Source organism: Agrobacterium tumefaciens (assembly GCF_009649785.1).
GTDB classification, from domain to species: Bacteria; Pseudomonadota; Alphaproteobacteria; order Rhizobiales; family Rhizobiaceae; genus Agrobacterium; species Agrobacterium tumefaciens.
In genome coordinates this window covers 57027-113000 of sequence record NZ_WJOK01000011.1, presented here as the reverse complement: position 1 = coordinate 113000, position 55974 = coordinate 57027, and the positions used below count along the sequence as shown (strand labels likewise).

52 protein-coding genes and 2 pseudogenes (2 of these 54 running past the window's edge) are annotated in these 55974 nt (G+C 57.4%); 16 read left to right on the top strand and 38 right to left on the bottom strand.

The annotated features are described in order from the left end of the window. Both GH784_RS13875 and GH784_RS13870 read right to left on the bottom strand, forming a co-directional pair. Positions 1 to 636, bottom strand: the 5' portion of a protein-coding gene (locus tag GH784_RS13875; RefSeq protein WP_003516941.1) for a carbohydrate ABC transporter permease. The gene continues 228 nt to the left of window position 1, outside the view; the window shows 636 of its 864 coding nt (coding positions 1-636); it begins with the start codon at positions 634 to 636; its stop codon lies off the left edge, out of view. Between the two features lie 67 nt (positions 637 to 703). Then, positions 704 to 1954, bottom strand: coding sequence for an ABC transporter substrate-binding protein (locus GH784_RS13870; RefSeq protein ID WP_013637578.1), 1251 nt, complete (start codon positions 1952 to 1954; stop codon positions 704 to 706). Positions 1955 to 2089: 135 nt separating this feature from the next. Between GH784_RS13870 and GH784_RS13865 the strand changes: the two genes are divergently transcribed. Both GH784_RS13865 and GH784_RS13860 read left to right on the top strand, forming a co-directional pair. Beyond that, positions 2090 to 3028, top strand: a complete 939-nt coding sequence (locus tag GH784_RS13865; protein ID WP_013637579.1) for an AraC family transcriptional regulator — start codon at positions 2090 to 2092, stop codon at positions 3026 to 3028. A 342-nt stretch (positions 3029 to 3370) separates the two neighbouring features. Continuing rightward, entirely contained in the window at positions 3371 to 4654 is a 1284-nt protein-coding gene (locus GH784_RS13860) for a RhtX/FptX family siderophore transporter (protein ID WP_019565888.1), read from the top strand. A gap of 54 nt (positions 4655 to 4708) precedes the next feature. Here GH784_RS13860 and rhrA read toward each other — a convergent pair whose 3' ends face one another. After that, the gene (rhrA, locus tag GH784_RS13855) at positions 4709 to 5668 is read right to left on the bottom strand and encodes a rhizobactin biosynthesis transcriptional regulator RhrA (protein WP_173998653.1); all 960 of its coding nucleotides are present in this window, start codon (positions 5666 to 5668) and stop codon (positions 4709 to 4711) included. 161 nt (positions 5669 to 5829) lie between these two features. Between rhrA and GH784_RS13850 the strand changes: the two genes are divergently transcribed. The 3 genes from GH784_RS13850 (at position 5830) to htpG (ending at position 10786) form a co-directional block, all read left to right on the top strand. Continuing rightward, a complete protein-coding gene (locus GH784_RS13850) occupies positions 5830 to 8082 on the top strand; it encodes a TonB-dependent receptor (protein ID WP_111796263.1) in 2253 nt (750 codons plus the stop codon). A gap of 321 nt (positions 8083 to 8403) precedes the next feature. Continuing rightward, positions 8404 to 8661 carry a DUF4172 domain-containing protein gene (locus GH784_RS27735; RefSeq protein ID WP_410170280.1) on the top strand — a complete coding sequence of 86 codons (258 nt, stop codon included), beginning with the start codon at positions 8404 to 8406 and terminating at the stop codon, positions 8659 to 8661. 232 nt (positions 8662 to 8893) lie between these two features. Then, positions 8894 to 10786: a molecular chaperone HtpG gene (gene htpG, locus GH784_RS13840; RefSeq protein WP_112153490.1), complete on the top strand. Its 1893-nt coding sequence runs from the start codon at positions 8894 to 8896 to the stop codon at positions 10784 to 10786. A gap of 297 nt (positions 10787 to 11083) precedes the next feature. Here the strand turns inward: htpG and GH784_RS13835 are convergent, their stop codons facing one another. The 3 genes from GH784_RS13835 to GH784_RS13825 form a co-directional block, all read right to left on the bottom strand. Continuing rightward, positions 11084 to 11803, bottom strand: a complete 720-nt coding sequence (locus GH784_RS13835) for a methyltransferase domain-containing protein (RefSeq protein WP_153793523.1) — start codon at positions 11801 to 11803, stop codon at positions 11084 to 11086. 29 nt (positions 11804 to 11832) lie between these two features. Beyond that, positions 11833 to 12543: a YbhB/YbcL family Raf kinase inhibitor-like protein gene (locus GH784_RS13830; RefSeq protein ID WP_112153441.1), complete on the bottom strand. Its 711-nt coding sequence runs from the start codon at positions 12541 to 12543 to the stop codon at positions 11833 to 11835. Between the two features lie 88 nt (positions 12544 to 12631). Next, the gene (locus GH784_RS13825; protein WP_112153440.1) at positions 12632 to 13525 is read right to left on the bottom strand and encodes a helix-turn-helix domain-containing protein; all 894 of its coding nucleotides are present in this window, start codon (positions 13523 to 13525) and stop codon (positions 12632 to 12634) included. A 572-nt stretch (positions 13526 to 14097) separates the two neighbouring features. Between GH784_RS13825 and GH784_RS13820 the strand changes: the two genes are divergently transcribed. Beyond that, complete coding sequence (locus tag GH784_RS13820) at positions 14098 to 15951, top strand: ABC transporter ATP-binding protein (protein WP_111783841.1); 1854 nt, start codon at positions 14098 to 14100, stop codon at positions 15949 to 15951. An 883-nt stretch (positions 15952 to 16834) separates the two neighbouring features. Here the strand turns inward: GH784_RS13820 and GH784_RS13815 are convergent. Next, positions 16835 to 17179: pseudogene (locus tag GH784_RS13815) on the bottom strand (arginase family protein); the annotation flags it as partial. 120 nt (positions 17180 to 17299) lie between these two features. Between GH784_RS13815 and xth the strand changes: the two are divergent. The 3 genes from xth (at position 17300) to GH784_RS13800 (ending at position 19529) form a co-directional block, all read left to right on the top strand. Further along, entirely contained in the window at positions 17300 to 18100 is an 801-nt protein-coding gene (gene xth, locus GH784_RS13810; RefSeq protein ID WP_112153439.1) for an exodeoxyribonuclease III, read from the top strand. Next, positions 18097 to 18306, top strand: coding sequence for a hypothetical protein (locus GH784_RS13805; RefSeq protein ID WP_035200757.1), 210 nt, complete (start codon positions 18097 to 18099; stop codon positions 18304 to 18306). Before xth ends, GH784_RS13805 begins: the two co-directional genes overlap by 4 nt. Before the next feature lie 212 nt (positions 18307 to 18518). Then, complete coding sequence (locus tag GH784_RS13800; protein WP_112153438.1) at positions 18519 to 19529, top strand: serine protease family protein; 1011 nt, start codon at positions 18519 to 18521, stop codon at positions 19527 to 19529. Positions 19530 to 19543: 14 nt separating this feature from the next. Here the strand turns inward: GH784_RS13800 and GH784_RS13795 are convergent, their stop codons facing one another. Further along, complete coding sequence (locus GH784_RS13795) at positions 19544 to 19807, bottom strand: hypothetical protein (RefSeq protein ID WP_111783992.1); 264 nt, start codon at positions 19805 to 19807, stop codon at positions 19544 to 19546. Between the two features lie 230 nt (positions 19808 to 20037). On the opposite strand from GH784_RS13795, the gene GH784_RS13790 reads away from it, so the two are divergent. Further along, positions 20038 to 20217, top strand: coding sequence for a hypothetical protein (locus GH784_RS13790; protein ID WP_111791135.1), 180 nt, complete (start codon positions 20038 to 20040; stop codon positions 20215 to 20217). A 495-nt stretch (positions 20218 to 20712) separates the two neighbouring features. Here the strand turns inward: GH784_RS13790 and GH784_RS13785 are convergent, their stop codons facing one another. Further along, positions 20713 to 22125, bottom strand: a complete 1413-nt coding sequence (locus GH784_RS13785) for an ISNCY family transposase (protein WP_112153437.1) — start codon at positions 22123 to 22125, stop codon at positions 20713 to 20715. Between the two features lie 260 nt (positions 22126 to 22385). Here GH784_RS13785 and GH784_RS27420 point away from each other — a divergent pair, with 260 nt between their 5' ends. After that, complete coding sequence (locus GH784_RS27420) at positions 22386 to 22736, top strand: hypothetical protein (RefSeq protein ID WP_246670460.1); 351 nt, start codon at positions 22386 to 22388, stop codon at positions 22734 to 22736. Positions 22737 to 22817: 81 nt separating this feature from the next. Here the strand turns inward: GH784_RS27420 and GH784_RS27730 are convergent. From GH784_RS27730 to GH784_RS13755, 6 genes and pseudogenes are all read right to left on the bottom strand, one after another. After that, positions 22818 to 23159: pseudogene (locus tag GH784_RS27730) on the bottom strand (LD-carboxypeptidase); the annotation flags it as partial. Continuing rightward, complete coding sequence (locus tag GH784_RS13775) at positions 23146 to 23871, bottom strand: alpha/beta fold hydrolase (protein ID WP_153793521.1); 726 nt, start codon at positions 23869 to 23871, stop codon at positions 23146 to 23148. The gene GH784_RS13775 and the pseudogene GH784_RS27730, both read right to left, overlap by 14 nt. After that, positions 23868 to 24350 (bottom strand): hypothetical protein, encoded by a 483-nt coding sequence (locus GH784_RS13770; RefSeq protein WP_003519291.1) that lies wholly within the window; start codon positions 24348 to 24350, stop codon positions 23868 to 23870. Before GH784_RS13770 ends, GH784_RS13775 begins: the two co-directional genes overlap by 4 nt. 362 nt (positions 24351 to 24712) lie before the next feature. Beyond that, on the bottom strand, positions 24713 to 25012 hold the full coding sequence (locus GH784_RS13765) for a hypothetical protein (RefSeq protein WP_003519293.1): 300 nt from the start codon (positions 25010 to 25012) through the stop codon (positions 24713 to 24715). Between the two features lie 401 nt (positions 25013 to 25413). Then, positions 25414 to 26505 (bottom strand): rhodanese-like domain-containing protein, encoded by a 1092-nt coding sequence (locus GH784_RS13760; protein WP_003519294.1) that lies wholly within the window; start codon positions 26503 to 26505, stop codon positions 25414 to 25416. A 41-nt stretch (positions 26506 to 26546) separates the two neighbouring features. Then, a complete protein-coding gene (locus GH784_RS13755; protein WP_112402037.1) occupies positions 26547 to 28154 on the bottom strand; it encodes an ABC transporter substrate-binding protein in 1608 nt (535 codons plus the stop codon). A gap of 399 nt (positions 28155 to 28553) precedes the next feature. On the opposite strand from GH784_RS13755, the gene GH784_RS13750 reads away from it, so the two are divergent. After that, the gene (locus GH784_RS13750; RefSeq protein ID WP_003519301.1) at positions 28554 to 29396 is read left to right on the top strand and encodes an NADPH-dependent oxidoreductase; all 843 of its coding nucleotides are present in this window, start codon (positions 28554 to 28556) and stop codon (positions 29394 to 29396) included. Positions 29397 to 29683: 287 nt separating this feature from the next. Here the strand turns inward: GH784_RS13750 and GH784_RS13745 are convergent, their stop codons facing one another. The 9 genes from GH784_RS13745 to GH784_RS13705 form a co-directional block, all read right to left on the bottom strand. Next, positions 29684 to 30907, bottom strand: a complete 1224-nt coding sequence (locus tag GH784_RS13745; RefSeq protein ID WP_003519303.1) for a metal-dependent hydrolase family protein — start codon at positions 30905 to 30907, stop codon at positions 29684 to 29686. Positions 30908 to 30928: 21 nt separating this feature from the next. Beyond that, positions 30929 to 31393 carry a GAF domain-containing protein gene (locus tag GH784_RS13740; RefSeq protein ID WP_153793520.1) on the bottom strand — a complete coding sequence of 155 codons (465 nt, stop codon included), beginning with the start codon at positions 31391 to 31393 and terminating at the stop codon, positions 30929 to 30931. Continuing rightward, positions 31390 to 32301, bottom strand: coding sequence for a branched-chain amino acid ABC transporter permease (locus GH784_RS13735; RefSeq protein ID WP_019567207.1), 912 nt, complete (start codon positions 32299 to 32301; stop codon positions 31390 to 31392). Before GH784_RS13735 ends, GH784_RS13740 begins: the two co-directional genes overlap by 4 nt. Then, entirely contained in the window at positions 32301 to 33164 is an 864-nt protein-coding gene (locus GH784_RS13730) for a branched-chain amino acid ABC transporter permease (protein ID WP_019567206.1), read from the bottom strand. The genes GH784_RS13735 and GH784_RS13730 overlap by 1 nt, the downstream gene beginning before the upstream one ends. 7 nt (positions 33165 to 33171) lie before the next feature. Further along, positions 33172 to 34377 (bottom strand): ABC transporter substrate-binding protein, encoded by a 1206-nt coding sequence (locus GH784_RS13725; protein WP_153793519.1) that lies wholly within the window; start codon positions 34375 to 34377, stop codon positions 33172 to 33174. Positions 34378 to 34422: 45 nt separating this feature from the next. Then, the gene (locus tag GH784_RS13720) at positions 34423 to 35124 is read right to left on the bottom strand and encodes an ABC transporter ATP-binding protein (RefSeq protein ID WP_003519309.1); all 702 of its coding nucleotides are present in this window, start codon (positions 35122 to 35124) and stop codon (positions 34423 to 34425) included. A gap of 2 nt (positions 35125 to 35126) precedes the next feature. Further along, on the bottom strand, positions 35127 to 35891 hold the full coding sequence (locus tag GH784_RS13715; RefSeq protein ID WP_153793518.1) for an ABC transporter ATP-binding protein: 765 nt from the start codon (positions 35889 to 35891) through the stop codon (positions 35127 to 35129). Beyond that, positions 35888 to 36547 (bottom strand): TetR/AcrR family transcriptional regulator, encoded by a 660-nt coding sequence (locus GH784_RS13710; RefSeq protein ID WP_060641948.1) that lies wholly within the window; start codon positions 36545 to 36547, stop codon positions 35888 to 35890. The genes GH784_RS13715 and GH784_RS13710 overlap by 4 nt, the downstream gene beginning before the upstream one ends. A 524-nt stretch (positions 36548 to 37071) precedes the next feature. Further along, positions 37072 to 37977 carry a LysR family transcriptional regulator gene (locus tag GH784_RS13705; RefSeq protein WP_153793517.1) on the bottom strand — a complete coding sequence of 302 codons (906 nt, stop codon included), beginning with the start codon at positions 37975 to 37977 and terminating at the stop codon, positions 37072 to 37074. A gap of 121 nt (positions 37978 to 38098) precedes the next feature. Here GH784_RS13705 and GH784_RS13700 point away from each other — a divergent pair, with 121 nt between their 5' ends. Further along, on the top strand, positions 38099 to 39154 hold the full coding sequence (locus GH784_RS13700; RefSeq protein WP_153793516.1) for an aldo/keto reductase: 1056 nt from the start codon (positions 38099 to 38101) through the stop codon (positions 39152 to 39154). Positions 39155 to 39257: 103 nt separating this feature from the next. Here the strand turns inward: GH784_RS13700 and GH784_RS13695 are convergent, their stop codons facing one another. The 10 genes from GH784_RS13695 to msuE form a co-directional block, all read right to left on the bottom strand. Then, on the bottom strand, positions 39258 to 39632 hold the full coding sequence (locus GH784_RS13695) for a VOC family protein (RefSeq protein ID WP_111801393.1): 375 nt from the start codon (positions 39630 to 39632) through the stop codon (positions 39258 to 39260). A 187-nt stretch (positions 39633 to 39819) separates the two neighbouring features. Further along, positions 39820 to 41268, bottom strand: coding sequence for an FAD/NAD(P)-binding protein (locus tag GH784_RS13690; protein ID WP_153793515.1), 1449 nt, complete (start codon positions 41266 to 41268; stop codon positions 39820 to 39822). A 270-nt stretch (positions 41269 to 41538) separates the two neighbouring features. Beyond that, a complete protein-coding gene (locus tag GH784_RS13685) occupies positions 41539 to 42786 on the bottom strand; it encodes an SfnB family sulfur acquisition oxidoreductase (protein ID WP_025591738.1) in 1248 nt (415 codons plus the stop codon). 26 nt (positions 42787 to 42812) lie between these two features. Beyond that, positions 42813 to 43589: an ABC transporter ATP-binding protein gene (locus GH784_RS13680; RefSeq protein WP_153793514.1), complete on the bottom strand. Its 777-nt coding sequence runs from the start codon at positions 43587 to 43589 to the stop codon at positions 42813 to 42815. A gap of 71 nt (positions 43590 to 43660) precedes the next feature. Beyond that, the gene (locus GH784_RS13675) at positions 43661 to 44995 is read right to left on the bottom strand and encodes an ABC transporter substrate-binding protein (RefSeq protein WP_194842967.1); all 1335 of its coding nucleotides are present in this window, start codon (positions 44993 to 44995) and stop codon (positions 43661 to 43663) included. 119 nt (positions 44996 to 45114) lie between these two features. Further along, positions 45115 to 46155: a branched-chain amino acid ABC transporter permease gene (locus GH784_RS13670; protein WP_080850304.1), complete on the bottom strand. Its 1041-nt coding sequence runs from the start codon at positions 46153 to 46155 to the stop codon at positions 45115 to 45117. A 1-nt stretch (position 46156) separates the two neighbouring features. Continuing rightward, positions 46157 to 47053 carry a branched-chain amino acid ABC transporter permease gene (locus tag GH784_RS13665; protein WP_153793512.1) on the bottom strand — a complete coding sequence of 299 codons (897 nt, stop codon included), beginning with the start codon at positions 47051 to 47053 and terminating at the stop codon, positions 46157 to 46159. After that, positions 47053 to 47970 (bottom strand): ABC transporter ATP-binding protein, encoded by a 918-nt coding sequence (locus GH784_RS13660; protein WP_153793511.1) that lies wholly within the window; start codon positions 47968 to 47970, stop codon positions 47053 to 47055. Before GH784_RS13660 ends, GH784_RS13665 begins: the two co-directional genes overlap by 1 nt. Before the next feature lie 104 nt (positions 47971 to 48074). After that, positions 48075 to 49178 (bottom strand): dimethylsulfone monooxygenase SfnG, encoded by a 1104-nt coding sequence (gene sfnG / locus GH784_RS13655; protein WP_019567191.1) that lies wholly within the window; start codon positions 49176 to 49178, stop codon positions 48075 to 48077. 22 nt (positions 49179 to 49200) lie between these two features. After that, positions 49201 to 49791 (bottom strand): FMN reductase, encoded by a 591-nt coding sequence (gene msuE, locus GH784_RS13650; protein WP_153793510.1) that lies wholly within the window; start codon positions 49789 to 49791, stop codon positions 49201 to 49203. Between the two features lie 672 nt (positions 49792 to 50463). On the opposite strand from msuE, the gene GH784_RS13645 reads away from it, so the two are divergent. The 3 genes from GH784_RS13645 (at position 50464) to GH784_RS13635 (ending at position 53239) form a co-directional block, all read left to right on the top strand. Next, on the top strand, positions 50464 to 51405 hold the full coding sequence (locus GH784_RS13645) for a LysR family transcriptional regulator (RefSeq protein WP_153793509.1): 942 nt from the start codon (positions 50464 to 50466) through the stop codon (positions 51403 to 51405). A 168-nt stretch (positions 51406 to 51573) separates the two neighbouring features. Beyond that, complete coding sequence (locus GH784_RS13640) at positions 51574 to 52311, top strand: SDR family NAD(P)-dependent oxidoreductase (RefSeq protein ID WP_153793508.1); 738 nt, start codon at positions 51574 to 51576, stop codon at positions 52309 to 52311. A 226-nt stretch (positions 52312 to 52537) separates the two neighbouring features. Continuing rightward, complete coding sequence (locus GH784_RS13635) at positions 52538 to 53239, top strand: alpha/beta hydrolase (RefSeq protein ID WP_153793507.1); 702 nt, start codon at positions 52538 to 52540, stop codon at positions 53237 to 53239. 515 nt (positions 53240 to 53754) lie between these two features. Here the strand turns inward: GH784_RS13635 and GH784_RS13630 are convergent. From GH784_RS13630 to GH784_RS13615, 4 genes are all read right to left on the bottom strand, one after another. Then, positions 53755 to 54030 (bottom strand): hypothetical protein, encoded by a 276-nt coding sequence (locus GH784_RS13630; protein WP_003519315.1) that lies wholly within the window; start codon positions 54028 to 54030, stop codon positions 53755 to 53757. Between the two features lie 70 nt (positions 54031 to 54100). Next, entirely contained in the window at positions 54101 to 54481 is a 381-nt protein-coding gene (locus GH784_RS13625) for a DUF6481 family protein (protein ID WP_003519316.1), read from the bottom strand. Between the two features lie 361 nt (positions 54482 to 54842). Beyond that, positions 54843 to 55052: a cold-shock protein gene (locus GH784_RS13620; RefSeq protein ID WP_003519318.1), complete on the bottom strand. Its 210-nt coding sequence runs from the start codon at positions 55050 to 55052 to the stop codon at positions 54843 to 54845. 442 nt (positions 55053 to 55494) lie between these two features. Next, positions 55495 to 55974: the 3' end of an NAD(P)/FAD-dependent oxidoreductase gene (locus GH784_RS13615; RefSeq protein WP_153793506.1), read on the bottom strand. It continues 651 nt past the right edge of the window; 480 of the gene's 1131 nt are visible here — the last part of the coding sequence; its start codon lies off the right edge, out of view — the gene reads right to left on this strand; its stop codon occupies positions 55495 to 55497.

Below are 55974 nucleotides of genomic sequence, written 5' to 3'. Positions count from 1 at the left end.
CAAGGGTGCTTTCAGCATCGGCAGGGTCACGAAACGATGGATTTCGAAGCGGGTCGCCCGATCTATGCGTGCGGCTTCCAGCGGCTGAGGCGGCAGGGATTCGAGAAGCTTCAAGATGATCACTGAAAAGAACAAGCCCCATTGCCAGACATCGACGAAAGCAACAGCAAGGAGGGCGCCGAGCGGCGTCGACAGAATGTCGGGCGTGATGCCGGTGAGCTCCCTGACCGGCCAGGTCAGCGCGCCGTAGAGCGGATGAAAGGCGAACTTCCACACAAAAGCGGCGCACACGCGTGGCAGGAGAACGGGAATGATGAAGAGCACGCAGAGGACGTTGCGCATACGGGGGCTCGCTGCCTCGAACATGGCAATCCCGAGCGCAACCCCCGTCACCATGGTCAACGAGACGCTGATGACCTCCCACTTGAAAGATACCCAGAGCGCGTTCAGGAAACGGGCATCCGAAAACAGCGCCAGATAATTGGCTAACCAGACATAGTCTGCATCGGGTGCCGAAAGGGTCCGGTTCTGCAGGGATATATTGATAGCGTAGATCGTCGGCACGAGCGCCAGAATGATCAGGATACCCAAACTGGGCCCAAGAAAGACGTAAGGCAGCGAGCGGCCTCGGCGCATGGCAGATCCTCGGATTGGCAAAAGGGGGCGCGTCATCAGACGCGCCCGTCAGACGGCTTGGGAGGCGTCAGAGTTTGGCTGCGAAGGCTTCGAGGTCGTTCAGCGTCGCCTTGATGTCAGTGCGGCTACCGGTGATCAGCTCTTCCAGCATGATGCCCCACTGGTTGCCCAATTCCTGCCAGCGCGGATCCTGCCAGAAGGTGACGGTGGTCTTTTGACCGGTCGCCGCCATGGCGTCGGCAAGGTTCTGGCCAAAGGTCTTGGCGTATTCCGGGCTCTGATAGGTGCTTGTGCGCGTCAACTCGCCCGGCTGGCCGGCGGCGAGGCGGCGGGCTTCCTGTTCCTTGGATGTTGCCCAGGCAACAAAGAGACCAGCGCAGGCCTTTTCCTCATCTGTCTTGTTGGCCTTGGACGCGATTGCAAAACCATGGGCGTAACCGGCCCCCGGCAGCGGCGACGGCGGAACGGAGAACGCAACCTTGTCTGCAACCTGGCTCTGTGCCTTGTCGACGGACATGCCGCCAAGGGGTGCGGATTCGATGATGATCGCCACCTTGCCGGAGCGGAAGGCGCCGGTGGACTCGTCCCAAGAGCCGGTCTGCGTGCCCGGCGCCGAATATTTGAAGAGTTCGAGATAGGTTTCGGTCGCCTTTACCGCGGCATCCGAATTGAAGGCCGGCTTGCCGTCCTTGAACCACTCGCCGCCGTTTGCTTTGAAGAACGGCATCCAGCGCCAGACGTTGGCGCCTGAACCGCGCTGTCCGCGAAGCGCAGTGCCGTAGACGCCGTTGGCCGGATCATGCAGCTTCTGCACGGCTGCAAAATATTCGTCCCAGGTCTTCGGCGGCGCGATGCCTGCCTTTTCCAGGAGGTCGGTACGGTAGACCATCAGGTCGCCACCGCCCTGCACAGGCGCAAACCACTCTTTGCCGTCATAGGTCGCAGCTGCGCGCATACCGGCGTCGAAGTCTTTGTAGTCGTATTCGGATGGATAAAAGCCATCAAGCGGGACGATCCAGCCAGACGAGGCAAAAAGCGCCAGATTGGCTTCGTCAACATAATACACGTTGAAGCTTCCGACCGTCGAGGCGTCGGCCTGCGACTTCGCGCGGCGATCGTTCTCGTTGAGATAACTGATCTCGAAGCCTGCGCCGGAGAGCTCTTCGAACTCATCGACATATTTTTCGAGAAGGGTCAGTCCATCGCGCGGCTGCGCCAGGACACGCACGTCGCTGGTGCATTGTGCGGCGGCAAAAGCGCTGGATGCTGCAAATATGGCGATAACCGCGCAACCGGCGCGGAGAGCGTTGAGTGTCATGATGTCCTCCCTGAATGGCAACTCCCTTGCCATCGACCAGCCCACATTTACGCAAGCGACGGGCGCGTACTAGTTTGCCTCCGTCACAGAACTAGTATTATATTGACATTTGTGCGCTGTAACATGAGCAATTGAATGCCTATTGCATCAGACTTTCCTCAAACAGTCTCTGAGACTTTCACCGCCACGCGCGAGCAGATCGTCTTACCCGGAGGCGCTTCCTATCTGATCCGGAGGGACGACTATCCCAATCCGATCTGCATCTGGAACTATCATCCCGAATGGGAGATTCACTTCATCCCTGACGCTTCAGGATTTGCTTATGTGGGGGACTATATCGGCCCGTTTCGGCCCGGGCATCTGGTGCTCACCGGGACAAATCTGCCGCACAACTGGATCACACCCGGTGCACCGGCTTTGCCAGGCCGAGACATGGTCCTGCAATTCGACGCGGATGCCCTGATCGGTATTCGCGCAGTATGCCCTGAGTTCGAAGTGCTCCACCGGCTGAAGCCTCTGGCCCAACGGGGGATCGAGGTTCTGGGCGCCGACGCGCTCTTGATTGGAGCGAAGATTCTCGAGCTTCACGCGGTGGGACACCGTGGTGGGCTCGGGCTGTTTTTAGAGATACTGGAGGCAATCGAAGCGGCCACCGAAAAGAGGTTGCTCGCCAGCGAACACTTCATAGCGGTCTATAACCAGGTGTCGGACCGCAGGCACCGCCGGATCGACCAGGCAATCCAGATCCTGCAATCGGATCCTGGTGCGCAGATGCATGAAGTGGCTGCGATGGTTGGTTTCGAGCCGTCCGCCTTCTCGCGTGCCTTTCGGCGTCTAACCGGCATGAACTTTTCTGACTACAGCCGATCCGTCCGCGTCTGGCGAGCAAGAACCCTTCTCGCGGAGACCGAAATATCGATCACCGATATCTGTTTCGAGGCGGGCTTCAACAACCTGTCGAACTTCAATCGCTATTTCCGGATGGAGATGGGGCTCACGCCCCGGGCCTACCGAAAGGCCGCGCGCATAAGAGCCAAGTCTGTCATTGGAGGAGTGCCGGTTAAGTCCATTTAATGGTGGTCGCGCCGAGATATCATCGATCCCTGGGGCTGCAATCGGTTTTTATCGTATCACCGCCGCTTCGATATGTCGGCCTCTTCGCTCACAACAAAACTGGCATCTCCATGTCCCTGAACCAGTCTTGCGAGGGGGGTGGCAGCCGGCCGCTGCATTTGTTGCTTCAGCTCTGTCGCATCGAGCGGCTGTTCGCAATTGTCCTATTCGGGTTCGCCCATATCCAAGCATTTGCTTGCCGGTGAGATAAAGACGATTAAAAAATACTCCTGTTTACGCTCCGGGACAGACCGGCGTTTGAAGCGCTGAAAACCTTACCTGGGTCTGTGGTGTTCCGGGCTCATGAATTCGGTTCTTGCAATGGCCCAAATCGACGACGCGATTCCTGGCGACACCGTTTCGACTTCGACTTCGACGTTCGAGCGGCGGTTGATGTATGTGCTGGGCGGTCTTTACCTCGCTCAGGGGATACCGACGTATCTGCTTTTGGTGGCCCTGCCGCCGATCATGCGTGAGAGTGGGGCATCGCGCACGTCTATCGGGCTATTCTCGCTGCTGATGCTGCCGCTCATCCTGAAATTTGCGGTCGCACCGTTGGTGGATCGATGGTCTCCGTTACCCAAGCTTGGCCATCGCCGCGGCTGGGTTGTGCCGACCCAGCTTCTCGTCAGCGCCGGTATCGCTTCCATGACGCTGGTGGATCCGAGCGATGCCACGGTCCTTTTTGCAATCTGCATATCGATCACGCTTGTCTCCTCAATCCAGGATATTGCAACCGACGGCTACGCCGTAAGATGCCTGACCGACAAGACGCGCTCGCTGGGGAATGCCGTGCAGGCGGGTGCCGTAGCGCTGGGCGTAATCGTTGGCGGGACGGCGGCACTGGTGGTGTTTCATGTCGCTGGATGGCGCACGATGATACTGCTGGTAGCCGCGCTGTCGTTGCTGCCCCTTCTTGCAGCCCTGGCGATGCAGCCGGAAGCGCCCACGGTTGGCAAAGAAAAAAAGCGCGCAAGCCTTGCTGGTTTCTTCCGCCGTCCGAGTGCCTGGCTGATCCTCGGATTTGCGCTGACATACCGGGCGAGCGAAGGTCTCGTGCGCGGGATGGAAGGCACCTATCTGGTTGACAGCAAGGTCCCGGCTGACTGGATCGGTTACCTCTCTGGCGGAGCGGCGGCAACTGCGGGCCTGATCGGCGTGGGTATCGCTGCCTCCATTATCCGCAAGGTTGGCCTGACGACAACGCTCATCCTGCTGGGTGGCCTCAGAAGCTTGTGCTTCCTCGCCTTCACGCTGAATGCGTCCGGCGTCTGGCCCGGCATGTGGGTGGCGATGTCGGCCTCGGCATTCCAGACGCTGATCCGCTACATGGAGCTGGTAGCCATCTATTCATTCTTCATGAAGAACTCTTCGGACGATCAGCCAGGAACGGATTTTACCATTCTCACCTGTGCCGAACTGGTCGTCTACATGGTTGGTGCATCCGCAGCCGGCCTGGTTGCCGACCGGATGGGTTATTCCGCGCTGTTTTCGACGGCAACAGTTCTTTCGCTTGTCGGAATGGGACTTTCCGTCTGGTTCCTTGGAAGGATCGGACGCGGTTCAGGCGCGTCGTTACGGCGATGATGACAAGCGGCCGGAGTGACGCTTTCCAGCGGTGTCACGAGACGCCTTAATTCCTCACAGGTTTTTTGCCTCGTCAGGCGCCGTCATGCGGCGCAGGTCTGTAGGGCGTATTCCGTAGCGACTGCGGAAGGTGCGATTGAAATATGACAGGTCGTTGAAACCGACGCTGTAAACGATCTGGCTGATCGGAGTTGCGGTGTTCTCGGCAAGAATCAGGCTCTTGGCGAGCACCAGCCGCCGCTCCAGCACGTAGCGCGAAAAGGTCGTGCCTGTCCGACTGAAAAGTTTCTGGATCGCGCGCGGTGTGATGCCTTCGGTGCGCGCCACATCAGCGATCGAAAACGCACCGTCGGCAAGATTTTCCTCAACCATCGCCTTGATCGCTTCAATGCGGTTTTGCGGAACTGCCGAAGGCGCAACCTCGTTCCCATATCGGGCGAGAACGGGAAGCAGGGAGTAGAAGTGCGCCACCATCATGGTGGCATGCTCTTTGTCCTGATGGTCCTGTTGAAGAAGATATCCTGCATAGTGGGTCAACAACTGCAATGGCAGGCATTCTGCTGAAAAGGGCCGCAACAAGATCCGGTCGATCGACTTTCGTGCAAGGGTGAGGGCGGCATGGGGAAGATGGGCGCAGTCGAGGCGCCCGCCTTCTGGCAAAATAATTTCCGATGCCATATCCGTGGGAAGGATGATGACATCACGGGGTTCCAGTTCGAAAGTGTGCTTGCGATGATGGACGATTAAGGTTCCGTCAGTTGCACGCAACATCGCGATATCAGGCCTGCCGATCCCATGAGCTGTCAGTCGCAAGGGTGTTTTGGGCAGGTAAACGGTTGCGAGAGAAAGGTTTTCGTGTTTCCAGACAAGGCCGGTAACACCCGCCAGATCACCGTCTTCAACGGTGATCGTTGCTTCTCCCAACATGTCCAGAAGGATTGTGCGGCAGACCAGTCTGCTTTCTGGATCAGGTAGCGAGAGGGTTCCAAGTTTCAGGGGGCGGACTACTTCCATGAAAAATCAAACCTGTCTTTGCTGTTGATGTTCGCATCTATCCAAATCGGGTTCGTTCCCATCCAAGCCCGGCGGTTTCATAGCGCATAAAACATGATCAAAACAGTCTTGTATTTTCCGAGGGACGACTTGGAAGATATTTTTTGCGCATTGGGGGCGACATGATCGGAAAGTGGAATGTCGGCGTTAGTCTTGTGGCTATCGTCGTCGCAATCGGGGGCGGCAACAACGCCGTTCAGGCGCAGGATACGTCTCAGAACGCGCAATCAGACAATGGTTCTACGGTGCTGGAGCCGATCGTTGTAAGTGGCAACCGTATACCCCAGCAAATCTCGCGGACGGCGCGAACGATTTATGTCGTTGATGCACAGGCCATCGAGGCCGAAGCCCGTTCGGGCAAGTCGCTTCAGCAGATTCTTGCTGAGAGAGTTCCAAGTTTCGACCCCGCCAGCGAAGGTGCGCGCACAGCCTATGGCCAGAACCTGCGGGGACGCACGGCCCTCATTCTCATCGATGGTGTTTCGATGAACTCGGCGCGCTCCCTGAGCCGCCAATTCGATTCAATCGATCCGTTCAATGTCGAGCGTGTCGAGGTTCTGTCTGGCGCGACGGCAATCTACGGCGGCAATGCAACAGGTGGTGTCATCAACATCATCACGAAGAAGGGGAAAGATGCGCCGGACGGTTTGCGCGGTGAAGTGACGGCGGGCCTTGGCAGTGGCTTTGGCCGTACCCGTGACCTTGACCGCAACGGTGCAGGTGCCGTGACCTATAACAGCGAAAACTGGGATGCGCGTTTCTCCATCGCCGGCAACCAGACGGGAGGCTTTTACGACGGCTCCGGCACGATGCTCACCCCCGATATTACCCAGACTTCCACAGCATTCAACAAGCGCATCGATTTCATGGGTAGTGTCGGTTTGCAGATCGATGACGACAGGCGCCTTGAGGTGTCCGGCCAGTTTTATGACAGCGCCCAGGATTCGCCGTTCGGGCTTTATCTTGGCGCAGGCCTTGCCGGGATCCGCAATTCCAACCTGGTTGAAACGCGGGACGGATACCGATCGGATTTCGACCCGCGCACGCGCCGTACCATGGTAAACGCGACTTACACCGACAATGATTTCCTGGGGCAGGAACTGCTTCTGCAGGGCAGTTTCCGGCGGGAAGAAATCCGGTTCCACCCGTTTCCCGGTAGTGCGATTTTCTCCCCCTTCGTCTATTTCGGCGGCAGCTCGCAGGATACCGATTACTATAGCCTGAAGGCAGCGATGATCTCGGAGCCGCTGGACGGGCTTAAGGTGACATATGGCATCGACGCCGACCGGGATTCGCTGAGTTCCAAACAGAACGTCTTCGATTTCCTGACAGTCGCGACGACCGGTGCGATGGACTTCAGGACACGCGGCATTACCGGGCTTTATCCCGACATCGATGTCTCGACCCTGGCCGGTTTCATCCAGGGATCTTATGAGGCGACGGACCGGCTGACGGTCAACGGTGGTGTGCGTTATCAATATGTCACCACCGACGTATCGAGCTTCGCCGGCGCGGCACAGCAGGTCGCCGTTCTCAACCGGGTCGGCTCCTCTGTGGATCCCATTCCCGGCGGGGAAGTCAGCTACGATGCGGCTCTGTTTAACGCCGGCGCGACCTATGAGCTGACCGATACGCAGCAAATCTATGCCAATTTCGGCCAGGGTTTCGAGCTTCCTGACCCGGCAAAATACTACGGGATCGGTAGCTATAGGCTTGTCGGGGGCCGCTACGTCCTCCTGGACAGCGTCAATGTTGCCGACTCCGCACTCCAGGCGATCAAGACCAACTCTTTTGAAGTCGGTTATCGTTTCAATGACGATAGCTTCAGCTTCCAGACCGCGGCATATTACTCGCTCTCCAACCGATCCATCGAGTTGAACCGCACGACCCTGGCTGTTGATGTCGTTGATCGTGAGCGACGTGTCTATGGTCTGGAGGCCAGCGCCAGCGCGACACTGGATTACGGGTTTGATGTTGGCGCATCCGGTCACTGGGTGAAGTCGGAAATCAAGTCTGACGGTAACTGGGAGAAGGAAAGCATCGGTACCGCCAGTGTTTCCAAGCTCGGCAGTTATATTGGCTGGACGAAAGACAACTTCAACATCAAGCTGGCTGGGCAACATGCCTTCAATCTCAGCGACGACGACAGCCGGAAGATTGATGGTTACACCCTGTTCGATCTAACGGGTGCCTATCGCTTCGAAGCGCAGGACACAACGCTTCGCTTCGGCGTGATGAACCTGTTCGACAAGGATTACACAACCATATGGGGCGCGCGCGCCAACGCGCTTTATGGGGCTTTGGCCAATGAAGCCGTGTTCGACTACAAGGGACGCGGACGCACATTCGCCGTTTCATTGACGAAAGTTTTCTGATGGATCATCAGGGCGGCATGTGGCGGGGATATTTACTCCCGCCACGCGCCGCCAGGTCAGCGCAATGACCGGTCTGACCTGCTATGGTGCCTTCAATCTCCCATGGCTGCGGAACAGCGGGCTTATCGGGAGGGCGCGCGTTCTGGGCGCGGGCGCTGAAGGAGCAGCGGCAATTTCGATATTTCTAAGGCTCGCAGTGGTGGAAAGATCGCGGTTGCTGACATGTCGGCAATGCGTCAGGCATCGAGTGTCTGGAAGCCGCCCTGTTTGAATGTCTGTCTTCCATATCTCCCGCGCTTCGATTTCTGACGCTGTCGGACAATGGCCGGGCAGGGCTTCAAGACGAATTTGCGGCCCAACTTTACCGCATCTGCAATGTGGACCGATAGGATGGGGCAGACGCCCGTTCTCAGGAACGGCGAGGTTATCGGTGCTGTTCGCCATTTCAACGAGGACAACAGCAAACAACGTTGTATCGAGTTGCTGGGCGATGAAACGGTCAAGACTTCACAAGTTGAGGGGGAATTTATGGACCGCGTGAGTGTCCAGTCATCATTGCGCCGGAGTTTCGTTAGGTAACGGTTGTATCTCCGCTGATTTACCGGGAAAAACCTACCGAATGTCATCTTTTTTCGCAGCACTATTTGCGCGGAGGTTGTTGGCGCAATCTCAAAGGCTCACTGAAACTGAAAATCGGAAACAATCTAGTCGAAAGACGATCCAGGAACGCTGGCGCAAGCGCTGGATAGCGCTTGAAATATGACTCCGGAAAAACCATTTGACCGGCGATTTATGTGCAATGGAGGTATCAATGACGACCGTACAAGAGCGCCAGCCCGAGCAACACGTATTCGAAGCCGATGTCAGCCGACTTCTGCACATGATGGTGCATTCGGTCTACTCGGACAAAGATGTATTCCTGCGCGAATTGATCTCGAACGCGGCGGATGCCTGCGAAAAGCTGCGGTATGAGTCGATTTCCCAGCCGCAACTCTCGGCCGATGGGATCCAGCCGGGAATTCTCGTGACGCTCAATGAAGAGGCGCAGACACTCGTTGTCGAAGACAGCGGCATCGGCATGGACCGCGACGAGATGATCGACGCGCTCGGTACGATCGCGCGCTCGGGGACAAAAGCATTCATGGATCGGCTTGAGGCGGCCAAAGCTGGAGAGAAGGCGCAACTGATCGGCCAGTTCGGCGTCGGCTTCTATTCATCGTTCATGGTCGCTCACCGGGTCGAAGTAATCTCGCGCCGCGCCGGCAAGGACGAGGCCTGGAAATGGTCATCCGACGGCAAAGGAAGCTATGACATTGCTGCGGTCGATCCGGGACAAGCACCGACACGCGGTACTCGCGTCGTGTTACATCTCTTGGAAGATGCAAAGAAATATACGAGCAAATGGACGGTGGAGGAGATCATTCGAAACCAGTCCGGCCACGTCCCCGTACCTATCCGTCTGGTCGAGAAGGAGGGTGCCGAGCCCTCACAGGTATCCGATGGTGCAGCGCTCTGGATCAAGCAGAAGAACGAAATATCCAAGCAGGATTATGTCGATTTCTATCGGAGCGTTTCAGGCCAGTACGACGAGCCGCTGAGTAACGTCCATTTCCGCGCTGAGGGCCGACACGAATATACGACTCTTGCCTTTATACCCGGTTCTCAGCCATTCGATGTGTTTGATCCGGACCGACATGGTCGGATGAAGCTCTATGTGAAGCGCGTCTTCATAACCGATGATGCCGAACTGCTACCGCGCTATCTGCGCTTCGTCCGTGGCATCGTTGATACTTCGGATCTGCCGCTCAACATCTCCCGCGAGATGATCCAGGAAAGTCCGGTCCTCGCGGCCATCAAAAAGGGCGTGACGAGCCGGATCCTTTCCGCGCTGGAGAAGATGGCCGAGCACGACGGCGAGACGTTTGCCAAGTTCTGGGATATGTTCGGGGCTATTCTCAAGGAAGGCATCTACGAGGACTTCGAACGGCGCTCACAGTTGCTGAAGCTGGCACGCTTCCGCAGCACCGCATCGGGCGAGGCGACACGCAGCCTGGCTGACTACCTGGCCACGATGAAGGAAGGACAATCGGCGATCTACTATATTAGCGGCTCCACTTTGGACCAGCTGAAATCGTCGCCGCACCTTGAGGGTTTCCGGGCCAAAGGGATCGAAGTCCTCCTGCTTACAGATGGTGTCGATAACTTTTGGCCGACCAATGTGCCAGATTTTGAAGGCAAGCCATTTAAATCTGTCACCCAAGGTCTTGCCGATCTGAACACTGTTACCGGGGAGGGGGGCGCTGATGAGGCTGGCCGCCAAGCTTCTCCCGAGGTCGGAGCCTTCATCGATTTCGCGCGAAGCGCCCTCGGTGAGGAGGTTGCGGACGTGCGTATTTCTGATCGGTTGACCGAAAGTGCGGTCTGCCTTGTCGCGTCGGATTATGGCCCCGACCGCCAACTCGAAAAACTCCTGAAAGGCGCCGGGCGGTTGCAAACAACGTCGAAGCCGATCCTGGAGATCAATGGGCAGAGCGAACTTGTGAAAAACATTGCTTCAATAGACGATCAAGCGTTTCGCGAGGATGCTGCGTGGCTTTTGCTTGACGAAGCCCGCATCCTTGACGGGGACAAACCAGCCAACCCGCGCGCGTTCGCCGACCGGCAGGCCAGGTTATTTGCCCTTGCGATGAGATCCGGTAATTGACAAGCCTCGGCGAGGCGGCCTTTGGCTGCCTTGCCAACACTCGGCCGAAGAGGACGATTGGTGGTTGCCGATGTTGCGCAGGTTATCAATGAGTGTGACGGCGTTGTCTCAAATGATGCATCATGACAGCGCCAATTGCGCTCGGCACAGCCCCTTCAGTGCCGCTTTCTACCCTCTGGACGATGCAACTGCACTACAGAACCCACCATGAGTCATCACTGGAACTGTAAACTGCCGAGCCCGTTATAGAACCCCTGCAGATTTCATAAACCGCTGATGCCAGGTCTTGCTGCTATCTCAAAAGTTCGTAGTGGCTTGCGGCTCGCCCTGACGCCGACCACTGAGCACCGCGAAACGCCATGCTTTGAAGCTGCAGTCCACCTCGGAAAATCCCGTATCGTGCATCCATTGCAACTGGTTCTCGATAGGGGAGCAACGATCGTGGGACATCCGCTCGAGCGCTTTGGTGATTTCCTCTTCTGGTACGCCCAGCCTCCTGACCTGTTGCAGCCAGATTCGGGAGTAACGGGCCTCTACCTCGCAATCATGGCCGAGGACCTGCTCGGCGTTGACGAACAGGCCACCCTCCGACAAGGCGCTCCGAATTTCACCGAAGAAATGTTTTTTCGCTGCGTCTTCCAGATGATGGATCGCCAGCGCTGAGATGATGAGATCCCACGGACCGCCGAGTTCGGTATCTGACATGTCGGCCACGGCATAGCTAATGGCCGGATTGCCATCGAAGCGTTGCCGGGCCTGCTCGAGCATCTTTTCGGAGGCATCGACGAGGTGGATCTGGGCATCGGGGTGGCGGGCCAGCAGCATTGCCGTGAAAAGGCCAGTGCCAGCGCCAAGATCGAGCACACGCAGTTTCTCGGCGTCCCGCCAGTCGTCGATCAAGTCGAGCGCTGTCCCGTAAAACGTATCGAAACAGGGAATAAGGCCGCGCCGAATTGCGTCGTAGCCGGATGCATCCCGATTGAACACGGGTAAGGACGAAACATTTATCGGTGCCATGGTGTGTCTGAACCTTTCGGGATTGTGATCTACTTCGCCGTGGCGGCGGGGATCAGGCTCGGGTTCAATGAATATGTCGCTGTCGCCTCGCCGCTTGCAAGGATGTGGCCAGCCATGGCTTTTTCCACGTCTTCGCCAGTGAACGGCCCGGCAAGGCCCAGTGTCGCAACGTCAAGCGCGACCACCTCAAGGATGTAGCGGTGAACGCGCTGATCGTTTATGGGCGGGCAGGGGCCGTCGTAACCGCCATAGGTGCCTGCCATGCCATCAGTTTTGGCCAGAAAACTCGTATAGACATTGGCGCCGCGCAGTCCGTGTGGTGTCAGTCCGACCGGCTTGCCGCCCACCACTAGACCCTCGCTTTCCGTACCTTCGCCGATGGACATGATGCCGGCGGGAATATCGGCCAAAACCCAGTGGAAAACGTTGATCCGCGGCGCGTCGTCTGGAATCGTGGTACCAGGTTTATTGATGAGGCTAAAATCGAGTGGTACGTCCGGATCGGTCATCAGTAACACATAAGATCTGGTGCCCTCTGGGCCTGCCGACCATGAGACCCCCGGGCTCACGTCCTTCGCCCCTTTTCCGGGCGGGCAGAAGGCGGCGGAATCTGAAAACCGGCCAGAACCGTCAAGCCCTTCGATCTTTACGGACAGCGTGGAGTCCGCGGCCATGGGCGCTGTCGCCGAAAATGCGGCGGCCACAATGGCGGCGCATATGCTTCTTTTATTCCTGTTCATCTCGTCTCGCCTGGTTGATTTCAGTCGAGCATAGGGAACGATGCCAGTGCGGGTGGGCCCGATCTGATCAGCAATGAGCCTGAAGCGGTCAGGCTAATGGTTTTTTACGTGCCCTGCGAACGGTCGAAGGAGCCTGTCCGAAGGCATCCTGGAAGTGCCGCGAGAAGTGTGAACGCGATGCGTAGCCGGTAGCGGCTATTGCGTCGGCGACATCGGCATCCCGATCCGAGAGTATGAGGTAAGCGGCATGCATTCTTTCGGTGAGCAGCAGCGCGCGTAGTGAGTGGTTTTCGTCCCGTAGTCGCCGCCGCAGGGTGGCTTCTGACATCGACAGGGACGCAGCGACCGCGGCGGTTGACCACGCGTGATCGAGCCGGTGGCGGATCAGGAGGCGCACTGCTTCTGTGACTGAGCGGTCGACATATTTGGGCATCAATGGCAGCGCACCTTGTTCGGCCAGGATAAGCAGAACCTCGAGAACACGGTGATCTACGACGCGCCGGGAAAGGTCGAGCGCACCCGCCAGCGCCTCGCCACTATGGATGATTGCCGAGCAGAGCGTCGGACTGATCGTGATGGGCGAGCCGAGGGGTATGTCGCGCTTGGTGAGTTGCGGCCAAAGGCGTGCCGCCTCAATGACCAGGGTGCGAGAGAAGCGGACGAAGAGGGCGCGATAGACGCCAGTATCGGCATCTGGTTCATTGACAACATCAACCTCCGCACCGGCCGGCAGCACGAAGGCGTCGCCGGCGTGGTAGATATTGCGTTCCGCGCCCCACAGCACTTCTTTGCGGCCTTCGATGACAATGACGAGGCCGGCTGCGGGCATGCTGAGCTCGGAAATGGTTTCCCTGTGACGGGCGACGAAGGCCGAGATGGACGGTGGATCTTCGTTTTCGAGCATCAAGCGCGTGTCGCGCTCGGCCAGCGGGCGAAGGGCATCGACGAGACGCCGCCGTAGTGTTTTGTCGCTGTCACGCATTGAACAAGCTATCTCGAAATTGGATCAGGCGTCATTGCTATGTTGAAATCAAGTCGCTGTCGATACGCAGCCGAAGGGCGCTGAAAACGGAAAAGGTAACGTCTGCCATTGGCGATCCTTTGGAGGGCTACAACGTCTGAGATGGTCGGATATTGCAAGCCGGCAAAGCGCCGTTATCTTGGTCGTGGAGGTTGTCATCGCGCGCCTGAACGCAGAGTGCTGGACGCCTTAACGGTTGGAATTACGTTCAGAAGCAGTCAAAGTGTTCACTGCGTTTGACGGCAGCTATTTCACTCTCGCCGCCATAAATCAGACAGTCCGGTCCCGGCCCAAGGCGAAAATAACTTTCGTTTTGGACCGTCGGGTCGCCCATTCGTTCCGGCAGAGGTGCATCCCAAAGCGGTCACTTATGTTTCGGAATGATGGAGATGCTGGTCGAGAAGTGTTGGATTCGTGGCGTTGGCTCGTGCCGGACGTCGGCTTAGGGAACGAGGTCATAATTGATGCCGTCGCAGAAATGCTAAAATATGCCGAGACCCTCTGATCTTTCCTCAATTGGAGTTCGAGCCCTGATGTCGATTTCCGATACGATCTATCGACCCTTTGAAACGCTGATCCAACCCCTCGACATCCCCTATCAGCCGTTGCCCGCGAAAGGCCCGGTGGCTGTTCTCCTGCACTTCATCCGGATGTTCCGCGGCATCTTGCTCGTGCTCGCCCTTTCCACAATGGCAATCGAGGCCATGAATCTGACGATTATTTGGGGACTATCGGTCATCGTTGATGGCGTGACGCAACAGGGCGCAAGCGCCTTCCTGCACAATGAATGGTTGCTTCTGACCTTGCTTGGCCTGATGCTGTTTCCCGCAATCCCGCTTGGTTCCTTTCTCGTCAACACGCTGAACTCGCATACGCTTGGCATTGGTATGCCTGCCGCCATTCAGTGGCAGGGCCACAAGGCGGTGGAGCGGCAGGATCTGGCCTTTTTCCATGATCTCTATGCTGGTCAGGTCGCCTCACGTCTGCAGCAGGTGGCCTCTGCCGTGCAGCAGCAGATCATATCGGCCTTCCAGTCCATCCCGCGCTTCGTGATGCAAATGGCTGGGTCGGTCATTCTCTTGAGCGCTCTCTCCTGGCAGCTCGCCTTGCCGACCATCGTCTGGATCACGCTTAACGTTCTGCTCGCTATCAGGCTGGCACCTGTATTTACCGAGCGCTCGCGCCGTTCCGCCAAGCGGCGCAGCCTGATTTCTGGCGCGATCACCGATCTCTACGGCAATATGCAGATGGTGAAGCAGTTTGCCGCCGAAGACAGCGAGGCGGGCGCTATCCGCGGCATTATTGCCAAGGCCATCAGTGCCCAACAAAGTGAACAGCGGATCTACCGCACCTCGGAGGTCATAGTCGTTGTCCTCAACATGATGCACTGGCTGGCGATACTCTCGATCGGATTTACCGGGCTTGTCGATGGTTTCGTCACGATCGGCGAATTCACGGCTGCCGTTTACGTCCTCAGCCGGCTGTCTGCTCACACCTTCACGTTCCTACAGATGGGCCAACAGATCTTCCAGGCAGTCGGTACGATCAAGGACGCCATGCCCGTCATGACGACACCGCCCACCATCACCGATCGTCCAGACGCAGCGGATCTTACCATTCGCCATGGCGAAATCCGTTTCGAGAACGTCCGTTTCGCCTACAAGACTGGCAAGCCGGTTATCGATGATCTCTCGCTGACGATCCGTCCCGGTGAAAAGGTTGGACTCGTCGGGCTATCGGGGGCTGGCAAGACCACACTCGCCAACCTCCTGCTGCGCTTCTACGATATCCAGGACGGCGCGATCCTGATCGACGACAAGGATATTCGCTCGGTCACCCAATCAAGTCTGCGCCGCGTGATTGGCGTTATAGCCCAGGATGTGTCGCTGCTGCATCGTTCGGTCGGCGATAATATCCGCTATGGGCGACCGGAGGCGAGCGCGCAGGAGGTGGAAGATGTCGCCAGAATGGCTGCTGCCGACACCTTCATAACAGAACTCTCCGATAGCGATGGCCGCAAGGGCTACGACGCCTACGTCGGTGACCGCGGCATCAAACTGTCCGGCGGCCAACGCCAGCGTGTCGCGATCGCCCGCGTTCTCCTGAAAAACGCTCCGATCCTGATCCTGGATGAAGCAACTTCGGCCCTCGACAGTGAATCCGAAGCCGCGATTCAGGAGAAACTTGATCTTTTGATGCAAGGCAAGACGGTTATCGCCATTGCCCACCGCCTATCGACCATCTCCAGCATGGACCGCATCGTCGTGCTCGAAAACGGCCGCATAATAGAGGAAGGCCCGCCGGGGGAGTTAATTGAAACCAATGGTCTTTTCGCGCGGCTGTGGCAGCGGCAGACGGGTGGATTTATTCCTGACGACATCAACTGAACTCGCCTTTGCGGTAAAACCCCAGTTACTCGCGACGCATTCCGGAATTGTTTGCTGAACAGATGGTCTGCTTCACGGTGAATAGTGTTCCTTGTCCAAAGGGCAGCGGACAGTGCCAGAGTCGTCGTCGGCTCCCTGTTTAACCTGAGCGTCGCGCGTTCTTCCTCCGGCCAATCGCGGCCGAAGGAGAACTCAAATCGATATCGCAAGTATGATCCTGCTGGATTGGGGCGACCAGCACCGCATAAAGCTCTCACTGGGCGGGATTGGCCCCGCCGAATTCCGCCGGAATCTCGGAATTGCAGCATAAGCCGTCCAAGAATTTGTCCGCACCTCCAAGGGGTCGATGTTCCTTGCTGATTTACAGGCGCTGTGTCTTCCTAAGGTCCTGCGACTGATATGGGTCAATGGCGGGTAGCTGATATTTCTCTTTATTAATGGACGCGCTGCACCGAGATGAAAATGTAGAAACGGAGAAATTCTTTTGGACTCTGGAGTTGCTCTTCTGCATGGAGGATTTCGAGCAGGTATACCCGCATGACACTATGAGGTGCGACCTATTCACCGCCACGCCTGGCCGATTAAAGCTATTTTCCGGCACGCGTCATGCTAGCAGCCTGATGAGGTCACTATCTGCATCCTGGCCACGTACGTCGAAACGGGAGAGCCCGCGCTCACGCAAGCGGGCTCTGTATTTTTGAACTTCGCGTCTGTGAGCTGGCCACCGTACGCTCCTAGCTATTCCCAGTGATACACACGGGAATATCTTGTCCTGCAAGGCTTGCTCCTCGTGTCGCGTTGTGGCTCCGATAATGTCCAGGTCGACGGTTCAAGGCGTTTAAGCTTTCTCAGGCGTTGGTTGGCAGACCGCCTAGGTGCAGTTTCATTTGCCTGAGGCAATCGCCGGGCTGAGGCGGATCAAACTAAGGATCTCAAAGAGCATTTGGGCGCCGATATGGGCGGTATTGGTGGTTGTGTCATATTGTGGAGCGACCTCAACGACATCGCCACCGACGAAATCCACGCCCTTCAGTCCGTGAAGAATGTCGAGCGCCTGCCGGCTGGTGGGCCCCCCGATTTCTGGCGGCCCAGTGCCCGGCGCGAAGGCCGGATCGAGGCTATCGATATCGAAGGACAAATAGGTCGGGCCATCGCCAACCACTGCGCGCGCCTTTTCGATGATGGCGTCAATGCCCATCCTGCCAAGATCTTCAGCATGGATCAGTGAATGCAACCTCTAGGGGGTAGTCATTTCAGGAAGTTTAATCTCCCTGTCCGCTGACAAGCGCCACGAGGCCAAGCACGACGCAAAGCCGGGCGAGGGCGATAAAGGCGACCAAAAGCGCAAGTGAAGGTCGCCACGTTTAATGTCAACGGCGTGAACGGTCTGCTCGAGGTGCTGCTTCGCTGGCTAGCCGAGGCGGCTCCGGATGCTGTCGTGCTCCAGGAACTGAAGGCGCCTGATGCCAGGTTTCCGGTTAAGGAGATCGAGAAATCCGGATACGGGGCTGTGTGGCACGGCCAAAAGTCCTGGAACGGCGTCGCGATACTCGCCCGCGGTCAGGATCCTCTGCTTACGAGGAAAGGGCTTCCGGGTGATCCGGAAGACGATCAGAGCCGATACATCGAGGCAGTCGTCGACGGCATCGTGTTAGGCGGCCTTTACCTGCCGAACGGCAATCCTTATCCCGGCCCGAAATTCGACTACAAGCTTCGCTGGTTCAAGCGCCTGCACGATTATGCAACCGAATTGCTAGAGCTAGAAGTGCCTGTCATCCTGGCGGGGGACTACAATGTCATCCCGACGGAGCTTGATGTCTACAAGCCGGAGCGGTGGAGGGATGATGGGCTCTTCCGCATCGAGGTGCGTGAAGCTTTTCGCGAGCTGGTAGAGCAGGGCTGGACCGACGCTCTCCGGCAGCTCCATCCGGGAGAACGCATCTACACGTTCTGGGACTATTTCCGAAACGCCTATGGCCGCGATGCCGGATTGTGTTTGGATCACTTCCTTCTAAGTCCTGATCTTACGAAGCGTCTATCCAAGGCTGAGGTCGACCGACATGTGCGTGGGTGGGAGCACACCAGCGACCACGCGCCAGTCTGGATCGAACTTTCCGACAAGCCAATCAAACGGAGGAATAAGAGATGAACAGCGAATGGCGAGCCGATCTTCGGTTGGAACTTGAGGGCCTTATCGACAGGTTTGTCGTCCAAGGCGTTGACCATGAGGACGTTCTCAAGGTCGCTCGTGAGCGGATCGTTGAGCTCGAGAAATCTCGCCACGTGGATCCCGATCCCGCAGAGGATGAAGCCGTAGTCGATGAACCCGCGAACGATTGGCCTGCTGCCACCTGATCGTTCGCATTTTATTAAGGGCCGTCGTCTCTGCAAACACTCCAACTGTCACAGATCAGAAAAGGAAATCCCGATATGGATGGTATGTCTGTAATGGAGCGGGTTGGGCTGGTGTGGGCGTACCGCCACTGATTTTCCCGCTGGAAAACACAATCGAGGTGTATCAATATATGGAAGTTTCTGCACGATAGTACTTGAAGGATAAGCTTTCGATGAAGGTTGTCGTTATACTTGCTCTGTTATGCGCCACGCCGGCTTATGCAGAAGTGAAATGGGAAGGCTTCAAGGACGTTAACGGAAATCCGCAGATCGTTGATCAAAAGCTCGCTGACTCAGTCGTGCGGGTCTTCAGTGTCGGATCGGTGCACAAGAGTACTGATAAGCCGGTAAAAACAGTCGACGTTAGTAAGGTTCGCAAATTTAGCGCCGAAGATTTGGATGCTTCAACCGAAGATTTATTTGCTAAAAATTTAGAAAATATTCAAATTGAGAGTTGCCGCAAGCAAGACCTAAGGAAATGTCCCATTATGTCGGTATATACCAGTTTTTCGGGGCATTTTGACAAGGGTCGCATACTTAAGACTTGCCGCCACCCTTTCCACAATTGGTTGATCTGGGCCTCCAAAGCCAACAATCGCAAAATTGGAACGTTTTCTCCGCCGATGGCTATAACTGACAGGCATGCGAAAGCCGTTTACAACTCGGCCGTGGTCTCGTTTGAAGATATGCTGCAATTTACGATGATAAACACCTCGGCGAAGCTAAATTTTATTTTAGGAGATCGTATAGAAGATCTGTCAAAAGCAGATAAAAATGCGTATTTGTCGACCGACTATGCGGAACTCGAATCTAGAAACGCATTGATGCCTTCAATTACTCAGGATTACGATGCAGACGTAGGCGACTTAGATTTGGACGAAGACATATATTTGATTGGATACTCCGGCAAAACGGAAATGTTCAGCAACCAGTCTTCCAATGCCGTTGGCGGAAAATTGGTGGCAACAAGCGGACGTATCAAAATAAATTTTGAAAAAGAAAATTCAGTTGGGGCATCAAATGTTACTTTCGGCGGAATGAGCGGCGGCGTACTCGTCCACTCTTGGGGAACGATTATAGGGACAAGCTGTGGGTGGGTTAACTATAAAGGCAAAGAGAAGTTAGCGGTGTCTATGTTTAACGACCATGCTGCGATCAACGAGATGTGGTCGAAACTACCGTAGTTTTATCGAGTCGTTTAACGTCTTGTGAATTTGTTGACCGCGAAACCGACCGCCGCGCCGATGGCAGTTACGATAAGCATATGGTCGATGAGTTCGGTCTTTACGACTGCGAAGTCCTGAACCACAGGCTGCCACAGAAATTCAATTGGCGCTTTTTCTCCGATAAGCGGAAGCTTGGGGCGCGTCAGAAAACCTACCGAAAAGCCCGCGAGACTGCCAATTGATGTAGCGCAAATCGGGTAAATTCTCGGCCGGAGACCAAGCTTTGAATGGGCCATTTAGTATTTCTCCTTTGTCGACGCTCTAACTGCTTGCTGAGGACTGATAGTAGTGGAGCGCGATGCGCGTAAGCTACCTGACGGAGAAAGCTGAATGCAACTGGCATATACTCTGTATCCGGTCGGTCAACCAGTCGTCGGTAGATGGGCAGCTCCATGACTTGGGAGGAAGCGCTCGTGAAGCTCTGCGGGGAAACTCTCACTCGATCGACGTCGAAGTGGCGGTGAAGATGCCGTCGAGTAGTCCGAGCGTAATCCGTGGCATCGTGCAGCCTTTCGATTGGACCGTCCTTGCCAAGGTACCGATCTCGGCCAACTTTCTGTCAGCGACCGTTCAGGTTCAGACGAATCTTGGTGAAACCGTCGCAGCCAAGTTCATCCGTGTGCGTGCTTTGCCGCTGGCAGCGTAACATACGCGGCCCCGGCAATGGGCCGCGTATGAGGTTAGGTGGTACTGCCACGTTGGCATTCAATCAGTCAGTGATACGCTCTAGTCGTCTTTGCCAGCTTCACATTGGAGCCCCTAAACCTCGTTATGGCTTCACTGCCTCGAAATACTGGCCCGACGTTTCTCCCCAAATGAGAAAAATGCAATTGATCGAAACTTGGCGGGGCATCGTCCAGAAGGCCGCGACGAGAGTGGAGAAGCACGCATATCCATCACATGGTAATGGGCGAGCTTGCACCCCGTTCAAGGCTGCCGCTGAAACGTCTCATCAGGACATCCGCATTCACACGGATTGCAGACTCATTGCGCACTAGCCGCTCTGTCGTGGCGAACAGCATCCCGATCCGCACGTGCGCCCTCTCCAGGAATGGCTTCCTGGCTAATCTGTTGAAAACTACCTGCCGGACGCTGGAGAAGCTAACCCAAGTGCACCATACCCGCGCTTTAGGGTAGGGGATCACCTTCCTTCTTGCAAATGAGCCATGAACACCTCGGCCGGCGTCCTGTATCCAAGGCATTTGCGCGGTTGATCGTTGATATGACGCGTGAGGTGGAGAAGGTCGCGCTGTGACACGACTGCCAGGTCTGTGCTGCCTGGCAGGAAGCGTCGAATTCGCTTGTTGGTATTCTCGACGGTCCCTTTTTGCCAAGGCGCGCTTGGGTCGCAAAACCAGCTGCACGCACCGAGCCGCTTGTTCTCGGTGATCGCCGCATGCGTGACCCGCTGATCCTTGTCGAATACCGTATAGGGCAGGGAGTACCCTCTCCAGCGCACGTCCAGTCGATCATCCGCATAGGCATAGGTCTCAACATATTTACCAACAAGGCCGCGCGTGACGTCGGTCTCCTCCAGCATGATGCGTTTGCGTTCATAGGAGAATGTCAGCTGTGATCCAACATAACGCTGTTCACGCTTGCAAAGGACATCGGATAACCGATCCGGTGCGAGGTTCACCGGTCGGTGCAGGTCATCAGATCGGGCAGGGACGACCGCAAATCGTGCGTTATAATCCTCCATGAAGTCAGGCAAAAATGCATTACCGGCGTCCATCGTGTCGATGCCAGCCAATCGCAAGTCCTTGACCAGCCGATCCTGCAATGTTCGGTTCATCCGTTCCACACGGCCCTTCGCCTGGCTTGAATTTGCACAGAGAATCTCGATATTTAACTCACACAGCGCCCGCCCGAACTGGGTCATTCCCTGGCCACCTTTGGCGTCCTTCTTTGCCACCCGGAACACCGAATGCTTGTCGGAATAGAAGGCAATCGGCGCGCCGTGACGCTTGAGATAAAGCGCCAGCGCCTCGAAGTAGGTGAAGGCGCTCTCGGAACGCACAAAACGCAACTGCATCAACCTGCCGGTCGCGTCGTCGACGAACACCAGCAACGAACACGCTGGCCCGCGATCCTCAAACCAACGGTGCTCAGAACCATCAATCTGCACCAGCTCGCCATAGGCCTCACGTCGAAGTCGCGGCTGGTGAAACGTCCGCCGCTGCTTGCGCGACAACCAAAGTCCAGCATCGACCATCCAGTTGCGAACCGTCTCACGCGAGACCTGCAGGCCATCACGCTCGGCAAGCTTCTCGGTCGCCAGGGTCGGTCCGAAATCCGCATAACTCTCCCGAACGAGCGCCACAGCGTAGTCGCGAATACCATCATTGATCCGGTTGTTCGACGGTCGACCAATGGCCTTGTGCCGGATCGAGGCTGCACCGTCAGTGCGCATTCGGTCCAGGAGGCGGCGGACCTGGCGCTCGCTCAGATCGAGAACATGTGCCGCTGATACCATCGTCATTCGGCCGGCCATGACTTTCGACAAAACCTCGATCCGCTGCAGATCGCGCTCGCTCATCGTAATCAATCCCATCTGCAATCTCCCAGACGTCAATCAGACCCGGGGAGTGTGACATTCCAACTTTGCAGAAACAGGACACTTTAACTTTGCGGCTACAACTGATAATCGCATAACATATATTATGGAACTTCCATGCGGTTTTAAGAGTGTTGCTTTTTGGGCCTGAACCGCCGTTTACGCTGTTGTAGATTTCCTCGATAAAGTGCGGTCTCGGCTGTTGCTTTTAAGTGTGAGTATGCAACGTTCGCGTCAGTCTCTGAACGCGGGTTCCCATGCCATTCAATCTTGCCTCATCATCGATACCGCCGACGATCTCCGGCATGGCTAGCGTGGGACCGTCCGGCGTTCCGCGCTTCTGGGCCACGATCTGGTCGGACGTACTCAAGACGAGCATCGAGCCCTCGACAAGGCGAAAGCATCTTGCGGCGCTGGACAGGCTCTATGCGGCCGTCGAACGCCAGCATGGCCGCGACTGTCTTGATTGGTTGACCGCCTATGAGCGTACCGGTGACCTTTCCGGACGTCGTCAAATTAGCGGTTGGCTCGCCTTCGTGAGAATGAACAAGGGTATCTTCTGTCGACGAGATAGCCGTTTCGAACGATCTGGAAGAGGTCTCACCTGATTGAACCGGACTCCATGCTGCGCCATGTATTCCTGGCACTGAACACTGCTTCCAGATCGCCAAGTGAAGGATCGTGATCTCGCTGAAGCCGATCAGGACCTTTGGGTTCGCACGTATGGCAGCGAAGTCGACACCATCCGCAATACGGTAGGCCCCCTTTCCGCCCCTCGTCGCGATGATGGCTCGAACGGTCTGATCCCTGATGGCGTCGTTGAGGTCTGCGAGACGGTCTTCGTCTCGACCGGCTAGGTACCCGTATCGGTCAAGGGCATAGGCTCCCACTTGCGGTTTGAGGCCGAGTCCCGCAAGGAATGTGAGGCAGCTTTGCACGTCAGCTTCATCTGGGAGACTTGCCGGTGAAACCAACCGGACGATGTCTCCGACAGCTAGCGGTGCCAACTTTGGCGTCTTAGTCGATTCCATTGTTACCTCGGCTCCAGCCCGAAGGAGTCAATTGGTCAATTAGGTGTTTGATTATCGAATTGAGTGCGGCGGGTCGTTCCATCGGCACGTAATGTCCACAATCCGGAATGACGTGCAGATAGCCATTGTAGGCCGAGGCTGCTTGGTTCACGCTTGTGGTCGTCCCTGGCAATACGTCCGCGTCGCCCGTAACGACATGCACAGGGCCACGGAATGTGGAAAGGACGTCGCCCCTGCTTTGGCGGCTATGGAATGCCCTGACGCCTCGCACTACGTCCTCAAGCGGCTGACGCATAAGAATACCCTCCGCTTCAGCGATGATCTCAGGGGAAGTGCTTGGGGAAAAAGCGGGCTTCCACCATTCGGCCCACGCAGCCTTCAGCCCCATCCGCTGGAGGTCATCGGCGTAGGTTAGGTTCACCCTTGAATCCACCCGCCTTGCAGCTTTCGTCCCTATGATGATCAACCCGGCGACACGATCCGGCGCAAGCGCTGCAACCTCCAAGGCACATGAGCCGCCAACCGAGCAGCCGACGACGATCAGTTTGTTACCCATCGGGAGTTTTAGGGCCTCAGCAGCCCAGTCTTGGACGCAATCACCGAAACCATAAAGCGTTGGCGCATACGTTGCACCTGGCAGGAGGTTGAGTTGGGCTGCCCACATCGATCCATCCAACGGCAGCGCGTGGAGTAAAAGGAGTTCCGGCCTCATGCGGACGGCTCCAACGCTTGCGGGTCACGCCAGCGATGCGGCTGCGTGTCGTTGTGGAGATCGCGATATCGCTTGAGATTGTTGGCAGCTACGACCGAAATCGGCTGCCCGCAAACGTCCACCAAAGCCTTATGCAGCAACGGAGTATTCCACCGGAAAGGAACGTCGCCCCAGAAAAGCGTAATTGGCCCCTCTCGCTCTTGAACCAAAGTTATCTCGCACAGCGTGCCATAAAAGCGAAAAGCTCGTTTGTGCCGGAAGCGCTTCAGCGGAACCTCTTCGAACTCAGGAATGTCTCGAAGCTTGGAATCCAGTTCTTTAAAGGTCTCGTTGCGATAGAGCATGTCGATATCACCGTGAGCGGAGGGCTTGCGGAGCCCCAAAACTTCCTCCGCCCAACCGCCAAAGAGATCGCAGATAATCTCTAAACTTCGCAGCTTGGCTACAACGACGGCGACTTTCTCTCGGGTATTCTCCATTGATCTGCCGATCCCGCGTCGAGTTGTCTTTGTGCTGATGGTCGCCGTTCAGGACTTCCGGGTCAATGACGTTTTATGCGCGGGCGTAAAGCAACAAAGAGATGGAAAACGGGTGCGCAACACCAGTTTTGAGCTAGGGCCGTCGTAAGCCCTTGCTCTACCGCGCATCACGACCACTCACTCACCCAGCTTCAAGGCCGAAACCGCACTCTTTGGAACTTAATTTGTCGAAAAGGCGATGTTCTTTCAATCCTGACTGGACCTAAGCGATACGCGCAGGTGCAAACGGTGAGTGGTTCTATAAGTCGTCACCTTGGGCATTCTTCCGATCCGGACCATCGAAGCGCTTTCAGGACGAGCAGTTATGAAAGGTTTTCTCCGTAAAAAAGCACCATTACAGTGAAGACGAGAACACCAAAGCCTGCCAGGCCGAAAGCGCGAAAAGAGGAAGCTCGGCCTTTCTTAAGCAGCGCTGCCACAAAAGCGCACAGAGACCAGAGTGCCGTGAAAATTATCAATAACCAGGAATACACAAACGGACCAAGGTCGTAGCCTCCCCCGCCGATTGATGGTGCAGAACTTGTATCGACTTGAGCTGCTATCAGAACCGACACAGGGACAGCGAGCATCAGCAGCCAAATATAGAGCGACTTGTGTTTCATACGGTTTAAAATCGCCTTCTTTTGGAGGTCGATTAGCCAGTTCTGGCGTATATGTTTGACCCGGTGTGGCTCGTCAATGTAGTTGCTCTACTAGACTGCGCGGCGAACGCCAAGAGAGCTTCCCATCCCCGGCAGGAACAACCGAATATCACATCCTTAACCGATCCCCTGAGACGACCGCATCCCCGAAGGGTCGAAGTGTTGGAAGCTCATCCGTTACTCCTAGCGCGATATGGTTTGCTGGATGCTTGCGACATCGCGCTTCATGATTGGATCCGTCTGGAGATAGAAATACTCGGCAGCTTTATCGAGGCTGTTCGTCTGCCAAGGCCAGCGTGCCGGCTATCTTTCCGGCCTGGCGAATTCCTGTCTCAATAAACGCTCGCAAAAAACAAGTCGGCCTAAGCGGCTGCCGCTTCGACACCCTGTTCGAAGTCGTGCAGATGAAGAGCGATTTCGAAACCGCGACGTTGCAGCCAATGCGCCACGACCCTGGCGCGTGCACCAAGCAGGTCGTCCACGAGAATGACCCGCGCTCCGCGCACGGCAATTGTGCGATAGGCAACACCAAGAAGCTGCCCGCCTTCCGACGAAATCGAACCTTGCAGATGGGACGCCGCGAACTCTTCCGGCGTTCGAACGTCGAGAAAATAAGTCGTTCGGGTCGTGTCACGCCGCCACGTTTCGGCTGTTGCCCGATCGATAAACAGCAGTTCGTCATTGTGGGAGAGTGTTTCCAGGCGCGCCCTTGCGGCATCTTTCGCGTTGTCACTGGCAAGCGCATAGATCCGTGAAAGCCCCGTTTCCAGTTCAAATCCGTCATCTGTCCAGCCGCGCGTCCCATCGTGCAAATAGCTGACATCGTTTTCAACACCGGCGTCGATCAACGTCTGCGCCCCGAGGATAGCGCGCGGAAGGCCCGCGCAGGAAACGACAACCCTTGTGTCGGGTGATGGCACGAGGTCGGAAAAACGCAGCAGAAGTTCGGCACCGGGTACGCCGATGGCGCCCGGCACGTGCGCCTTTTCATATTCCGCTATTGTGCGGGTGTCGATGACGACAACGTCCTCGCCGGCTTCCTGCCACGCCTTCAGTTCGCGGGCGAAAACCACTGGCGTGTTCTTTTCACTTCTCACCTTTTGGGCGAAAGGAACGCCGGGAATATCGAATGTCGGCAGGGCGTCTAGGCCGCCCTCGTTCCACGCCGGGATTCCACCACGGAGAAAATGAATATCGCTCCATCCTTTGGCGGCAAGCCGTTCCGCCGCCCGCTCGGCACTGCCCTCCCCGTCATCAACAAGAACCGTCCGCACGGCAGGGCGCGGAATGAAGCGGTCGATTTCGGTATCCAGGCTTTCACCCGGAAGGTTGGTCGCAAACAGCGGCGAAGCATACCCCACCTCCCCTGCGGAGCGAACGTCGAGAACGGCAAGTTCCTTGCCATCTCTCAGCCACTCGATGAGGCGGTCTTTGGTTACAGCATGTACGGACATTTCATATCCTCCTGACAAATTCTGGTTTTTCGCATCTGGTTTCAAGCGGTCGGATCGAGCCATAGGTCGCCGAAACTCCAGTTCAGCCCTTGCGCGCCGGTGACGTAGTTCCTGACCCGCTTGTGCGCCACGATCTGGCTTCCCGCCGCTACGAGATCGACGGAGGCGACGTCGTCATGGATGAGATGCTGGAACTTGCTCCAGGTTACCCAGCGCTTCTTGGGATCCGGTTCGATGGCGGCCGCCTCAAGAAGCGCATCCGCCTCCGGATTGGCGTAGTTTGCCGCATTGGAAAATGGCAGTCCGATCTTGAAATTCTTGCTCCAATAGGCTCGCTGTATGCCGAGCGACGGGTCGAAGGTGTTGGAGAGGGATTCCACCACCAGATCGAAGGCACGGTCCGTGTAGACAGTTTTCAGATAGGTCGGCAGGTCGTATTTGCGGATTTCGACGGCAATCCCGATCTTTTCGAGCTGGCTGCGAAGAACATCGGCATAGCCCGGCGTCAGATACGAATTGTAGGTCAACCGCACGGGAAAACGCTTGCCGTCCTTCTTGCGCGGATATCCCGCCGCATCGAGTAACTTTTCCGCTTCTTTCGGGTCGTAGGCATATGCTTTGACCGAAGCATCATACCAGTTGGGAAGGGCCGTGCTGACGGGGCTGGGTGATATCTGCGCATAACCGAAGAGCGCCACATTGACGATTTCATCGAGGTTGATCGCCTTCGCAATGGCGAGACGCACATCTTTCTTGCGGAAGATTTCGTTATCGTAATTGAAGAACAACTGCTGCTGCGGACCCGCATAGGCATAGGTGTTCGTATCCAGAACGAGATCGGGGTTCTGCTTCAGCCGTTCGAGATCCGCCAGCGGCACGGGGTTGTCGCCAAGATCGACTTCACCCGTTTCCAGCGCCACGGCCCGTGCGGCCGGGTCGGTGATGATGCGAAGGATGATACGGTCGAGATAAGGTTTGCCGGGATCCCAATAATCGGGATTTCGATCGAAGATCAGATGGCTCCCCGGCGTCCATTCAGTCAGTTTGAAGGGGCCGGTGCCGACAGCGGTCTGAAGCGTCTGGCCATCGGCCGGCTTCAGCTTTTCGAAAATATGCTTCGGCACGATAGGCGATTCCGAACTCGATTGCGCAGCAATCAGAAACGGTGCCGGTTTGGACAGAACGATAATGGCAGTGAGGGGATCCGGCGTCTCCACCGCCTGAACGTTCTGGTACGTGATGCGGCCTCGCGGATGCGCCTCCTTGAGGCGGAAAATCGAAAAGGCAACGTCTTCCGATGTAAAATCTTTGCCGTCATGCCATTTCACGTTGGGCCTGAGTTTGAACGTATAGCGCAGATGATCGTCGGAAACGGACCATTCCGTTGCCAGCAAGGGCTGCGGATTGAGGTCGAAATCGAATGTCAGTAGACCTTCAACGATCTTCGGGCCGATCGCCTGCCCCGTGCCTGACGATGTGTTGATGGCGAAAAGTGCGTTGCCGGGATCGACACGATAGAGCAGCTTAAGCGTGCCGCCGGAGACGGGCCGGCTCGCATCGCCACTTGCGGCGAAGACCGAACCCGGCAGGGCCGTTCCTGCCGTTGCCAGAAGAAGCATTTTGTTGAACTGGCGGCGTCCTATCGTCATGAAAATCCCCGTTTGAAAACGTCGTTTCGATGAGGAAAGCATCAGGGCAAAGCAGCGCATTACTAAGAAGAAAATTCTTCCTGTCGCCCAAAGAAATCGTTACTTGCGGAATTTTATTCCGATACATAGGGAACGGGGCACCAAAAATTGCGCTGGATGACGGCATTGATCTGGATCTTCGTTGCGTCTCTGGAACCCATGGTGAAATGCGAATAAATCTTGCCGACGGTCGTTTCAGACCTCCTGCAGAAATGTTGTTTCATCGAAAAATCGCAAATGAGAAGGACATTGCTCGGCAGATACCTTGGCGAGGCATATCAAATGGCGAGTATTTCGCAGCTCTTCTAATCCGCACCTCGAGCCCATCCTCCCGCGCCCAACTTTATGGAGTTTCACCCGATGACCCTGTCCAGACCGATCGCCAAACCGGAAATCCCACAGCAGCGCGTCGAGGCCCGTTACGGAACGCAGGCCGATTTTTCTCCGCCTTTCTGGAATGATACGATCGACGCCTTGCTGAACCACCGTACCGCTCGCGCCTATTTGCCGAAGGCTCTGCCGGAGGGCAGCCTGGAACTTCTGGTCGCAGCCGCGCAATCTGCCCCGACATCATCCAATCTTCAGGCGTGGAGTGTGGTGGCGGTGCAGGACAAGGAGCGCAAGGCACGACTGGCGGGTTTCACGGGCGGCAACGCCCATATTAAGGATGCACCTGTTTTCCTCGTCTGGCTAATAGACCTCAAGCGGCTGCGAACGGTCGCTTCAAACCATGGCAACAACGCAGAAGGGTTGGATTACCTGGAAAGCTTCCTAATCGGTGCCATCGATGCGGCACTGGCTGCGCAGAACGCTGTTGCCGCTATCGATTCACTCGGTCTTGGTTCCTGCTACGTTGGCGGTATTCGCAACAGACCGGAAGACGTATCCCGCGAACTGAACCTGCCCGCCGAGACGGTTGCTGTCTTTGGCCTTACCGTGGGCTATCCCGACCCGAACGTGAAGACTGACGTCAAACCGCGCCTGCCACAATCTTCCATCCTGTTTCATGAAACCTATTCGGATGCCGCACGGGATGATCTCGATTCCTATGACGCGGTGCTTAAGACGTTTCAGGAAAAACAGGGCCTGCCACAAAACGGCTGGACAGCGCCCATTGCACAGCGCGTCAAGGACACCGATGCCCTGAAGGGTCGCGCGGAACTGAGCCAGACATTGCGTCGCCTGGGGTTCGGCATCAAATAATGTCCGACGAGATTGCTTCCGACTGGGTGTCGCCCCCACGATCCCTTGTTAGCCGTCGCGGTCGAAGACGCGGCCTGCCGATTTTTGCGCGTGTCTTAGGTGCGGTTATGGTTCTGGACGACGAAGCCAGTGCGCATTTCGTAGCGGCAATCGCGAGCCGAGCTCGCAAGCGCTCGGCAGAATGACGCGAAGCCCTCGCGGCTTATCGGGCGCGCAAGACCCCGGACTGTTAGACGCCCGGCCTTGGTCGGGCGTACAGAATGTCAGCTGAAGTCGGCAACAGGCAATCAGCGCTTGATGAAGACACCAGCCTTCATGATCATTGGCATATATGCGCCCTGATGGGTCAGCAATGTGAGATCCTCGAGAGGGTTGCCGTCGACCACAATCAGGTCGGCATAAGCCCCCGGCGAAACTGCGCCGATTTTGCCTTCCATGCGCAACAGGCGGGCTGCGATATGCGTTGCCGATGCGATAACATCTACTGCTGGCAGGACACGCCCGCGAATAACGAATTCTTCCGACTGATAAACATGCATGCCGCCAAGCAGATCGCTGCCATAGGCCATTTGCAGCCCGGCCTCACGCATGATGGTCAGCGATTCCATGCCTGCCAGACGCACGTCATCTACCTTTGCGATGGAGGCGGCAGGCAGCCCCATGGCGGCGCCTTCGCTGGACAATTTGTCATAGGTAACAAGCGTCGGGACGGCGAAAGCACCTTTTTCGGCGGCAAATTTTGCCGTTTCGCTGCCGATGAGGTTGCAATGTTCGAGCGAGTGAACACCGCACTCCACCGCGCGGCGAATGGCCTGGTCAGTATAAAGATGGGCCGAAACATAGGTTCCGGCATTTTCAGCTTCCTCAACGACGGCAAGGATTTCTTCGCGGGAAAAACCGAGGAAATGAATGGGATCCGTGGGCGAAGATACGCCGCCATTGGCCATGATCTTGATGAAGTTCGCGCCGCTCTTCAGTTCTTCGCGCGCCGCTTTTCGCACGTCCGGCACGCCGTCACAGATGCGGCCCAACGCACCGAGCGCAAAGCCGCGTGTGCGCGTCTGGTCGTCATTATAGGGACCGCGATAATCACAGTGGCCCCCCGTCTGGGCCAGCGCCTTGCCGGAAATGTTCAGGCGTGGTGTGGGCCATGCGGCCTCAAGGGTTGCGGCCACGAGACCGGAGGTTGCACCGCCAACATCGCGAACGGTAGTAAACCCTCGCGCCAGCATCTCGCCCATGATTTTGAAGGCGCGCACCGTCACCAGCGCATCTGGCAGCATGCCATTCTGGCCGAGATCGGCGGTTGAGGCAACGACGTGAACGTGAGCATCGATCAGGCCTGGCATCAGCGTCTTGCCGGAAAGGTCGATGCGCTGCGCCGAGGCAGAGGCAATGTTCTTTTCCACCTCGCGGATGGAACCGCCCTCAACCAGAACCTGAACGGGTTCGGACGGGCGGTCGGCGGTGCCATCGACGATGCGGGCATTTTCGAAAATAATAGCAGTCATAGGTTCATTCCTGGGAAAGTATCAGCGACGACGCGCTTCCAGATAGGCGGGGATGAGAAGCGGCGCCACGGCCTGCGCCTGGCGCAGATGCTCCTGCGTGTAAGCGCCGCTTTTGTCGAGCAGGTTCATGGTGCCGATTGTCTCGCCATCGTAAACGACGGGAATATTGATGACCGCGCCAAGTCCGAGGCTGAAAATCAGGTCGTGATCGTAAAAGGCCCAGATGATGGCTTCTCTGTCGGGACCTAGAAATGCCTCCTGGCGATCTATTACCTTTTCACCCCAAGGCGTTGGCCCCATCTGTTTGCGGCCGAAGACGGGGTAAGCCTCTTCGTTGGTCGAATAAACACGGGCGACCTCCTGACCGTCCCGGTAGAGGAGAGTGAAGAGGCGGAAGCCGATGGTTTCCGAGAGGTGTTTTTCCAGCGCCCTATACAGCGTTTGCGGCTGTCCGGGGCTTGAAAGAGCCGCGAGAAGATTGGTCAAGGTGATGTCTCCGTTTTGGGTGCGGGGGCGATACGTTCGGGCAAAAGACCCTGCGGGCGAAGATGCAGCACGCCCAGAAGCGCCAGTCCGACGAGAATTTCGCGCACCGCGGCGACTTGTCCAGGCTGGAGGCCGGGAAAGATTTCTCCAAGGAAGCGTGTCGCCTCAAGGAAGAATACGACGAGGTAAGCGCCGGCCAGCGCGCCGAGCGGCCGGCCGACACCGCCTGCGGTGACAGCCAGAAAGATGTAAATTGTAATCAGCGGCTGGAAGTGGTCGGGCGAGATATAGGTCTGGAAATGTCCGTAGAGTGCGCCCGCAAGTCCGGCGATCGCTGCGGAAAGCGCGAAGGTCTGGATCTTGAAGCGGGTCACATATTTGCCCGCGAATGTCGCCAGTTCCTGGTCCTCGCGAATAGCTTTGAGAACACGCCCGAAGGGCGATCCATCGATGCGTCGCATGGCGAAGAAGACGATGAGAACGATGACGCTGACGAGCGCGAGATAGAACAGGTTGAAACCGTCTATGCCGAGTTCGGCCCGGAAGGGTGCCGGAATGCCGGAAATGCCGTCGGAACCGCGGGTAAGCCAGCGTTCGTTCAGCGCGACCATGCGCACCACCTCCGCAAAGCCGAGCGTGACGATGGCGAGGTAGTCGCCGCGCAGGCGAATGGTTGCAAAGGTGGCGATGACGCCTGCCAGCGCGCCGATGACGCAGGCGAGCAGCATTGCCAGCGGCAGCGGAACCCCCGCTATCGCCACCAGTGCCGAAACATACGCACCCACGGCGAAAAAGCCGGCAAGCCCCAGATTGACCATGCCCACGCCACCCCAGATGAGATTGAGGCTGAGCGCCAGCAGACCGTAAATCCCGCCGAGCGTGAGCGTGAAAAGCAGATATGACAGCATCAGGTGTTCCTTTCACCCAGTATTCCCGCAGGCCGCAGCGACAGGATAAGCAGGATTGTCGCGAAACCGACGGCGGAACGATAGGTGGCGGGCAGCACGAGAACGGCCAGTTCCTCGCCGATGCCGATCATCACCGCGCCGACGACGGCGCCGGGGATCGAGCCGAGCCCGCCCAGCACGGCGGCGGCGAAGATGGACAAGAGCAGGCGGGAGCCGGTCATCGGATCGATGGCCGTATCGAGGCCGAGCAGCACACCGCCAACGCCCGCCAGCCCTGCACCGAGAGCAACGGTGATCATGGCGATGCGCGAGGGATCCATTCCCAGCAATCTGCCGAGATCGGGATTATCTGCCACTGCCCGCATGGCTTTGCCGAAGCGTGTGAACCGCAGGAAGAGAAACACCGCTGCCATGATGGCAATGGCGATCGCCGCCGTCTGCAGCTGCTGCGGGCCGAGGCGCAGGCCGGAAAAACGCCAGTCGCGTGCGACAGGCAGATCGAAGCCCTGAAGATCATTGCCGAAAATGAAGCGGATGACATTTTCGAGAATGAGATTGACGGCAATTGAGGCGATGGCCACGGCCAGTGCGCCCGATGGCCGAAGCCTTGCGAGCGCCGTCTGCTCTGCCACGAGACCGACGATCCCGCCCGCCACGAAGGCGACGAGCGCCGATGGGAACACACCTAGCCCCAGCCTGGTATTGACATACCAGGCTGCAAAAGCGCCAACCGTGGCATAGGCCCCTATGGCAAAGTTGACATAACGCAGCACGGCAAAGATCGCCGTGAGGCCAAGGGCGGGAATAGCGATGAGCATTCCCGTCATCATCCCGTTGAGTATCGCCTGAGCGAGGGTTGTCATCAATGCCTCACGCGATTTTCAGCAGCTTGAGCTTGCCGTCTTCCACCTGTTCGTAGCGGAACTGGCTGTCGGAAATGTCGCCGGTGTCGGTAAAGTCACAGGGGCCGGAGGCGCCCTCGTAATTGACGGCCTTGCCGGCGGCGATCAGCTTTAGGCCATCGAGCGCGTTATCCACGATTTCGCCGTCCTTGCCCTGGGAGACCGAACGGATGGCGTCGCGAATGGATTTTCCGTCCGCTGCACCAGCCTTAGCCATCGCCATGATGATGAGATTGGTCTGGTCATAGACCTGCGTTGTGTAGGGATCGGGATTTTCGACGCCGATCAGCGACACAAGCCGCTTGTAAGCGGTGGACGACTGCGCGGGTGAAGGCGCAATTGTGTAGATGCCTTCCACTATTTCCGCCGGGACACTGTCGATCAGCTTCTGGTTCACCGAATAGGCGAAGGCGATTTTTTTGCCTTCGTAGCCGGAGCGGTAGATGTCCTTCAGCAGAACGGTCGTATCGGCTGCGTAACCGCCAAGCACGATGACGTCAGGCTCATAGGCGAGCATCTCGTCGACCTCACTGCGATAGGAGGGCTTCTTGTCGTCATAGATCATCGATTTGGTTTCACCGCCCGCAGCTGTCACGGCGGCGGTTATGTTGTTAAACTGGCTTTCGGCAAACGGCGTCTGTGGCGAGAAGAAGAATAGCTTCTTCACGCCCTGTTCGACGGCGAATTCGCCGAATTTGCGGCCCTGAAGAATGGTCGTCGGCTGGGTGCGGATGATGTAACCCTGGTGCGGCAGCGCGGTGATGGCGTCGGCACCCGATACGGTGGCAAGCAATGTACCGGATTCCCAGCAGATCGGCGCAACGGCTGTGGTGACGGAGGATGCCCATGTGCCGAGGATCGCCGAAACCTTGTCGACATCCACCAGTTTGCGGGCGGCGCGCACCCCCGCCTCGGGGTTGGTCTGGTCGTCTTCGGAAATGATTTCGATCTGACGACCGAGGACACCGCCTGCATTGTTGACCTCGGCGGCAACAGCCTGGATGGCCTTGACCATGACCGGGCCGTATGGACCGCCGGAACCGGTCAACGGCGTTAGCGCGCCAAGCCGGATCGGGCCTGTCTGCGCCAGAACGCCCTGCGACAACAGGCCGGTTGCGGCCAGACCAGCGACGCTGCCCATGAAACCACGACGATTGATTTTAAAGCTGCTCATGCGTTGTTCCCTTTTTTTTAATAATGAATGTCAGGCAATTCGATGTCAGCCACCCAGAAACAGGCGACGGATTTCGGGGTCGGCGGCGAGTTCCGGGCCGCCGCCGGTGGCGGCGTTGCGACCGGTGACGATGACGTAGCCGCGTGTTGATATTTCGAGCGCCTCAAGAGCGTGCTGCTCGACCATCAGCACGGGCAGCCCGGACTGGTTCAGTTCGATGATAGCCTGAAACAGCTCTTCAGCCGCCTTCGGGGAAAGCCCGGCCGTCGGCTCGTCCAGCAGCAAAAGCTTCGGCTCGGTCATCAGGCCCATTCCCATTGCCAGCAATTGCCGCTGGCCACCGGACAGTGTACGCGCAAGCGCTTTGCGCTTGTCAGCAAGGATGGGATAACGACCATAGACGCTCTCGCGCCTTTGCGACATGCCGGAAGGATTACCGAAGCTGGCGATCTCGAGATTTTCCGCTACCGACATGGTACCAAAAACGTTTTTTTCCTGCATCACAAAGGCGAGGCCGGCTTTCGATCTGCCCAACGCATCTTTTCTGGTCAAATCCGCACCATTCATCACCACGCTGCCGCCTTTCAGCGGAACCAGCCCGGCGATCGCCTTTAGCAGGGTTGATTTCCCCGCGCCGTTGGGGCCGATGATTGTAACGATCTCGCCCGCATGCACCTCGACCGATGCGCCTTTGAGAATTTCCTCGGCGGCCCCGTAACCGGCCACTAGGCCTTCTGCCTTCAACATCGTCAATGCCTTCCGCCCAGATATGCTTCCTGAACCCGCTCGTCGGCGACGACGGTATCGAAACTGCCCTCGGTCAATTTGCGCCCTTCCGCCATGACGATGACCGGGTCGCAAAGGCTGCCAATCAGCTTCATGTCATGTTCGATGAGGCAGATTGTGACACCATCGGCATTGAGGCTGCGCAAGTGATCGGCAATCTCCGCTGTCAACGTCGGGTTGACGCCCGCCATCGGCTCGTCAAGCAGCACGAGCCGGGGCTTCGCCATCAGCGCACGGCCTATTTCCACCAGTTTTTTCTGCCCGCCCGAAAGGGCAGTGACCGGATTGTCCAGAACGTGGGTGAGGCGCAACCGGCGGGCAATCGAGATGGCTTCCTCGGCAAGCTGCTCTTCGCGCCGCTTGCCGGCCGCGCTGCCGGTGATGCTGGCAAACAGGCCTTCGCCCGGATGATCCTGACCATAAAGCATCAGGTGCTGGAAAACGCTGAGTTTGGGAAAACCACGAGCAAGCTGAAAAGTGCGCACCAGGCCCGTCGACACTCTTTCCTGCGGGCTGAGGCGGGTTATGTCGACGCCCGCAAAGGTCACGGAGCCGCTGTCAGGCATGTAGAGACCGGAAATGCAATTAAAAAACGTCGATTTCCCGGCACCATTCGGCCCGATCAGCCCGGTAATCGACCCGTCGATCACCTCGATGTCGACGCCGTTCAGAACCCGCACTCCGTAAAAAGCGCGCTCGAGATTTTTTACCTGAAGAAGAGGCTTCATGGCTGGCGCTCCGCATCATCGGCAAGCGTTGCAAAATAAGCCCTCACCTGTTGTTTCCAGAACGTCAGAAGGTTTTCGTAATAGGTCGGGTCCGCCGGTCGCAGCACCGTCTGGGCAATCATGCCGCGGATCAGGCACATGGTTGCGTTCATGACGATGCGCACGCTGGCCGGATCGACGTTGCGATAAGTCGCAAGCGCCGTCCAGATATCGTCCAGCCTGTCATGGAACTCCTGCACGACCGGAATGAGTCCGTTGCGAAAACCGGTATTGTGGCGCGCTTCCGGAAGGTATTCGAGCGTGACATAGAACAGTCGGTCGAACATCGTCTTCCAGAGATAATCGACGATCTCGTCGGTCGAGCCGCTACCGGATCCGAACGCCTCAGCAAAGTCTGCCAGCCGCCGATTGACGCTGGTCAGGTCATCGGCAACAGCGCCGATGACAAGGTCTTCCTTGCTGCTAAAATGATGGGTTAGCGCGCCGCGAGACACACCCGCCCTGCGGGCAATTTCGGGAGTGGACGTCTTGTTGAAACCCGTTTTGTACAGGAGATTAATCGTCGCATCGAAAATGGCCTTGCGCGTATCCTCAGACCGCTCACTTTGCGTGCGCTTACGCCGAGCCGGCTGCTGCAGCTCCTTCCCAGTTACCATCAGTTCCCTCGTGTCGTTCCGACTACTTTTTGTGCATTTGTTTTTGCTGCCGCATTCCGGGCATAACTCAAATCTGCACTAAACTTACAAACAATCAAGCCTGTTTTTAAAGTGCGCAATTTCTTATTTGAAGGCATTGGGAATTGGCGACAGATCGTCGGGTTCTGGTGGGGCTGAAATCCGCGTAGCGTCAGCGTCAGTCCGTTTTGACACCGCAATACAAACTGCCTCGTTGGCAGGGACGAGGCCTTCTATTTTACGCAGGATCGCAAGGAGTTATGTGGTGTCACGACTGCTCGTCTACATGAAAAGACCTTCGGCTTTTGCCGCATAAGGGAGCGGGACGGCCAGGATTTTTCCTTTGGACTTGACGCGCTTCAGATCTGATTTTTTGCGCTCCACGAGCAGATCAAGTTCATTTTAGCTCAACGGCGCGGGACAAACATGCCGGTGCTAGAAACCTAACGCGAGACGTCGACTCGCGTTTCTGCGAGGGTATCCTCCCCGATTGGCGGGTTTCTCTGCTATGTAACTTTGCCTTGCTTGGCCAGGAAATCAAGAAGAGCGCGCACTCTGGAAGGCAGCGGGCCACCCTGCCCGATATGAATGGCATGAAACTCCTCCCGGTCCCCAGGATTATACTCGTCGAGCAACGGCACCAGCCGGCCGGCCTTCAAATCATCGCGTATGGTGAAGTTGGCGAGACGGGCAATTCCATTTCCAGCGAGTACCAGCTGTCGCAGCGCCTCGCCGTCATTGGCCTGGACACGGGCGGCGACTGGGGCAAAAATCGTCGCGCCTGCCGATATTAACGGCCAGCCATCCATCGAGCGGGTGTAACCAAGGCCCATCCTGTCATGCCTTTCAAGCTCCTCGATAGTCCGGGGAAGGCCACGCTGGTCGACATAGGAGGGAGCAGCGACGATTGTCATTGCAGTATCGCCAAGCCTACGCGCGACGAGGCTCGAACTTTTAAGCGGGCCTGCTCGAACTGCAACGTCCACTCGCTCCTCAAGCAGATCGACGACAAGGTCGCTTTGTACGATATCGACGGTAATCGCAGGATATCGCTCCAGGAATTCCGGGAGTATGCCGGCGAGGACATGGGTGGCATAGGAGGCGCTGGTGCTCAGGCGGAGGCGGCCACTGGGCACCTCACCCGCACTCGCGATCCGCTCGGCATCTTCGATGTCTGCCAGGATACGCGTGGCGCGCTCGAAAAAGACGCAGCCTTCCGAAGTCAACTTGAACACGCGCGTCGAGCGATTGATGAGACGGGTACCCAGCCGCGCCTCCAGTCTCGCGACCAGTTTGCTCACCGCCGACGGCGTCATTCCGACGCTGCGAGCAGCTGACGAGAAGCCACCGCGCTCGACAACCTGCACGAAGACTTCCATTTCTCCGGATCGATTGACTTCCGCTCGAGCCATCTGGTCCCTGATTTCACAAATGTTGTTCCCGCCCGCAATCTATATCACGAAAGCCGGATCTCCTATCTCTTCCCCATCAGGTGGCGCAAGTCGCTTCCATTTCTCAAGAAGGGAAGACCAGATGGAATATCGTTCTCTTGGCCGATCAGGCCTCAAAGTCTCGGTCCTGAGCTTTGGTGCAGGCACGTTTGGAGGGGCAGGTCCCCTTTTCAGTGCGTGGGGCACGACCGATGTCTCCGAGGCAAGGCGACTTATCGATATCTGCGTTGAAGCAGGCGTTAATCTGTTCGATACCGCAGATGTCTACTCGAACGGTGCATCGGAGGAGGTGCTGGGTGCAGCGCTGGAGGGTCGTCGCGAGACCGTGCTGATATCGACGAAGACCAGCCTGCCTATGGGAGATGGGCCGAACGATGCGGGTTCCTCCAGGTTTCGCTTGATCAGATCGGTCGAAGACGCACTTCGCCGGCTTCGGACGGACTACATAGACATTCTGCAACTTCATGCCTACGACGCCCGGACACCCGTCGAAGAAGTCTTGTCGACCCTTGATATGCTCGTTCGTGCGGGAAAGGTCCGCTATGTCGGCATCTCGAACTTTTCGGGATGGGAAATCATGAAGTCGCTGGCGGTTGCCGACGCGTACGGATGGCCTCGCTACATTGCCAATCAGGTTTACTATTCCCTTCTCGGTCGAGACTACGAGTGGGATCTGATGCCACTGGGTATGGATCAAGGCCTTGGAGCACTCGTCTGGAGTCCGCTTGGCTGGGGGCGGCTTACGGGAAAGATCAGGCGCGGCGCTCCCCTGCCGGAGAACAGTCGTCTTCACGAAACCGCAAGCTTTGGTCCTCCGGTCGATGAGGAGCATCTCTACCGCGTCGTTGATGCCCTTGAAGACGTTGCAAGACAGGTCGACAAAACAGTTGCGCAGGTGGCGCTCAACTGGCTTACAGGCCGGCCCACGGTGTCTTCCATTATCATGGGAGCGCGAAACGAAGAGCAGCTCCGGCAGAACCTCGGAGCGGTCGGATGGCATCTCACCGATGATCAGATTGCTCTCCTGGACAATGCGAGCGTCTTGACGCCGCCATATCCGCATTTCCCCTATCATCGTCAGGAGGGCTTTGCCCGTCTTAATCCACCGATGGTAGGTTCCAAGATGCGTGGATGTTGAGCGTAATATTGCGATTAATGTGGTGGCAGATCCGGCTGCAAAAGTTATGCAGAAAGACCAACCCACAACAGCTGTGAGAATGCCAGCAGCTGTTGGCGATGCGTTACTTTGTCGGCTGAGACCGTGCGCTCAATTTATGTCCGTCCGGATCACGAAGATAAGCGACGAAGGCCCCGTTCGGTCGCTCATTCGGCGGGCTCTCGATCGATGTGCCGCCGTGCATAACACCGGCGTCGTGCCACGCCAGAACATGCTCGCGGCTCAGGGCGGCGATTCCGATTGTCCCGCCATTGGCAACGGTCGCCGCCTTGCCGTCGATCGGTTTCGTGATCATCAGTCGTCCGCCTTCGTGGACATAAATCAGTCTGCCTCTCGAATCCATCTCGCCGGGCCTGCCGCCCAATGCAGCGAACGTGGCGTCGTAGAAGTTTCTTGACCGCTCCAGATCATTACTTCCGATCATGATGTGCGTGAACATGGTCTCATCTCCCGTAAGGCAGCGCGCTGGCAGCAGGGGGCGAGCTCCCCCTGAGCCAGGAGCTCGTTTGTATGCTTTCACCGTACACCGTCCTGAGGGCCTCGCAAAGCGTGGCGAATTTGATGGAATTATCGTCCCAAGGCTCTCTCGAAGAGTGGAAGAAATGTATTCAAGAAACAGCGGGCCGTCAGCCTTCCACCGCCTGGCCCGTGCGATGCGAGATCCCACATTCATCGATCAGGTCGCGAACACGCTGCGCGACGAAGATTGCATGCTCGGTAACCTGCGGCAGCCCCATTAGTTCTCCGAAAGTGCCGCGTGCAAGCGGCCCGGCAATAAACAGTGAAGTCGTACTTTCGCCTGAAGCCGATACGGGATTAGACTTGGCATCAACCAAGATGCCAAGCCCGGTCGGGCAGGGTTGCAACAGGCCCGCCTGCTCAAGTTCTCGAAGCATGGCTTGGCTTTGAAGAATGCCGCCATGCGCCGGGCCCGTGGTGACGACGATCGCATCGACGTCAAGCGTTTCGAGAGACTTGGCGCGCTGGGGTCGCAACGTCACCCTGTAGCCGGCGTCTATCCGTGTCACGGAAGAAAGCGAGGCAGCCCGGACATCCATTTGGCCGCTCGCGATCGCCTGCTCCACAGCAGCCTCGACTTGCGGCGCGATGCGAAAGCGATGCACATCCCAGACCGGCCGCAAGTGTCGGGCAACGCGCCGTCTCTCAATGACAGGCAGATTTCCCCATATGTCCCTCCCCTGCGCCCTCAGCGCATCCACGACGCTATGCCATGTCATTCCCCGTTCCTCTGCTTCTCGCAGCGTTTGGCGAACCTTATGGAGCAACTTGCTTGCAGAGGTGAACGGTTCAGACAGGAAATCGCCGAAAGGCTCCTGCCCGACGGGGCCATGGCCGCGAGACCGCAAGCCCCTGCGAGAGAACGACGTTATCTGGCCGACATGGCCCCGTCTCTTGAGCGAGGCAACCACATCGGCGGAGGTCAAGCCATTTCCGACGATGAGAACACGATCTCCAGTCTCGACGGCGTCGATCGCATTGGTCACGGTGACATCCGCAATCAGCTTGGGATCATCTTTGAAGGGCTGAAGCACCCGAGGCAAAGAAGGTGGTGGATGGCTGACGGCCAGCACGACTATATCCGCAATGAGCGCTGTACCGTCAGACCCCGCAATCTCATAGCGGTTTCCTTTTCGTGACACCGAGATCGCTTTGGTCCGCCAGTGTCTGATACGGCCGTCATCCAAAAACGGTTGAATCCGTGCCGAGACGTATTCGCCGAAGACAGACCGCTTGGGATAAGGCAAGCCATCGTGTCCGATGAGCTCGGCATCGTCTCGGGTCGGAATACCGCCAACATAACGCTCGAAATCATCGGGAATATCCGGAAACAACGTCATTCTTGCAGCGGGAACGTTGACCCGATGCGCCGGATCGGTTGCGCTATAGGCCAAGCCACGGCCCAACTCCGATCGAGGTTCGATGACGACAACGGATGTATCAGTCGGGTATCCGATACCCGCTACCAGATGCATTGCCATTGCCGCGCCGGTGAAGCCACCGCCGACAACTGCCACGGTCAGGCGGGCAGAAGCTATGGGAACAAGAGAATTCATTGCCTCTACGTTCTCCCCAAGGAGATCTGTGCCCTGCACGATTGGAAGGCCCTAAAAAGCGTTTTCCGCTTCCTGTGCTTAAGGCTCATCGTCACCACTATTCTATGTTCCCGAGGTTTCCGGCAAAGCTCCTCGTTACGGGGCGCTTGATTGGAAACGCGCTTGAGGGGCACCGTCTCATCACGTCACTATATCTCATTACTGCTGGTGGATGTAGCAAGATCAATTGCCAACCGGGGCGCCTTGCGCGCCCCGGCCTCCAAAATTTTCTCAACTCCAGGCGTGAAGCGGTGGCTTCTCGCCATTGAGGAAGTACTTGCCGAGGATGGAATATTTCCACCGGACCGGATCGTGCAGCGTGTGGGTACGGGCATTGCGCCAATGGCGATCGAGGTGATGCTCTGCAAGCGTGGAGCGGGTGCCTGCAAGTTCGAACAGCTTGTTGGTCGCCGTAATGGCAATCTCTGTCGAGAGAATTTTCGCCTCGGCCGTCACGATCTGTGCTTCGGCGACCGTGTCGGCATTCGGGCTCTGGATGGCGCGATCGATGGCATAACCGGCTTTTTCAAGCAGCGCCTGGGCCGCATGCAGTCGCAGCGTCAGATCGCCGACAGCCTGGATCGTGTAGGGGTCATCCCAGGCATGATCTACGCCGCTATCCACCCATGCGCGGCTCTTGGTGCGCACGAAGGAGATGGTTTCATCGATTGCCGCCTGCGCTATACCCGTATCCACCGCGACCTGGATAATCTGGAAAATCGCACCATCCGCAGTGGGTTCCGCATAACCCTTGTAGCCGGGAACCAGATGGGTTTTCGGCACCTTGACGTTGTTGAGGATGACAGTGCCTGAGAGCGTCGTGCGCTGTCCGAAGGATGACCAGTCGTCGATGACGGTCAATCCGGGCGCGTCTCGCTCGGCAATTGCATACCAGGCGCGGCCTTCATCATCGAGCGCAACGATGGGCACGAGATGGGCGAGAAGTGCGCCGGAGGAGTAGAATTTCTGGCCGTTGACGATCACATGGTCGCCCGCATCGACGAACTTCGTTTCGAAGTCCGCCGCCCGCTTGGAACCGAATTCGGAGAAGGCATTGCCGAAGCGTGTGCCGCGCAGCACTTCTGCGAAAAGCAGCGTCTGCTGAGCCTCATCGGAAACCGTCCGGATCGCGGCAACGACGCCGAGATGGTTTTGCGCGATCTGGCCAATCGAGGAATCGGCCGCGGAGACGATCTCGATCACCTTGGCGAGCGTCGCATAGGAGACTTCAGGACCGCCGAACTTCTTCGGCACGTTGATCGACCAGAGCCCGCTTTGCGAGAAGGCATCGAGTTCCTTTACCGGCCAGATGCGATCGCGATCGCGAATGGCTGCGCCGGGGGCAATTTCGGCGGCGAGTTTCTTCGCGACTTCGATCGCTTCGGCATCGCTCTTGATGATGTGTGCCGGCTCACTCGGCCGCGGCACGGCGGGAACGCCTTGAGCCGCATCTTTCGTCTTCACGTTGGAAATGGTCATGCCATGTCTCCTCTTTCCTTTGATTTTCAGTGAATATGCGTGACGAGCGCGGCTGGCTTCTGGCCCAGATAGAAGGCTTTCACGTCATCGCGCGCCTTGAGTTCGGCGGCCGTGCCTGACAGCACGCTCACGCCGTTTTCCAGAATGATGGCCCGGTCGGCATAGGTCAGCGCGACTGCTGAGTTTTGTTCAGCGACCAGGATCGAAAGCCCTTCTTCGCGATTAAGGCGCTTCAGCGTGCGGAAAATATCCTGCACGATGAGAGGCGCCAGCCCCATTGACGGTTCGTCGAGGACAAGCAGCCGTGGCCGCGACATCAGTGCCCGGCCGATGGCCGTCATCTGCTGCTCGCCGCCCGAAGTGAGGCCGGAAAGCACCCGGCGCTTTTCCTTAAGTCTCGGGAAATGCGTATAAATTTTCTCAAGGTCGGTCGCGATTTCAGTGCGCGTGGCGGATCGGCCAAGGCCCCCGGAGACCAGGTTTTCCTCGACCGTCAGTGTCTTGAAGCAATGGCGACCTTCGAGCACCTGCACAAGACCGAGACGGACAAGGCTTGCCGGGGTTTCGCGCGTGACATCACGACCGTCAAACAGAGCATGACCGGCGAGCACCTGCCCCCGTTCGGCCGGAAGGAGGTTGGAAACCGCCTTCAGCGTCGTCGTCTTGCCAGCGCCGTTCGCACCGAGAACGGCAAGGATCTCCCCCCGTCCGAGCGAAAAAGTGACACCGTGCAATGCGGTGATGGCATGATTGTAGGTTGCGTGGAGCCCCTCCACGGCAAGCAGCCTGTTCCCATCGGTCATCACGATCTCCTTGGCGCTTTTCGGGATATTTTGGCCGGACACGGGGAGACCCTTGTCCGACCACGCAAACATCAGTTCGTCACGGAATTCGCATCTTCCGACGTGCGAAGCTTGATGCCCTTTTCAGCCGCATAGGCCTCGGACGACTTCTCGATGATCGGGCGCAGCAGTGCCCAGTCCGGTGCGATCCAATCGGAAACCACGTTCCACTTCTTGCCGTCCCACTGCTGGAACGTTACGTAGCCGTTACCCTCATGGTTATCCCAGGTTACATTGATCGAGTGGAAGAGATCCTTGGCGCCCAATGCCTCGACACGGGCTGGATCAAGCTGCAGATGCTCGAAGCCCCAGCGAACTTCGTCGCCTGTCAGGGTGCGCTTGCCGAATTTCTCCTGGGCGATCCGCACCGCCTCGACATTAAGGATACCGTTGACGATACCGAGATTGTGATAGACGGAGCCGACGCGGCTCTTGTCATCAAGGTTGCCCTTGCCGGCGTCATAGACGGTTTTCACGATTTCCTTGACCACCGGATATTCGGCACCTGATGCCTGGGTGGTGATGGCGGTGTAGCCCTTGGCCGCATCGCCGGCGGGAATAACGTCCTCTTCCGAGTTGGACCAGACATTGCCGATGATGTGATCCACCGGGAAACCAGTTTTCGCCGCCGTCTTCAACGCCACCGGGTTCATGACGCCCCAGCCGCGCAGCACGACATAATCCGGCTTGGCACGGCGGATCGTCAGCCACTGCGACTGCTGCTCGTTGCCCGGATGCGGGACTTCGATCTGCTGGAGCTCGAAGCCATACTTCTTGGCCAGCAGGTCATAGATCGGGATCGTTTCCTTGCCATAGGGAGAGCCGTGGTAGAGCACGACGATCTTCTTGCCCTTCAGTCCTCCAACCCCGCCTTCCTTGGATGCAATGTAGTTCACGATGCCGGAGGTTTCGCTGTAGGGATTGAGCAGCAGCGGGAAAACATAGGGAAAAACACGGCCATCGGTCGAATCCGTGCGGCCGTGGTTGATGGTAATGAGCGGCACCTTGTCTTGGGTGATGCGGTCGATCATGGCATAGGCTATGCCGACCGACAGCGGGTTCCAGGCGGCAACGCCGGGGTTGCTCTTCAGGCGTTCATAAGCTTCGACCCCTCGCTCAACTTCGTACTGGGTTTCGGCTTCGGACCATGTCAGCTTGACACCGTTGATACCGCCGTCCCTGATGTTGACGAGATTGAGATAATCGATGAATCCGCCGAAAAAGCCCGTGCCACCGGCTGCATAGGGCCCGACGCGGTAGCTTTGCAGAGGAAAGTGCTGCTCGTCGGCCATGGCCGGGGAGGCGATGGCGGCGAGGCTGATGCCGGCAGCAAAGGCTGCTGCTTTGATTTTCGTGTAGAAGGTCATATCTGGACACACTCCGTCTGTCGGCTGGCGCTTGGCCATCCGTGTTGGTTTCAGGAATTCATTGCTGATAAGCTTTTCTTGTTGGAAGCCTTTGCCTGTCAGGGCCGGCTTCGAGGGGTTCACGCCCGCCTGACGGCAGCCGTAATGCGTAACTTCAAGCGATCCCACAATGACACGAGGCCGTCAGGTTCCAGGATCAGAAACAGAATGATCAAGGCGCCGAGAACGATGCGCTGCGTCATATCGAGCACTCCGGAATTAAAGACATCGCCTAATAGCAAAGAGCCAAGCCGCGAGAGGACGAGCGGAAAGACGACGATCAAAGCCGCGCCGAAGAAGGCACCCCGGATCGAGGCAAGCCCGCCAATGATGACGATGAAGAGTATTTGGAACGAGCGGTCGAGATTGAAACCGGCCGGCTCCACCGTGCGAAGATAGGCAAAAGCCCAGATTACCCCGGCAACCCCGACGATGAAGGACGAGATCGCAAAGGCGAGCAGCTTGGTGCGAAGCACCGGAATGCCGATGATGCGTGCGGCGGTCTCGTTGTCGCGCACGGCGATGAAGTTGCGACCGGTCTGCGACGATACCAGCCGATACGCGAGGAACGTGAGGACGGCGACAATGGTCAGCGCGAAGAGATAACGCCCGATCGGCCCTTCGAAAGAAATCCCGGCCAGCGATAGCGCTGGCGCATCGATCACGCCGGATGCGGATTCGTTCGAGAACCAGCTGAATTTCGTTAACGCCCATTGCACGAAGAACTGCGCCGCAAGAGTCGAAACGGCGAGGTAGAAACCGCGCAGTCGCAGGCTCGGCAGGCCAAAAACTATGCCGATTGCCGCGGCGGAAAGACCGGCAAGTACAATCGAAACAATAAGCGGCAGCGCATCGATACGCAGATTGAAATTGTATGCCGCGAAGGCACCGACGGCCATGAATGCGGCCGAGCCAAGCGAGACCTGACCCGCATAGCCAGTTAAAAGGTTGAGACCAACCCCGGCAAGGCTAAGCGCAAGAAACGGCAGCAGGATTGCCTCGAAGAGGTAACTGGTGCCGACGAACGGCACGACGAGATAAGCAACGGCGAGCACTGCCACCGTGCCGGCATGGCGCGGCAGGGAGAACGACGATGAAAGATCGGCTGTAACGGCGGACATATTAGACCCTTTCCACAAGCTTTTGACCGAAGAGCCCGGACGGGCGGATCAGCAGGAAGGCAAGGGCCACGACATAGGCGAACCACCCCTCGATGCCGCCGCCGAAGTACTCACCGATATAGACCTCGGCGAGCTTTTCCGACGCGCCGACAATCAGACCACCGATGATCGCGCCTAGAATGGAATCGAAGCCGCCGAGAACGAGCACCGGCAGAGCCTTCAGCACTACCAGCGACAGCGAGAACTGCACCCCGAGCCGCGCACCCCAGAGCAGCCCGGCGACCAGGGCAACGAGGCCTGCCGCCGCCCAAACGCTCGCCCATATCCAGGGCAGCTTGAGACCGACGGCAAGCGCCGCGAACTGGTCATCCGCGACGGCGCGGAAGCCGAGGCCGATGCGGGTGTAGCGGAAGAAGGCCGAGAGAGCCGCCACCATGCCAGCCGCGACGACTGCGGCAAAGATGTCGAACTGGCTGATGAAAACGCCACCAACATCAAAGGGAATGTCCTCGATACCGAGATCAAGCCCATGAACCTGCGTACCCCAGAGGAGTTGGGCCGCTCCCTCGATGATGTAGGAGAGGCTAAGCGTCGCCATGAACAGCGTGATCGGTGGCTTGTTGGTGAGCGGCCGAAGCACCGTACGCTCGATCGCAACACCGATGACGACCATGATGGCAAAGGTAATGGCAAAGGCAGCCACAAAAGGCACGCCACGCTCGACAAGGCTGACAAAGGTCAGCGCCGCGAACAGGAGAAGCGCGCCCTGCGAAAAGTTTAGGACACCCGATGTCTTGTAGATCAGCACGAACCCGATGGCGACGAGGGAATACATGACCCCGGAGAGCAACCCGCCGACCAGCACCTCGGTAAAGAACAACCAATCAAACGCAGCCATCAGATACCCTCCCCGTCTTCGTTTTCCGGCGCAGCGCCGAGATAGGCATCGATGACACGACGATCGCTGGCAATTTCCGCAGGCGTGCCATCGGCGATCTTGCGCCCGTAGTCGAGCACCGCGATGCGATCGGAAAGACCCATCACCACGCCAATGTTATGCTCGATCAGAACGACGGTGACCGCATATTCGTCACGCGCGAGACGCACATAATCGGCAAGTTCGTTCTTCTCCGTCGCCGTCATGCCAGCCATGGGCTCGTCAAGCAGCAGAATGCGTGGCTCGGCGGCAAGCGCACGCGCCAGTTCCACCCGCTTCTGCAATCCATAGGGTAGCGTGCCGGCAAGCCGGTCAACATGGGGCGTCAGATGCAGAAAATCGATGATCCGCCCTGCCCGCTCGCGGGCATCGGCCTGCTCGCGACGAGCGCTCGGTAGACCGGCTATCTGGCTCAGGAAATTTGCCCGCTCGGCGTAAGCCCGCCCCGTGGCAACATTATCGAGAACACTGAGACCCTTGAACAAGGCGAGGTTCTGGAACGTCCGCGCCACGCCGAGACTGGCGAGCTTCTCAGTCGGCACTGGACGATAGGCTTTGCCATTAATCGCTACATGGCCACGATCCGGGCGGTAGACGCCTGAGATAACATTAATCAGCGAACTCTTGCCGGCGCCGTTGGGCCCGATAATACCCAGGATTTCGCCCTGCTGCACGGCCAGGTCGATATTCTCCAGAGCGACGACGCCTCCAAAGGAGAGGTCAATACCGCGAAGCTCCAGCACAAGTTCTTTGGCGGCGTCCACCGCGCGGCGTTCTTGCCCGGCATGCTCGCTGGGCAAGGAAATGTGTTGGCGAATGTCCGTTGGGATCGCCACTTCCGCGCCAAGGCTTGCAACCAGAAAACTCGATGCTGACATCGTTCAGTCCATGCTCCGCCCAATGGGCACAGGTTTCCAATCACGGAGGCGGTCCCCCGTGGTGCAGGCGGCGGCCAAAGGCCGCTGCCGTCTGATTTGCAATCTTACTCCGCAGCGATTGCCGCGCTGATTTCCGCCTGTTCCAGTTCGCGCACGAGCGGGATGACATGCTTGCCGAAATACTCGACTTCTTCCTGAAAATGCAGGAAGCCCAGCAGGATAAGGTCAGCGCCGGCGCGTTTGAGGTTCACCACGCGTTCGGCAACCTGGCGCGGCGTGCCGATCAGGTTTGAGCGGAAGCCGTCATTATACTGAACGAGATCTTCGAAGCTGGACTTCGCCCAGTTGCCCTCGCCTTCGGGAGAAGACTTGCCGGCATTTTTTACCTCATGGCCGAAGGCATTGACCGCTTCCGGATTGGCCTTTTCGATGATCTCGGCAAGCACGGCTCTCGCCTCTTCCTCGGTCTCGCGCACGATGGCGAAGGCGTTCACGCCGACTTTGACCGCGTGGTTGTTTTCCTTGGCCTTGACGCGAATGTCATTCACCTGCTTGGCGATTTCCTCCGGCGTGTTGCCGTTGGTGAAATACCAGTCGGATACGCGGGCCGCCATATCGCGAGCCGCACGCGACGAACCGCCCTGGAAGATTTCCGGCTGCGGATCAATCGGCTTCGGCTTGAGGGAGTAGTTGTTGAAGCGGTAGAAATCGCCGCGGAAGGTGAAATTGTCTTCCGTCCAGATGCCGCGCAGAGCCCGGATGAATTCTTCCGAACGGCGGTAGCGTTCGTCGTGATCGAGCCAAGGCTCGCCGATGGCGTGAAACTCGCCGCGGAACCAGCCGCTGACGATGTTAACGGCAACGCGACCGTTGGTGAGGTGATTGATCGTGGCAATCTGTTTGGCGGCAAGCGCGGGGTTCCACGGACCAGGCAGAATGGCGGCGATGACCTTGAGCGTCGTCGTCGATTCCAGCAGAGCGTGACTGAACGACACGGATTCATGTTGGAATTCGGCACCGTAGCCGGCGGTGAAGCGGATCTGGCTTAGCGCGTAATCGAAGCCGCTCGCTTCAGCGATCTGCGCGAGCTTGCGGTTGTAGTCAATTGTCCAGCTGGTGCGCTGCTCGATGTTCGATATTACGAGGCCGCCGGACACATTCGGCACCCAATAGGCAAATTTCACGGGCTCGGCGTGGTGTTCAGTCATGGAAATCTCCTCTTTTCTGATGTCAGTTGGCGACCGCGTCGTGTGAAACGAGGCGAAGGGCCGAGCGGTGATCGTCGGCGACAAGGTTTCTGGCCGGCAGTAGATCGATCAATTCGGCAACGGCGCGCTCGATGCGCGCCTCAACCACGGGGTTCGAGAGCGTGTATCCGGTGAAATCCGCCTCAATGGCGTAGACCGTCGTTGGCACTGTAACGGCGCCAAAGAAGCCGAACAGCGGCCTGAACTGATGCTCCAGCATGAGGCCATGCAGTGCTGTACCGCCCGTTGCCGCAAGGATCACGCGCTTGCCTTGAAGCGCACGGAAATCGACGAGATCGAACAGATGCTTTAACGCGCCGGTGTAGGATGCGCGGTAGACAGGCGAACCGACGACAAGTACGTCGGCACCTTCCACAGCATCAATAATCCTGCGGCCGGCCTCATCCAGTTGATCTGCGCGAAGAGCCCTGAACAGGATCGGCGCCGCCACAGCCAGATCGACCGTGTCCACAGAGACGCTTGCCCGTCTCTCAATCGAGTTCAGGATGTCCGAGACAATGCGTGCCGTGCGTGACGGTTGTTTAACGCTGCCGCTTATTCCAAGTACGTTCATTGTTCGCCTCACTCCTGTTACCTTTAATTTCTAGAGTTGTGATAGATAATCAAAGATGCAAATTACAAAGTGAGGGCATTTTGAGGAAACCAATCTTGTGCATTCGCCCTCTGGCGCAAAGGACTAAGCAGGCAGTGCCAGTGAGCAGCGAAGCGTTTAGGAGCCACGTCGCTCGTTTGTCGTGACCGACATACTAAAACAGTCGCGTTCTCCCTCACCATAATTGAATATGAGGGTGTCGCTCATTTCACTGTATTAATTGTATGCCAACCATCGAACCGCCCCGCTTCGATTGGTGAATGACTGACGAGCGATCTACGTCGATAAAATGCACACTTCGGTAGCGCCCAAGTCAGCGCATGTGCGCAGGATAGGTGTCATCGACTGCGTGCGGTCTTTCCGGCATGGCATTTTTTTGCGTGCCGCCGCCATGCCGCGCCTTACCATCAAACCGATTGGGCGACGAAACCAGCCGAAAACGGAGCATTTACCGGATCTCTCTGCACAGAGAAGCCAAACCTCCGGCATGTATGGCGTCGACTGCGTTTAAGCGACAATCGGCATTCGAGGTCTTGTTGGAGGCACGCGACCGACTGAGAGCAAGAAATTCAATGGTCTTGGTCGCGGTTCCGATATAGTCGGTTATCGTAGACCTAATCTGCAGGGCGTTGCATGGACCAGATACTCGCCATACGAACATTCGTTCGCGTCGCCGAAGCCGGATCTTTTACCAAGGCAGCGGACACAATGAATCTCCCACGGTCGTCAGTTAGCAAGCTCGTGCAGGATCTTGAAGCACATCTCGGGACAAAACTCGTTGAGCGGACCACCCGGTCGGTGACAATGACCACGGAAGGTATTGCCTATCACCAGCGCGCCCTTCGCCTGCTTGCGGATCTGGACGACATGGACGGCACCGTCGCTGGCGCCCGCAGCGCGCCCAAAGGAAGGCTTCGGATTGATATTGGTTCTGTCCTGGCGAACCGGAGCCTCATCCCGTCCCTTTGGGACTTCCAGCGCCAGTATCCGCAGATAGACCTGCTTCTCGGCGTCAGTGATCGATCTGTCGACCTTATTGGCGAAGGGATCGATTGCGTCATTCGTGGCGGTTCACTTGGCGATTCATCCCTTAGGGCGAGGAAGCTATGCGAACTCGACTATGTGCTCTGCGCAGCGCCAGTTTATCTCGCCGGAAAAGAACTGCCGATGCATCCAGACGACATTCAGGCGCATCGTGTCGTCAGCTATTTTTCGGCGTCATCCGGTAAACGGTTCCCGCTGCGCTTCCAGCGCGGCAACGAGCAGACCGAGTATATGCCGATGTCAAGCGGCATTTCCCTCAACGAAAGCACGGCGCATTTGAATGCGTTACTAGCCGGGTTGGGTATCGGCCAAAGTTTCGGTTTCCTGGCAAGACCTAATATCGACAAGGGTTTGCTGATCGAACTGCTTCCTGACTGGAAGCCTGAAAACCATGTTCTGCACCTGGTCTATCCCGCTGACAGATTTTCAAACCCGCGGCTGCGGGCATTCTCGGACTGGGCGGCGAAAGTGTTTGAAGGCGTCGACGCAAGGCGCGGCGCGGCGATGGAGACTGTCCATACAGATGGATAATGTCTCCATACGAACTGGCTTCTCCCTGCAGGGCTGAGGAATTACGTTCTGCACATCGGACGGCGACGACAGGCCCAAGGCCGGCGCCACCTCCCGCATAGCTTTAGACCGTCAACAGGCCGCGAATTCGGACTGACCCTTTCGCGCGCCCAGCCTTAGGAGAATAAAATGACCAAGAGACTAGCAAATAAGATTGCAATCGTGACCGGTGCAACGAGCGGCATTGGCCTGTCGACCGCCAGGCTTTTCGCAGCCGAAGGAGCCCGGGTCTACATTACAGGTCGCCGCAAGGACGCTCTGGACGAGGCCGTCGCAGCGATCGGCCACGGCGCCGTCGACATACAGGCGGACTCGGCAAAGAACGACGAACTCGACGACGTCTTCGCCCAGGTGAAGTCGCAACTGGTCGTCAACGCCGGCGGCGGCAGCATGCTTCCCCTCGGCGAAATCACCGAAGAGCAGGTTGACAACACGTTCGCTCGCAATGTGAAGGCGGTCATCTTCACTGTTCAAAAGGCTCTGCCACTGATGGGTCGGGGTTCGTCGATCGTTCTAACGGGTTCGACCGCCGGCACAGAAGGCACGGCCGCATTCTCGGTCTACTCAGCCTCCAAAGCGGCCGTCCGCAACCTCGCCCGCTCCTGGGCTCTCGATCTCAAGGGCACTGGCATACGCGTGAACGTCGTCTCCCCCGGAGCAACGCGCACGCCCGGACTTGTGGAGCTTGCTGGTGATGACAAGGAGCAGCAGCAGGGTCTGATCGACTACCTAGCTTCCCGTATTCCGCTCGGTCGCGTCGGTGAGCCCGACGAAATCGCCAAGGCGACCCTCTTCCTCGCCTCCGACGATGCGAGCTTCGTCAACGGCGCCGAGCTGTTTGCCGATGGTGGCCAAGCCCAGGTCTAAATACTTGGACGGGAGCGGGCCGCGCCCGCTCTTTTTTCCTAGGGCACCAGCGTTCACAGACCCATCAGAATGCACCAATCTGTTTCGATGAAGTCGCTCTGGTTCGAACGGCCTCCAAAAAGCAGCGTTGAATCGCTGACTGGTCAGGACTTCAATGAATGGGATACGTTGGCTTCGTTTATCGCGGAAGAAGATGATAAACTCATTCTGATGATTGAGAGAAAAAATGGAAATTGAATCCAATACCGACATCGTATCCAATGAGTTGGAATCCTTTGCCATTACTCGGGTCGAGGCCAAGAACCCAAAGTGCATTGCTTTGTTCGCAGTCGGTCGTGGCGGTAATCCGTCACGCCACCGTCATTTGCTGCAGACCTTGGCTAACGGGAATTGCACGGTCATCGCACCACACTTCGAAATGCTGACCTCAATCGCGCCGACCAAGGCCGAGTTGGACATGCGCATCCGCAGGCTCGAAGCATCTATCGACGATTGCACCTCCAGCAATCTCCCCATCGTGGGTATCGGGCATTCCATTGGAGCTACGGCCATGCTTGCCCTTCAAGGTGCCGAGGGCGAAACCCTCGATGGGCAGCAACTGATTACAGGCTCCACGCCACGCCTCGAGCGACTGGCAGTCTTCGCTCCGCCAACGGACTTCTTCCGCCGACCAGGTGCGCTTGACCGCATCAAGATGCCGATGAAAATCTGGGTGGGAGCCAAGGACACAATCACGCCCCCGGCCCAGTCTCGTTTTCTCATGGATGTTCTAACCGCCCAGGCATCTGTGGCGCTCCAAGTTGATCCCGATGCCGGCCATTTCACATACATGGACGAATTGCCACCAAATGTCCCGGAACCTCATCCAGATCGACACACTTTTCTCGCTGGCTTGGCCGATGAAGTAACCGCGTTCTTAGTCGCATAGCGGCTAATGCGGTTAGCAGATAACCGTCATGCCGCGACCATGGGACAAGTATTGCTTTTAAAACACCCGGTAGGTCCGCGTGCTGTCAGCGATTTGTCCACGCGCCCTGGCAGACAGCCTTGGACAGGTCGTTGACGCGTCAATCGACGCCAACGTCTTTCCACTTGGTCTACTGGTCGAGGCAAATGGCTCGCTGCGTTGCCTCAATGCTCGCTGATAGTGCGGCGAGTTGCGAGGGCCGGCCATCAGTCGCGCTCAGATACGCATGGGCAAAATGATCGAACAGGCCGTGATTGAATAAACTGTTAGCTCTCACGGAGCCGAGAGCTCGATCCACTGATGTGGAATACCGGGCACGTCAGTTTCAGCTTTAAGGACAGCTCGGCCGCCCTGGCACAGAGAAAGGAGAAAAAGCCAATCCCTCAACCAAACCCTGATCAGAAAATCGTACTCGGAGATGGCGCACTTCTCCTTGGAAATCGGCTCGGTTCCTCGTTGAAACCGATGTCCAGTGGTCAGGCACGGTCGTAAGTGAAGGACGTCAGCAATGTCGTCACGAAGTTGCTCGCCCGTTCCTTTACAAGCACTTCAGTCCACTCGTCGGTTCCTCGAAGTCGAAGATCGGAGTGGATGCTGTCGACCGCAGCTTCTTCAATACGTTTTATATGGGCCTTGAAATTCGCTTCTCCACCGTCATGGTACATGTCGCGAATGACCATGCGCAGGATTTCCTGGATAGCGATTTGCCACGACGTGTTGATTGCCTGGAGCTCGTTATTATCCGGTGCCATGGGGCTGCTTTCGTTAGAGTGTCACCAGCATGACGCCGTCATGTTGTGGGGTCGGCGTGCAAGGGCAAGGTTAGGCTTGTCTTGCCTTCCGGTTAGCGTAGCGCCGGTCGCGTTCAGCCTTTCGCATCGTCTCATCTTCAATGACCCGGGCTATACGTGCCTTTTCGGCACTCTCCCGCGCTTCGATTTCTGCGACTGCGACCGCCTCAATCGCTGCCTGGCGCTCCAAAGCGTCGGTCTCGATACGCTGTTGTTCCTCAAGCTTCGTGCGCTCGCGTTGAAGACGTCGCTCTTCTCGAGCTGTGGCAATGGCTGCTCGTTCTGCCTGTCTTGCCAGCCTGGAAGGTTCTAAAGCAGTCTTTGCCGCGCGGTACGCATTGAGCAGAGCAGCTTTGGCTTCGGTAGATGCGGCGCGACGGTCGGCGACGTCATTGTTTCGGGCGTTCTTCATGGATATCCTGATAATGAGTGGAAGAGAGATCATCGCGTTTTGGCGCGATTTATGACCGGACTGATGGAGCAGTGCCCTGCCTTCTTGGCGAGACGTGCCGCTGGCAGCCATTCGGTCTACGGGGCGTGAGCGCCGTATTCCGACACTACCGCAAGGTTGCTTTTGACAGAAAATAACATCTGGATGCCGGTGAGGCAGATCGTCGTCTGCGAGCCGGATCCATTTTGTTTTTCTGCTCTTGCAATCTCAATTGGTTCGGCTTGAAACCGAAACGAAAAAGGCCAGGCAAAACGCCTGACCTTAATGAAGCAGCTTCCGACAGTGCCAGTACATCCGTGGTCAAAGGGAAGCAAATCTTGATTTATGCGGCCTGCAGATTGGTAGCAGACATCTTGCCCGACTTGTTGTCGCGCTCGAGTTCGAAGCCGATCTTCTGGCCTTCAACGAGCTCGCGCATTCCGGCGCGCTCGACAGCGGAGATATGAACGAACGCATCAGCGCCGCCATTGTCAGGCTGGATGAAGCCGAAGCCTTTAGTGGAATTAAACCATTTTACTGTGCCAGTGGTCATGTTGAACCCTTTCAAAGCATAGAGTGTAGGACCGCGAAGCTGGTGCTGCGCAGCGAGGAAACCGACTATTTTTGAAATGGAAGTTCGCTTAAAGCGCGGTGCCAATCGCGCGGTAGACAAAGCTCGGCAAGCAAAAGATCGATGATTTATGTATAACGGACTGAAGTCGTCGCGTCAACGATTAGTTTTCAAATAATGCAAACTCACCTTTAAATTGTGCGGCGCGCGACGCAGGGTGCCAACTCCTGCCTGCGTAGTGACGGTTTTTCTATGCGTGGCAACGGTCTGATGGTATCTCTGAACCCCAGGTTTTCTCTAGGGTCCGTGCAGCCGACAAGGGCATTGGCCTTATGTGAGAGACCGGGCGGGCGTTTCCATATCAATAAAAAATGCCGGCCGCGGCGGCGACCGGCTCATTTTGGCGATATCTGCCTCACATTGCTCAATTCAAGGGGAAACGCTCAGGTCGGAAGGTTGCGAGCATGGGATGTTCGGTGCCTGTCGCAATCTCGAACGCGAGCAGCTCGCCCACGATGAGGCCGAGTGTAGCACCGCTGTGGCTGAAGGCCACGTAGTAACCGGAAATACCCTTGATGGCTCCAATCACCGGCTCGCCATCGCCGGGGATAGGTTTGCCACCAACGCCGATGGAAGCCACCTCCAGTTTCGGATTGCCTTCCATCACCCGCGCAGCCTCAACCAAAAGCTCTGAAACCACGCTATCGTCGATATCATAGCTGCCGTCTGCGCGCACTGTCACACCCTCATCGGCCGCCCAGTCGGCATCCAGGGAGAATGTGCTGTCCGGCGCCGGGCGAACGGCGACGCGCGGTGTATTGAGAACAGCGCGCAGGGGATGGGCCAGCGGCCTCGTCTGCACGAGAAGGGCGATCGGTGTCCCGTCGGCAATGGTCTGTCCGCT

What these genes read in the sequence shown, in the direction of transcription:
- GH784_RS13870 (WP_013637578.1), bottom strand. Translation starts at nt 1,954, where the DNA reads ATGACACTCAACGCTCTCCGCGCCGGTTGCGCGGTTATCGCCATATTT.
- GH784_RS13865 (WP_013637579.1), top strand. Translation starts at nt 2,090, where the DNA reads ATGCCTATTGCATCAGACTTTCCTCAAACAGTCTCTGAGACTTTCACC.
- GH784_RS13860 (WP_019565888.1), top strand. Translation starts at nt 3,371, where the DNA reads ATGAATTCGGTTCTTGCAATGGCCCAAATCGACGACGCGATTCCTGGC.
- rhrA (WP_173998653.1), bottom strand. Translation starts at nt 5,668, where the DNA reads ATGGAAGTAGTCCGCCCCCTGAAACTTGGAACCCTCTCGCTACCTGAT.
- GH784_RS13850 (WP_111796263.1), top strand. Translation starts at nt 5,830, where the DNA reads ATGATCGGAAAGTGGAATGTCGGCGTTAGTCTTGTGGCTATCGTCGTC.
- GH784_RS27735 (WP_410170280.1), top strand. Translation starts at nt 8,404, where the DNA reads ATGGCCGGGCAGGGCTTCAAGACGAATTTGCGGCCCAACTTTACCGCA.
- htpG (WP_112153490.1), top strand. Translation starts at nt 8,894, where the DNA reads ATGACGACCGTACAAGAGCGCCAGCCCGAGCAACACGTATTCGAAGCC.
- GH784_RS13835 (WP_153793523.1), bottom strand. Translation starts at nt 11,803, where the DNA reads ATGGCACCGATAAATGTTTCGTCCTTACCCGTGTTCAATCGGGATGCA.
- GH784_RS13830 (WP_112153441.1), bottom strand. Translation starts at nt 12,543, where the DNA reads ATGAACAGGAATAAAAGAAGCATATGCGCCGCCATTGTGGCCGCCGCA.
- GH784_RS13825 (WP_112153440.1), bottom strand. Translation starts at nt 13,525, where the DNA reads ATGCGTGACAGCGACAAAACACTACGGCGGCGTCTCGTCGATGCCCTT.
- GH784_RS13820 (WP_111783841.1), top strand. Translation starts at nt 14,098, where the DNA reads ATGTCGATTTCCGATACGATCTATCGACCCTTTGAAACGCTGATCCAA.
- GH784_RS13805 (WP_035200757.1), top strand. Translation starts at nt 18,097, where the DNA reads ATGAACAGCGAATGGCGAGCCGATCTTCGGTTGGAACTTGAGGGCCTT.
- GH784_RS13800 (WP_112153438.1), top strand. Translation starts at nt 18,519, where the DNA reads ATGAAGGTTGTCGTTATACTTGCTCTGTTATGCGCCACGCCGGCTTAT.
- GH784_RS13795 (WP_111783992.1), bottom strand. Translation starts at nt 19,807, where the DNA reads ATGGCCCATTCAAAGCTTGGTCTCCGGCCGAGAATTTACCCGATTTGC.
- GH784_RS13790 (WP_111791135.1), top strand. Translation starts at nt 20,038, where the DNA reads ATGCCGTCGAGTAGTCCGAGCGTAATCCGTGGCATCGTGCAGCCTTTC.
- GH784_RS13785 (WP_112153437.1), bottom strand. Translation starts at nt 22,125, where the DNA reads ATGGGATTGATTACGATGAGCGAGCGCGATCTGCAGCGGATCGAGGTT.
- GH784_RS27420 (WP_246670460.1), top strand. Translation starts at nt 22,386, where the DNA reads ATGCCATTCAATCTTGCCTCATCATCGATACCGCCGACGATCTCCGGC.
- GH784_RS13775 (WP_153793521.1), bottom strand. Translation starts at nt 23,871, where the DNA reads ATGAGGCCGGAACTCCTTTTACTCCACGCGCTGCCGTTGGATGGATCG.
- GH784_RS13770 (WP_003519291.1), bottom strand. Translation starts at nt 24,350, where the DNA reads ATGGAGAATACCCGAGAGAAAGTCGCCGTCGTTGTAGCCAAGCTGCGA.
- GH784_RS13765 (WP_003519293.1), bottom strand. Translation starts at nt 25,012, where the DNA reads ATGAAACACAAGTCGCTCTATATTTGGCTGCTGATGCTCGCTGTCCCT.
- GH784_RS13760 (WP_003519294.1), bottom strand. Translation starts at nt 26,505, where the DNA reads ATGTCCGTACATGCTGTAACCAAAGACCGCCTCATCGAGTGGCTGAGA.
- GH784_RS13755 (WP_112402037.1), bottom strand. Translation starts at nt 28,154, where the DNA reads ATGACGATAGGACGCCGCCAGTTCAACAAAATGCTTCTTCTGGCAACG.
- GH784_RS13750 (WP_003519301.1), top strand. Translation starts at nt 28,554, where the DNA reads ATGACCCTGTCCAGACCGATCGCCAAACCGGAAATCCCACAGCAGCGC.
- GH784_RS13745 (WP_003519303.1), bottom strand. Translation starts at nt 30,907, where the DNA reads ATGACTGCTATTATTTTCGAAAATGCCCGCATCGTCGATGGCACCGCC.
- GH784_RS13735 (WP_019567207.1), bottom strand. Translation starts at nt 32,301, where the DNA reads ATGCTGTCATATCTGCTTTTCACGCTCACGCTCGGCGGGATTTACGGT.
- GH784_RS13730 (WP_019567206.1), bottom strand. Translation starts at nt 33,164, where the DNA reads ATGACAACCCTCGCTCAGGCGATACTCAACGGGATGATGACGGGAATG.
- GH784_RS13725 (WP_153793519.1), bottom strand. Translation starts at nt 34,377, where the DNA reads ATGAGCAGCTTTAAAATCAATCGTCGTGGTTTCATGGGCAGCGTCGCT.
- GH784_RS13720 (WP_003519309.1), bottom strand. Translation starts at nt 35,124, where the DNA reads ATGTTGAAGGCAGAAGGCCTAGTGGCCGGTTACGGGGCCGCCGAGGAA.
- GH784_RS13715 (WP_153793518.1), bottom strand. Translation starts at nt 35,891, where the DNA reads ATGAAGCCTCTTCTTCAGGTAAAAAATCTCGAGCGCGCTTTTTACGGA.
- GH784_RS13710 (WP_060641948.1), bottom strand. Translation starts at nt 36,547, where the DNA reads ATGGTAACTGGGAAGGAGCTGCAGCAGCCGGCTCGGCGTAAGCGCACG.
- GH784_RS13705 (WP_153793517.1), bottom strand. Translation starts at nt 37,977, where the DNA reads ATGGCTCGAGCGGAAGTCAATCGATCCGGAGAAATGGAAGTCTTCGTG.
- GH784_RS13700 (WP_153793516.1), top strand. Translation starts at nt 38,099, where the DNA reads ATGGAATATCGTTCTCTTGGCCGATCAGGCCTCAAAGTCTCGGTCCTG.
- GH784_RS13695 (WP_111801393.1), bottom strand. Translation starts at nt 39,632, where the DNA reads ATGTTCACGCACATCATGATCGGAAGTAATGATCTGGAGCGGTCAAGA.
- GH784_RS13690 (WP_153793515.1), bottom strand. Translation starts at nt 41,268, where the DNA reads ATGAATTCTCTTGTTCCCATAGCTTCTGCCCGCCTGACCGTGGCAGTT.
- GH784_RS13685 (WP_025591738.1), bottom strand. Translation starts at nt 42,786, where the DNA reads ATGACCATTTCCAACGTGAAGACGAAAGATGCGGCTCAAGGCGTTCCC.
- GH784_RS13680 (WP_153793514.1), bottom strand. Translation starts at nt 43,589, where the DNA reads ATGACCGATGGGAACAGGCTGCTTGCCGTGGAGGGGCTCCACGCAACC.
- GH784_RS13675 (WP_194842967.1), bottom strand. Translation starts at nt 44,995, where the DNA reads ATGACCTTCTACACGAAAATCAAAGCAGCAGCCTTTGCTGCCGGCATC.
- GH784_RS13670 (WP_080850304.1), bottom strand. Translation starts at nt 46,155, where the DNA reads ATGTCCGCCGTTACAGCCGATCTTTCATCGTCGTTCTCCCTGCCGCGC.
- GH784_RS13665 (WP_153793512.1), bottom strand. Translation starts at nt 47,053, where the DNA reads ATGGCTGCGTTTGATTGGTTGTTCTTTACCGAGGTGCTGGTCGGCGGG.
- GH784_RS13660 (WP_153793511.1), bottom strand. Translation starts at nt 47,970, where the DNA reads ATGTCAGCATCGAGTTTTCTGGTTGCAAGCCTTGGCGCGGAAGTGGCG.
- sfnG (WP_019567191.1), bottom strand. Translation starts at nt 49,178, where the DNA reads ATGACTGAACACCACGCCGAGCCCGTGAAATTTGCCTATTGGGTGCCG.
- msuE (WP_153793510.1), bottom strand. Translation starts at nt 49,791, where the DNA reads ATGAACGTACTTGGAATAAGCGGCAGCGTTAAACAACCGTCACGCACG.
- GH784_RS13645 (WP_153793509.1), top strand. Translation starts at nt 50,464, where the DNA reads ATGGACCAGATACTCGCCATACGAACATTCGTTCGCGTCGCCGAAGCC.
- GH784_RS13640 (WP_153793508.1), top strand. Translation starts at nt 51,574, where the DNA reads ATGACCAAGAGACTAGCAAATAAGATTGCAATCGTGACCGGTGCAACG.
- GH784_RS13635 (WP_153793507.1), top strand. Translation starts at nt 52,538, where the DNA reads ATGGAAATTGAATCCAATACCGACATCGTATCCAATGAGTTGGAATCC.
- GH784_RS13630 (WP_003519315.1), bottom strand. Translation starts at nt 54,030, where the DNA reads ATGGCACCGGATAATAACGAGCTCCAGGCAATCAACACGTCGTGGCAA.
- GH784_RS13625 (WP_003519316.1), bottom strand. Translation starts at nt 54,481, where the DNA reads ATGAAGAACGCCCGAAACAATGACGTCGCCGACCGTCGCGCCGCATCT.
- GH784_RS13620 (WP_003519318.1), bottom strand. Translation starts at nt 55,052, where the DNA reads ATGACCACTGGCACAGTAAAATGGTTTAATTCCACTAAAGGCTTCGGC.